The following is a 56,611-nucleotide window of genomic DNA, read 5'->3' as shown; positions in this document are numbered from 1 at the left end:
GGTCGATTCGACCCAGGGCCTGTGCACCCGCGTCGCGCGGTTGGTTCACCAGCATGCAGCCTCGCTGCACCTGGACCCGCACTTCGACGAGAAAATCCGCCGCTACGGCACCACCACTCAACAACAGGCCCAACAGCGAGGCCAGCAAGCGCTCCGTCACCGAATCTCCCTTCCAGTGTTCCCTGTGCTGTCTTGAGCGTAGCAGTAGGATTGGATCCTGCTAGCACGCGGGATTTTTCCAGGATTGGCAGCCCTCGGCTAAGCCTTGCCCTAGGGCCTGCAACGGGAAACTTATACAAATTTCCAGCGTCACATAGAACCTCCCCGAGCAATAGCCCTCAAATGGCCATGACCCCGGCGAACATGCTGACTTTCTGATACCTTGCACAGTACACACTTTGTGCCAGACGCCTATGGCCACCGCTTGCGGCCACGACGGGAGAGCTTTTCTTGACCACCGCCCAGAACGCCTTCGATCAAGCCGTGGAACGCTGCGCCCAGGAGCCCATCCAGATTCCAGGCAGCATCCGGCCCCACGGCTTTCTGCTGGTACTCGACGAACAGGATCTGCGCATCCTGCAGGGCAGCGAGAACGCCGAGCGCTGGCTTGGCATCCCCACCCCGGCACTGATCGGCTGCACCCTGCCCGAGCTGATGGATCAAGGCTTCAATGCCCGTCGCCAGTTTGCGCGCCTGCCCCAGGACGAAATCTTTCCCTTCCACATCGGCGACGTGAAACTGCGTGAAGGTGCGCCCTGCGCCGAGCATCTGCGCCTGCTGGTACACCGCCACGACCAGGTATTGATCGCCGAATTCGAGCCCTGTCGCCCGGCCGACTCCCTGAGTGAACACGACGACTACTATCCTCTGGTGCGCGCCTTCGTCAGCAGCCTGCACCAGGCCACGAGCATCGAGGAACTGCTCCAGCAGTCGGTGCTGCAGATCAAGCGCATCACCGGTTTCGGTCGGGTCAAGGCGTATCGCTTCGATGCCGAGGGCAACGGCCAGGTACTCGCCGAAGCTGCCGACCCCGGCTATCCAAGCTACCTGGGGCTGTGCTTTCCGGCCTCGGACATTCCGCGCCAGGCTCGCGAGCTGTACAGGATCAACCGTATCCGCCTGATCGAGGATGCCAACTACCAGGCCTCGCCCTTGATTCCCAGCCACAACCCTCGCACCGGCAAGCCGCTGGACATGAGCTTCGCGGCGCTGCGCAGCGTCTCGCCCGTGCACCTGCAATACATGCGTAACATGGGCACGCTGGCGTCGATGTCGTTGTCGATCATGGTCGATGGCCAGCTCTGGGGCCTGGTGTCCTGCCACCACCAACAGCCGCGTGCCCTGGATTTTCGCACCCGCGCCGCCTGCGAACTGCTGGGCAGCGTGCTGTCGCTGCAGATCGAGTCCCACGAGGCACACAGCGCAACCCGCACCCTGCTCGACTTGCGCCAGCGTATCGTCCACATGCTGTCAGCCATGGCCGACTACGACAGCGTCAGCGAAGGGCTGCTCAGCCTGCCCGACGTGCTGCTGGATTTCGTCGGCGCCAGCGGTGCCGCGATCATCAGCGCCGAACGTTGCGACCTGATCGGCAACGCACCGCCCGAAACATTGGTCAATGAACTGGTGCAATGGCTGTCCAGCCGCGGGGACGATGGCGTGTTCAGCAGCGACAACCTGGGCCGCGACATCCCTGAGCTGCCGGCATTGGCCGAACATGCGGGGGGGCTGTTGGCGGTGGCCATCTCCCAGATCCATTCGCACTATTTGCTGTGGTTCCGTCCCGAGCAGGTGCGCACGGTCAACTGGGCTGGCCAACCGCTCAAGGAGGTCAGCGCCCAGGGCAGCCTCAGCCCACGACACAGTTTCGACAGTTGGCAGGAAGAGGTCAGCGGCTTCTGCGCCGCCTGGAACCCGTTGGTCATCGATGGCGTGGCCGAGCTGCGCACCGCCGTGCTGGGCATCGTGCTGCGCAAGGCCGAGGAACTGGCGCAACTGAGCGGTGAACTGCAGCGCTCGAACAAGGAACTCGAGGCCTTCTCCTACAGCGTCTCCCACGATCTGCGCGCCCCACTGCGGCACATTGCCGGCTACTCCGAACTGCTCAGCGAGGTCGAGGGCGAAGGTCTGTCCGAACGCGGCCAGCGTTTCCTCAAGCACATCGGCGAGGCCGCGCATTTCGCCGGCACACTGGTGGACAACCTGCTCAATTTCTCGCAGATGGGCCGCTCGGCCCTGCGTCTTTCGGATGTCGACCTCAATGCGCTGGTCGACAACATCCGCCTGGAATTCGCCCCGGATTACAGCGGCCGCGAGATTGTCTGGGAGATCGCGCGCCTGCCAAAGGTGATCGCCGATCCTGCCTTCATCAACCTGGTGCTGCAGAACCTGATCGCCAATGCGATCAAATACACCCGCGGGCGCGAGCCTGCACGCATCGAGATCGGTGCACACGAGCACGCAGACCGGATCGAGGTCTTCGTGCGCGACAATGGCGTGGGCTTCGACATGACCTACGCCAGCAAGCTGTTCGGCGTCTTCCAGCGCCTGCACCGCATGGAAGACTTCGAAGGCACCGGCATCGGGCTGGCCAGCGTGCGCCGCATCATCGAGCGGCACGATGGCGAAGTCTGGGCCGAGGGGGAAGTCGACAAGGGCGCCACCTTCCATTTCGCCCTGCCTGTCATCCGTTGAATACCTGAGGTAACCGTACACATCATGCTCAAACCGATCCTGCTGGTCGAAGACAACCCCCGGGACCTGGAACTGACGCTCCTGGCCCTGGAACGCAGCCAGTTGGCCAACGAAGTCATTGTCCTGCGCGATGGCGCCGATGCCCTCGACTACCTGCTGCGGCGCAACGCCTACGCCGAACGCGACGACGGCAACCCGGCGGTGCTGCTGCTCGACCTCAAGCTGCCCAAGGTCGACGGCCTGGAAGTGCTCAAGGAAGTACGCGCCACGCCAGAGCTGCGCAGCATCCCCACCGTCATGCTGACCTCGTCGCGCGAGGAACCCGACCTGCTGCGCGCCTATGAGCTGGGCGTCAACGCCTACGTGGTCAAGCCGGTGGAGTTCAAGGAGTTCGTTGCCGCCATTTCCGACCTCGGGGTGTTCTGGGCCGTGCTCAACGAACCTCCGCCCGGCTCGCTGCGCCTGAACCGGCGTGGCGGCAACTGAAGGCGTCGACGATGCAAACTACCGCGCTGAAACTGCTGATGGTCGAAGACAGTTCGATGGACGCCGAGCTGAGTCTGTTGCGCCTTGAGCGCAGTGGTTTTCAAGTCCAGTCGCGCCTGGTGTTCGACCATGCCGGAGTCGAACACGCTCTGCTCGAGGGCCGCTACGACCTGATCCTGTGCGACTGCGTCCTGCCCGGCTCCTCCGGCACCGAAGTGCTGGCCATCGCCCAGCGCCTGGCACCAGACGTGCCCTTCATCTTCCTTTCCGGCATCTACGGCGAAGAGCACGCCGTGGAGATGATCCGCCTGGGCGCCACCGACTATGTGTTGAAGAAAAACCTGCCGCTGCTGCCCAAGGCCGTGCGCCGGGCACTGACCGAGGTGCAGGAGCGCCAGCGGCGGCGCCGTGCCGAAGAGGCGCTGGCCGATGTCGAAGCACGTGCACGCATTGCCATCGACGCCGCCGGCATGGGCACCTGGGACTACCGCCCGCAGGAAGACCTGCTGCTCTGGGACGACCGCTGCAAGACCCTGTTCGGCCTGCCGGTCGACACCGAGATGAGCCTGGAGGTGTTCTACGCCGGCATCCATCCCGAGGACCTGCCCCATGTCAGCCAGGCCGTGGAGCTGGCGATGCGGCCGGACAGCGACGGCCACTACCGCGCCGAATTCCGCATTACCGCACCCGGCAACCTGGAACCGCACTGGCTGCTGTCCACCGGACAGACGCAGTTTGTCGATGGCCGCTGCGTGCGCTTTTCCGGCGTGCTGCAGGACATCCACCAGCAACGCCTGGCCACCCAGGCGCTCAAGCAGCTCAATGAAATGCTCGGCGAACGGGTCGAGCGCCGCACCCGCGAGCGCGACCGGGCCTGGGAGCTGTCGCAAGACCTGCTCGCGGTGTTGAACAAAGACCTCACGCCAGTAGCGCTGAACCCGGCCTGGGAAGCGGTACTGGGCATCAGCCGCGAACGCCTGAGCCAGACGTCGCTGCTGCACCTGCTACCCGAAGCCGAGCAGGAAGCCTTTCTCGAAGAACTGGCCGCCCTCGCCCACGGGCGCACCAGCGCCCGTTTCATCGGCCGTATCCAGCATGCCGGCGGGCAGCAGCGCTGGCTGTCCTGGGCGGTGGTCCCGGAAGATACGCTGTTGTACGTGGTCGCCCGCGACATCACCAGCGAGCGCGAAGCGGCGCTGGGGCTGGCCGAGGCCAACAGCCGCCTGCGTGACCAGATCGTCGAGCGCGAGCGCATCGAGGCAGCCCTGCAACAGATGCAACGCCTGGAAGCGGTGGGCCAACTCACCGCGGGCGTGGCCCACGACTTCAACAACCTGCTGACCGTGATTCTCACCGGCGCCAGCTTCGTCGAGCGAGACCTCGACAAAGGCGACCTGGTCAGGGCGCGCAGCCGCCTGAAGCATGTGCGCGAAGCCGGCGAACGCGGGGCCAAGCTTACCTCGCAGTTGTTGGCCTTCTCGCGCCGCCAGCGCCTGGAGCCGGTGCCATTGAACCTCAACCGCACCCTGGGCGGCCTCGAGGAACTGCTGAGTCGCACCCTGGGAGGCAATATCTCGGTGCGCCTGGATCTGGACAGCAGCCTCTGGCAGGCACTGACCGACCCGACCCAGACCGAGATGATCATCCTCAACCTGGCGATCAACGCCCGCGACGCCATGCCGGCCGGCGGCCAGTTGACCCTGTCGACTCGCAACATGCAAATCGATACCCTCGCCCAGCGCCCGGAAGACCCCGAGCCTGGCGAGTACGTGATGCTGTCGATTCGCGACACCGGTTGCGGCATGAGCGAAGAGGTGGTGGCCCGGGTCTTCGAACCCTTCTTCACCACCAAGGATATCGGCAAGGGCTCGGGCCTGGGCCTGGCCCAGGTGTTCGGCTTCGCCAAGCAGTCAGGCGGGGGCGTACGCATCGACACGGCGCCCGGGCTCGGCACCCAGGTCAGCGTCTACCTGCCGGCGGTCAAGCGAACCGACCTCGACGAACCGCAGAATCTCGCACAGTCGCAGGGTACATCGCTCAACGGCCATGACCGAGTGGTGCTGCTGGTGGATGACGATCACCTGGTCCGTGACATGATCGGAGACGTGCTGCGCCTGCATGGCTACCAGGTACGCCAGGCCCACAGTGGCGAACAGGCCCTGGCCTTGCTCGACGAGCGCATCGATCTGCTGCTCTCCGACTTTGCCATGCCCGAGTTCAACGGCGCCCAGTTGGCCCACGCCGCGCGCGAGCGCTACCCTCGCCTGCCCGTGGTGTTTCTCACGGGCTACGCCGAACTGGAAGGGCTGGATTTGCCCGGCAGCCTGGTCATACAGAAGCCCGTGCAAGCCGAGGATCTGACCCGGGCACTGAACGATTTGCTGGGGGACGCGGGATAAGCCAGGATGGCGCGCCGTGCGCGCTTCATCTGACCAGCAGACACAAGAAATCGCCAGGCTGGCTTGCAGGCTGGACGCTTGAGATTGCTTGGAAGTAATGGCAGGGGCGGCTGGATTCGAACCAACGCATGGCAGGATCAAAACCTGCTGCCTTACCGCTTGGCGACGCCCCTGTATCGAATTCACTGACAGCTACGTGTGTTGCTGTGCTGGAATGGGCCGCACTTTACCAACATTCTTTTCGACTGGGAACCCCCGAGTTGAAAAAAATTGCCGGAAAACAGCAAGTTAGTGCCCACGCCCACGAGATGATGCCTTCACACCCGTTGCCAGGGACACTGCTCGCCCCTGAAAGCCTCGGCACCGATAACCATCCGTCGGTTTTTTTCCGCCTCGCTTCAACACATGCGCCTTTGCCCATTCCAAGCAATTAACCACCGCTTGCGCATCACAAGGAGGGCGCCATGCCAGTCTCACACGACCTGTATCAGGACCTGCACTACCCACGCGAAATCGTTCAACAACGGCGTCAGCAGGACAAGACGCTGGACCGCCTGCTGGACGACTACATGGACCTCGACAACCAGGTGCTGGCGGCCGAATCGATTTCGGCGGGCAACTTCATGGATGAAGACCTGCGCCATCTCAAGGAAAAGCGCCTGGCCGTCAAGTTCATGATCGAACGGCAGTTGGAGCGCAAAGCCTGATCGGCACGACCTATCGCGTCATGCGATAACGGCGGCGCACATTCTCGACTGGTCAAACGACGCAGGCTCGCGCAAGCTGCGTCTGCCCTCGTCATTCGGAGATGTCGCCTTGTCCGCCTGGATTCAAAACTCTCTGCGCCACCTCGGCCAGCGCCTGCGTGCCTCGCCCCCGGCCGACGCCACGCTGCTGACGCACTTCCAGGGCAAGGCCCACGAACGCGGTTATACCCTGAGCGAAGGCCAACACCGGGTGATCGAGGCCATGGCCACGCAACTCGCCGCCCTCGACCAAGGCCAGGCGCGCAGCCTGTACCTCCATGGCTCGGTCGGTCGAGGCAAGAGCTGGCTGCTCGACGGGTTCTTCCAGGCCGTGCCGACCACCGCAAAACGCCGCCTGCACTTCCATGATTTCTTCGCCCGCCTGCACGAAGGCATGCACCGCCACCGCGCCCTGGACGATGCACTGGGGGCCACCCTGGATGCATTGCTAGGCGATTGCCAGGTGTTGTGCTTCGACGAATTCCACGTCCATGACATTGGCGATGCAATGCTGCTCACCCGCTTGTTCGGTGCACTGTTCGAGCGTGGTGTGTTCTTGCTGGTAACGTCCAACTACGCTCCTGAAGGGCTGCTGCCCAACCCGCTGTATCACGAGCGCTTCCTGCCGGTGATCCGCCTGATCAATGACCGCATGCAGGTGCTGGAAGTGGGCGGTGAAACCGATTTTCGCAGCCTGCCGGCCAATCGCGAGCAGCAGCGCTTTACCCAAGGGCACTATGTCTGGCCGGCCGACACCACGCAGCGCCAGATCCTTGCCGTGCCTGCCGCCCAGGCCCTCACGCTGGAGGTCAATCGCCGCCCGCTGCGTGCGCTGCACAGCCATGGGCGACAGGTGATGTTCGCCTTCGACGACCTGTGCGAGCAGCCCACTGCGGTCATCGACTATCTGGCCCTGGCCGAACGTTTCGACCAATGGATCATCGATGGCCTGGATGACCTGTCAGCCTGTTCACTGGCCGCGCAGCAGCGCTTCGTCAACCTGATCGATGTGCTGTACGACCAGGACAAGTCGCTGCTGGTGCTGGGCAGGCGCAGCCTGGAGCAAAGCCTGGGCGGGGCGATCAACGACCTGATGCGCACCCGCAGCCGGCTAGGGCAACTGCAGCAGATGGGGCCTGCGGCCTGAGGGGGCGCGCCTGCCGTTGGCAGCACAGCCTTAGCCCACCCGCGGCAAGTCCGCCAGCACGCCCTCTATCTCACCCAGGACCGCCGGGTCATCCAGCGTGGACGGTGCCACGTAGTCCATGCCATCGGCAATCTTGCGCAGCACCGCGCGCAGGATCTTGCCCGACCGCGTCTTGGGCAGGCGCTTGACCAGACGCACTCGATTGAAACAGGCCAGCGCCCCGATCTGCTCGCGTACCCTGGCCACCAGTTCGGCCTGCAACTGCTGCTCGGCAATGCCCTGCCCGTCCTTGAGTACCACCAGCGCCAGCGGCACCTGGCCCTTGATCTCGTCGTGCACGCCGATCACCGCGCATTCGGCCACCGCCGGATGCTGCGCCACCAGGTCCTCCATTTCACCGGTAGACAGCCGATGCCCGGAGACGTTGATCACATCATCGGTGCGCCCCATGATGTAGACGAAGCCGTCATCGTCCAGGTAGCCGCCGTCACCGGTGTGGTAATAGCCCGGATAGCTGTGCAGGTAGGCCTGCAGGTAGCGTGGGTGGTCGCCCCAGAGCGTCTGGCTGCAACCTGGCGGTAACGGCAAGGCGATCACGATGGCGCCCTGCTGGTTCGGCCCCAGGGGTCGCCCCTCATCGTCCAGCACCTGCACGTGATAGCCCGGCACTGCGCGATTGCTCGATCCCGGGCGTGCAGCGCTGCCCTCGAGCCCCACGCACGGCGCGGTCACCGGCCAACCGGTCTCGGTCTGCCACCAGTGATCGTGCACAGGTTTGCCACTGACCCGCTCCAGCCACTGGTGGGTGCTGGAGTCGAGTTTCTCGCCGGCAAGGAACAACTGTCGCAGCGAGCCCAGGTCATGACGGCGGATCAGCTCGCCCTCCGGATCTTCCTTGCGGATCGCACGCATGGCGGTCGGTGCGCAGAACAGTGCATTGACCTTGTACTGTTCGACCACCCGCCAGTACGCCGAGGCATCCGGGGTGCGAATCGGCTTGCCTTCGTAGAACACCGTGGTGCAGCCGCTCATCAGCGGCCCGTAGACGATCAGCGAATGGCCGACCACCCAGCCCACGTCGGAAATCCCCCACCACACATCGCCCGCCTGCATGCCATAGACGTGACGCATGGCGTAGTACAGCGCGACCGCATTGCCGCCATTCTCACGCACGATACCCTTGGGTTTTCCGGTGGTGCCGGAGGTGTACATGATGTACAGCGGGTCGCCTGCGTCCAGCTCGACCGGTGCCACCGGCTCGGCGTCGGCCACCGCCGCCTGCCAATCCAGGTCGCGCCCAGGCTGCAACTGCGCGCGGGCCTGGGGACGTTGCAGCACCAGCACATGCCGGGGTTGGTGCCGGGCCAACTGCAGGGCGCGATCGACCAGCGGTTTGTATTCGATCACCCGGTCGAACTCCAGGCCACAGGACGCGGTGAGCAGCAGGGTCGGACGCGCATCGTCGATACGCAGGGCCAATTCGTTGGCGGCAAAACCGCCGAACACCACCGAGTGCACCGCGCCGATCCGCGCGCAGGCCAGCATGGCCATGGCCGCCTGCGGCACCATGGGCATGTAGATGATCACCCCATCGCCCTTGCCCACGCCGAGCGCGCGCAGCAGACCGGCCAGGCGCGCGACCTCGTCGCGCAACTGAAGGTAGGTGAAGGTCTGCGCGGCGCCGGTCACGGGCGAATCATAGATCAGCGCCAACTGCTCGCCGCGGCCTTGCTCGATCTGATGGTCCAGGGCCAGGTAGCTGCTGTTCAGGCGCCCGTCAGCGAACCAGCGGTGGGTGCCGTCCTGGTTTTCCTGCAGGGTGAGGGTGGGTTTGCGGTGCCAGGCGAGCTCCTCGGCCTGGGCTTGCCAGAAGCTGGCGGGGTCGGTGATGGAATGCGCATAGCTGTGCTGATAGGTCATTGGTTCGCAACCCGGTACTTGTTGTTATTGAAGGGCGAGCCTTGAGTATGGACCGGCATTGCAGCCCTGCCATCGGACTTAAGTCGCAACCCTTGTGCAGATTTGCAATGGCCTGGCGCACCTCTAGAATGGCGGTCTTTCCAAGCCATAAGCGCGCACCATGCACAGCCTCGAAGACCTCAAAGCCGGCCGACTCCAAGGCATCACCCGCCTTGACCTGTGCGAAGGCCTGACCGACTTCCCGCCAGAGATCTTCACCCTCGCCGACACACTCGAGGTGCTCAACCTGACCGGCAACGCCCTGAGCGCCTTGCCCGATGACCTGCACCGACTGACCCGGCTGAAAGTGCTGTTCTGCTCGGATAACCGCTTCACCCACCTGCCCCACGGCATCGGCCGCTGCGCGCGCCTGGAAACCGTGGGATTCAAAAGCAACCGCATCAGCCAGGTCGATGCGCAGGCGCTACCCGCCAGCCTGCGCTCGCTGGTACTGACCGACAACCTGCTCGAAACCCTGCCGCAGCAGATTGGCGACTGCCCCCATCTGCAGAAGCTGATGCTCGCCGGCAACCGCCTGACCGATCTGCCTGCCAGCCTCGCCCGCTGCGAACGCCTGGAACTGCTGCGCGTCGCCAGCAACCGCCTGACGGCCCTGCCCGACTGGCTGCTGCGCATGCCGCGGTTGGCGTGGCTGGCCTATGCCGACAACCCGCTGCCCCAGGCGCTGCGCACGCCCATGGCAGAATCCAGCGGCCAGCGTATCGACTGGGCGGACCTCACACTGGGTGAAGAACTCGGGCGTGGCGCCTCGGGCGTGATTCACCTGGCGCATTGGCCCGCCCAGCAGGCGTCGGTGGCGGTCAAGCTGTACAAAGGCGAGATCACCAGCGATGGCTCGCCCCTGGCAGAGATGAGCGCCTGCCTGGCAGCCGGGGACCACCCGCAACTGGTGCGGCTGCTCGGGCGCATCGACAACCACCCTCAGCAACGCCCTGCACTGGTGATGCAACGGATAGACCCAAGCTGGTTCAACCTTGCCGGCCCACCGAGCCTGGACAGTTGCACCCGTGACCGCTACCCGGCAGAGCGCCATTTCAGCCTGAACGCCGTGCAGCATCTGCTGGCCGGTATCGCTTCGGTGGCCGCGCACCTGCATGCACGGGGCCTGAACCACGGCGACCTGTATGCCCACAACATCCTCTGCGCAGCGGACGGTGACTGCCTGCTCGGGGACTTCGGCGCGGCGTCGTTCCACTCGCTGGCTGCAGGCGCGGCTGGCGAGGCCATCGAGCGCCTGGAGGTTCGCGCCTTCGGCATTCTCATCGACGAACTGCTGGACCGCTGCGAAGAAGACGAGACCCGACTGCGCGCCCTGGCCGAGCACTGCCAGCAAGCGGATGTACAGCGACGCCCGGCGTTCGCACAGGTGCTCGAGGCGCTGCACAGGCATTGAGGGTACGCTGGGGCGCCCAGCCCCCCTGGACCATTTACCCGCCCCAATCCAGTGCAAAGCCCCTAGAATGGCTCACTACCCCCACAGCCGAGCACTCAATGGACATCGATCAGGCCCGTACTTTCCTGGAAATCGTGCGCTGCGGCAGCCTGGTGGCCGCCGCCGAGCGCCTGTTCGTCTCACAGACCGCCATTTCGGCGCGGGTGCAGCGCCTGGAACAACAACTCGGCTGTCAGCTGTTCGTGCGCAGCCGCAACGGCGCCAGCTTGACCGGCGACGGCGAGGCCTTCGTCACCTACGCCAACCAACTGGTACAGACCTGGGAAGCGGCACGCCGTGACCTGCCGCTGCCACAAGGCTGCCAGAAGGTGCTGCACCTGGGGGGCGAGGTGAGCCTGGGCAATCCGCTGATGCTCGATTGGGTCAGCGCGCTGCATCGGGCCCTGCCCGACCAGGCGATCCGCAGCGAATTGAGCGAGGGCGAGGCGTTGTTGCGCAAGGTAGAGATGGGCTTGCTGGATGCGGCGCTGGTCTATCAACCGACCTACGGCCCAGGGTTGCAGATCGAACAGTTGATGGAAGAAAAGCTGATTCGCATCCGTCGCGTCGATCTGCCCGAGCCGTACATCTATATCGACTGGGGCGAAGCCTTCCGACGCCAGCACGACGCGGCCCTGCCCCACTGCGCGCGGCCGGCGCTGAGCTTCAACCTAGGCCCCCTGGCGCTGCAGTTCATCCTCGACCAGGGCGGTAGCGGCTATTTCCGTACCCGTGTGGTGCAGGCCTATCTGGATAGTGGCGTGTTGGAGCGCGTGCCACAGGCGCCGGAGTTCACCTACCCGACATTCCTGGTCTATGCCCGCGAGCGTGACAGCGAAGCGCTGCAGCAGGCGCTCGCGGTGCTGCGCCGTCAGGTGGCCGACGGCGCCAGCGACTGGTCACAACGCTGGGACCCGCTGGCCTGAGCGCTGCGTTGCCGCGTTGAGCAGATGACGTTTCAGGCCGGCGATAAGGTCGGTCTGGGTGATCACTCCTACCAGTTGCTCGCCGTCCAGCACCGGCAAGCAATGCAACCCGTGCTCGCTGAGCAGCGGCAGCAGGCGCTCCAATGGATGCTCGCTTCCCACGCTGACCACTTGGCGGCTCATGACCTGTGCCATGCGTGTCGACGGGCGACGGAACAGGCCTCGCCAACTGAAACGCCCCCGTGCCATGGCCGGGCCGACCAGATCGCTGAGGCTGACGATACCGACCAGACGCCCGTGCTCCAGCACCGGAAGCGTCTTCAGGTGATGGCTGGCGAGCATCTTCCAGGCCTGTTCCAGGGTCGTGTCCGGCGAGGCGAACTGTACGTCGCGGGACATCACCGCAGCCGCCGTGATCCCGCCCAGGCTGCGCTGCAGGGCGTGCTGCTCGGTGGCCAGGATGATACGTTCGAGCTCATCGCGGGTGACGTCGACGAACTCGCCCAGCTCCTCCAGTGCCAGATCCAGGTCTTCTCCACTGATGCCGACGCGTGCACTGGGCAGTGGATCATGGGTGTGATGCGGGTCTTTGCGCGGTACTGCGCCCTTGGGGTAACGCACGCCGGTCAGGCGATTGTAGAGCACCGCCACCGCCACCAGGATCAACGCGTTGAGCAGCACCGGCTCGAGCAAATGGTCGCCCATTGCTACCAGCCCAGGGTCAGCCAGCACCACGCTGGCCGCCACGCCGCCGCCCGGAGGATGCAGGCAACGCAACCAGCACATCAACAGCAGCGAGCCCCCCAGGGCCGCTGCGGCTACCCAGAGCTCGCTGCCCAGGCCCTGGCGCATCGCCAGCCCGAGGATCCCGGCCAGGGCATAGCTGCCGAGTACCGGCCAGGGCTGCGCCAGTGGGCCGGAATGCACGGCGAACACCAGTACCGCCGAGGCGGCCAGCGGGCCAAGCAGGTGCAAGGCGATGAAGGGGCCGTAGGCCATGCTGCACAGCCATCCGGCGAGGAACAGGCCCAGCAGCGCGCCGACAGCGGCACGCAGCCATTCCCGTGGAGAAGTATTCAAAGGCGCCGGCAACAGGCGCTGCAGACGGTTTTCAGGACGCGAGGCAGGCATCGAATCAGGTGCAATCGTACTGGGTGATTTAAAAAAGAAAGCCCAGCCGAGAGGGTCTGGGCCCTGCATTACCAAGGCAATGACAATTGGCTCCGTCCGTGGAGAGATGGAAACCGGAGGGTTCCGTGGTGGGGATTGTGCCGAGCGCACCGTTTTGGTGCCAATTCAAAAAAATGCGTCTGGACTGCAATTTTTTTGCAGGATCTGCTCCTTGATCGATCACTCAAGGGCCGCGAAGCCTGTCAGCGCCCCTTGCGTGGTAACTCGATGCTGACGCGCAGCCCGCCCAGCGGGCTCTCGAGCAAGGTGATCCGCCCCTCCCAGGCCTCGACGATATCCCGCACGATCCCCAACCCCAGGCCATGCCCGTCCACCTGCTCGTCGAGCCGCAACCCGCGCTCCAGTACCTGCTCCCGTGCCTCACCGGGAATCCCTGGCCCGTCGTCGTCGACCCATAGCCGGTAACCCTCGGCAGTTGCCTCGATACCCAGGCGCACTTCGCTGTCAGCCCATTTGCAGGCGTTGTCCAGCAGGTTGCCCAGCAGCTCCAGCAAGTCCTCGCGATCCCAGGGCAGCAGCAACCCCGGTGGTACATCACGCGCCAGCAGCAGCCCCTCGCCATGGATCATGCCAAGTGTGCAGAGCAGCCCGGGGAGCTCCGCGTCGCAGTCGAACTGCGCGCCCGGCAAGGCATCACCCGCCAGCCGCGCACGGTTCAATTCGCGGGCCAGGCGCTGCTGGATCTGCTCCAGTTGCTCGCGCAGTTGCGCCTGCACCTCGGGCAGATCGCGCAGGCGTTCGCTCGACGCCAGGCTCAGCAGCACCGCCAGCGGGGTCTTCAGGGCGTGGCCGAGGTTACCCAGTGCATTGCGTGAACGACGCAGGCTGTCTTCAGTGTGCACCAGCAGGTGGTTGACCTGATCCACCAGCGGTTGCAGTTCGCTGGGCACTTGGGCATCGAGCTGGGAGCGCTGCCCCTGTTGCAACTGGGCGATCTGCTGGCGAGCGCGCTCCAGCGGCCGCAGAGAGCGGGTCACGGTGATGCGCTGCAGGATCAGGATCAACAGCAGCGCCAGCACACCCATGCCCAGACCGATCTGCTGCAAGCGCCTGAAACCCTCGCGCACGGGCGAGTAATCCTGAGCGACGCTGATCGAGATATCCTGGCCAAGGCGCCGGTAATCACCGCGATAGGCCAACAGTTGCTGGCCTTCCGGGCCCAGCTCATGGCCATCTTCAAGCCCCGGGCGCGCGAGCTTGGGCATGTCCAGGTCCCACAGCGAGCGGGAGCGCCAGGTGCCCTGGTCGAAATCGATGCGAAAGTAATACCCTGAAAACGGCCGTTGATAGGCCGCCGAGATACGCCGCTCGTCCAGTTGCAGACCGCTGGGGCCCCGGACCAGCGCCACCAGCAGGTTCTCGCTCTCCTTGCGCAACCCGGCTTCGAGATAGCGCTGCAACCCGGCCTCGAACAACCACAGGGTCACCTGCGCCACCGCCACGCCGACCACCACCAGCACGGCCACCAGGCCGAGGCTCAGGCGTGCCTGGATCGACTTCACCCGTTGCTGCTCCCGGCGTAGACATAGCCCTGGCCACGCCGGGTCTCGATGACGCTGCGCCCCAGCTTGCGCCGCAAGTGGTTGACGTGCACCTCGAGCACGTTGGAGTCACGCTCGGTTTCCCCGTCGTAGAGGTGCTCGGCCAGGTGGCTCTTGGACAGGACCTGCTGCGGGTGCAGCATGAAATAGCGCAGCAGGCGAAACTCGGCGGCGGTCAGTTGCACATCCACCCCCTCGCGCACGACGCACTGGCGCCCTTCGTCCAGGTGCAGGCCGGCCGCCTCCAGGCGCGGCTGGTTGGCCAGGCCACGGGCACGGCGCAGCAGGGCCTGGATGCGCAGTTGCAGTTCTTCGGGGTGGAAGGGTTTGGTGAGATAGTCGTCGGCTCCGGCCTTCAGTCCTTCGATGCGTTCGGCCCAGGAACCGCGAGCGGTGAGGATGAGCACGGGGATGGCCAACGCAGCGGCACGCCATTGCGTCAGTACCTCCAACCCCGGCAGACCGGGCAGACCGAGGTCGAGGATGATCAGGTCATAGGGCTCACTCTGCCCCTGGTAGACCGCATCACGACCGTCGGTCAGCCAGTCCACGGCATAGCCCTGGCGTTGCAGGCTGGCGATCAATTCGTCGGCCAGAGGCACATTGTCCTCGACAAGCAACAGGCGCATTCAGTCGTCTTCCTCGTCCTTGATCAAAACGCCGCTACGGGCGTCGTACTTGATTTCACGCACCACACCGGCCGGGGTCAGCAGCTCGACCTCGTACTCGTAACGGCCGTGCTTCTCTTCCAGCTCGGCCTCCAGCAGGCGCGCCCCGGGGTAACGCCCCAGAGCTGCCTCGAGCAGTTGCTCAAGCGGGAGGATGATGCCCTGCTGACGCAGTTCCAGGGCTTCGTCCTGGTCCAAATCGCGGGCGGTCGCCGGCGAGCAGGCGACCCATAATGCCAGTGCCAGGCAGGGCACCGCTCGCGGCAGCGTGTTCATCAGTTGTCTCGTTCGTCCTTCAGCACTTCACCGGTCTTGGCATCCAGGGCCACGTCCCATTCGACGTTCTGCGCATCGCGCAGTTCGACCTTGTAGACGTAGCGGCCGTATTCGTCTTCAAGCTCCGAGTCGGTGACGGTCGAGCCGGGATGCTTGGCCACGGCGGCGGCCTTGAGTTCATCCAGCGACTTGATGGTCTTGGCATTGACCAGTTTGACCACTTCGTCGGGCTGCACGTCCTTGGCGAAGGCGGCAGTGGCACCGAAGGTCAGGGCGGCGGCGGTGAACAGGGCAGTCAACGTTTTCATAGTGTCTCTCCATCGAGGTGCGTATGTTGTCTACGGGGTTAAGATTAACCACCGGTCCTTAACTCAACCTGAAAACAGCTGGCGACATGATAGCGCCGTTCGCAGCCTCCGAGCGCCTGTCGAACCCCATTTGCCTATAATGCGCACCTGCCCTTCAAGAGACAGCCATGAGCGCCATCCACATCAAGTACCCCGCCCTGACCTTCAAGGCCGGCCGACGCGCCCTGGCACAGATCCGCGAGCGCGGCCTGCGGGCTGTCGATGTCGGGGTGCTGCCGGGCGCGGCCGGCGGCCCCAAGCCGCTGGGTATACAGGGCCTGGACCTGGCATTGTTCGGCCAGTTGCTGCCGTCGGCACCGCGGCAGCGCTCGCTGATCGGCGCCTCGATCGGCTCCTGGCGCTTTGCCAGCGCCTGCCTGGACGACCCCGTGGCCGGTCTGCGGCGCCTGGGCGAACTGTACACCGAGCAGGATTTCGCCAAGGGCGTGACCCCTGCGCAGATCAGCCAGAGCTGCCAGCGCATGCTCGACGATCTGCTGCAGGGCCGTGACGACCAGATCCTGGCCAATGCGCACTATCGCCTGAATATCCTGGTGGTGAAGAGCCATGGCCAGCTTGCCCATGATCACCCCGCGCGGCTGGGCATGGGCCTGTCCTCGGTGATTGCCAGCAATCTGCTCGGGCGCTCGCGGCTGGGCCGCCACTTCGAACGCATCATCCTGCATGACAGCCGTAGCGCACCCCCGCTGGACGCACTGACCGACTTTCCCTCGCGCTGCCTGCCCCTGGACCTGGGCAACCTGCGCCAGGCGCTGCTCGCGTCGGGCTCGATCCCGATGGTGATGGAGGGCGTGCGCGATATTCCCGGCGCTGGCAACGGCACCTACCGTGACGGCGGCCTGCTGGACTACCACCTCGACCTGCCCTATCGAGGCGACGACCTGGTGCTCTATCCGCACTTCACCGACAAGGTCGTGCCCGGCTGGTTCGACAAGGCCCTGCCCTGGCGTCGCGGCGATGCCACACGCCTGCACAATGTGCTGCTGATGACCCCATCGCCGCATTACCTGGCCGCCCTGCCCTATGGCAAGCTGCCGGACCGCAACGACTTCAAGCGTTTCATGGGGGATGCGCCGACACGCAAGCGCTATTGGTACAAGGCCATCGCCGAAAGCCAGCGCCTGGGCGACGAACTGCTGGAACTGGTCGCCACCGGGCGGCTGCATGAACGGTTGCAAGCCTTGTAGCAAGCATGCTGGTAGACCGCGCGCATTCTTGATTCACACAGAGTTCTGCCAGCGTGGAAATTTTCAAAGATTCCACGATGGGCTCCCGCCAAAAACCGACAAGTCACGACAGCAGTTAGGCGCCCGCATGGCGCAACTGAGCACAAAACGTGTTATGACCTGGCTGTGCGTGCTGGCATGAACACCTGGCTGCCTCGCCGGCGCCGTTCTGCTGATCCAGCTGGGTATCGCCGTCGGCACCTGGGCCGCCACCAGCCACTTCCGGCCGCTGGTCGATGCTCAGCAGGACCAGGTCACCCAGCGCACTACACCTCGCCGGGGTTGTGCGCCCCTCGCCCAGAGATGGTTCCGGCATGCCTCGTCCGATCGCGCCCTTCGCACTGCAACCCGCCGACGTTGTTACGCTTCAAGGTTGGCTGCGAATGAATACGCTGGCGCAGAGCCTTGCGCAGCGGGCTGCAGATGTTGCTTTTGCTCAATGATGGGGGACGTCCATTGCCATCTGGGGGCAGTTGCAGATCACGACACCGACCGTGTTCAGTGGCCAAAGCGCTATCTGGAGACGGGCACGGAGAGCCTGAGCGACCTGCCGCGCAGCGGCCAGCCTTTGAAGCTGGGCGCTGAGAAGGTGATTGATGTGGACGGGCTCTACCTGAGCCCTCCGGACAACGCCATGGTGCTGTGTGTTGACGAAAAAACTTAGTTCCAAGCACTGGATTCTACCCAGCCAATGCTGCAACTTCGGGCTGGGCAGGCCGAGCGACGACCCCATGATTACAAGCGCCATGGCACGGCGAGCCTGCCGAGTTGGATCTCCATGTGATCCAGGACAACGGTTCAACCCACAAAACCGCAGCGATCAGGGTCTGGCTGGAAAAACATCCACGTTTCAAGCTGCACTTCACGCCGACCAGTGCGTCCTGGCTGAACGCGGTGGAAGGCTGGTTTTCACGGCTGGAGAGACGCGCGCTGTATCGAGGTGTCTTCACCAGTGCACTGATCTGAAAGTCGCGATCCGCCAGTTCATCACTGCTCATAACGAACATTCAGCCAAGTCGTTCAAATGGACAAAAAACGCAGCGACCACCATCAGCTCGGTACATATGCCAAAGCTGAGCGTGATCAAAAATAAGCTAATGAATTAAGCGCTCAGGACGCTAGCGCGAGAGATGCGGAAACAATCTTTGCGCACATACCCTCCTCCAGAAATCGGCGAGGCTAGGGTCTGTATGAAAAGCCTTGAGACGAAGGTCAGGCAAGGCGAAAACTGCCGAGGAACGGTCGTATTCGCGCTCGACTTTACGGGTTGAAAAGAGCATTCCGACCGGGCTGGCACACCAGGCTGTTTTCAACGCAGCATCACCGAGTATCACGGTTTTCTTACTGCGCCTAGCAACTGCTTGTCCCCCCATAAACCCTGGAGCGACATCCAAAAACCTCCACATTTAAGATGCGTCTTATAGCGCCCGGCCCGCCCTCAGCCTATGACTTAACGGGCACATGTTCTCCACCCTCCACTAGCGACGATCGATTCCCTTCCTTGAAAAGGCACCTTTATGAGTGGCACGCACACTAAATCACAACATGCGTTTATCGTTAAAACACTTCACGATGCTGAGCAAGAATTAATCAAGCGCGTCATGACATCAATCCATGACGCTGAGTCAGCCGCTAATGCCAAATTCAAAGCCGAGAATATACGATTCGATCATCACTCGCCCGCCAATGCCGAATACTTGATGCTCGTTATTTTCGCATTCCTCTTTGATCGTCTTCATGGCGGCGATCGCGCCGCTGGAAAACTCATATTAAAAATGGAGGCCAATCGCCTGGGAGTAAGCACCGATCTCTCCCAGGACACGATCCAGGAGTAAAACCCCATGACCGCGACAACGTGAGGTAGCCAGGGCCGCTGCGCTGCACTCTGCGGCCGGCGCTGCCCCCCATGGCACAAGTTCCTCGCCAACATTCGCGAGAACGACGCCATCGCCCACGTAGTGCGCTGCTTCGAAGACGAGAACATGATCCACGCCTCCAACAACGTCGATCCCAAGCACGACGCTCAGGAGCCTACGCTGGCAACGCTTTACGCCGCCAAGCTCAGCGTATTCAGGACTGCCCTGATTAGCCTTTCGCCACTCCCGTCACCTGCTTCATGCGCTCGCTGGCCGGTGCCGGGCGCCCACAGAAGTACCCCTGCACATGCGAACACCCTTCGGCCACCAGCCTTTCCAGTTGCTCTGCAGACTCTACCCCCTCGGCAGTGATATTGATCATCAGGCTTCTGGCAAGCTCGGTGATCGCGCGGATGATCGACAGGGCCTCGGCACTTTCACACATATCGTTTACGAACGACTTGTCAATCTTGATCCGGTCGAAGGGGAAAGCACGCAGGTAACCCAGCGACGAGTAGCCAGTGCCAAAATCGTCGAGGGCAATCCCTACCCCAAGGTCTTTCAGCTCGCGCAGAACCCGCGCATTTTCGTCAGTCTGGCCCAGCAGTACCGACTCGGTAATTTCCAGTTCCAGCCGCTGCGGGGCCAGCCCGGAGTCCGACAGTGCCAGAGCTACAGTGCGTATAAGCCCGGCATTCTTGAATTGCACAGGGGACAAGTTAACCGAGACACTCTCCTGCCCCTCCCAGGTAACAGCCTCCTGACAGGCAAGGTTCAAGGCCCGGGCACCAAGCTCGTGGATGAGCCCGGTCTCCTCGGCTACCGGAATGAAATCCATTGGCATGATCATGCCGCGGCTCGGGTGTTCCCAGCGCATCAGCGCCTCATAGCCAGAAATTGTGTTGCTCTGCAGATCCATGATCGGTTGGTAGTGCAACTGCAACTGCCCCTGGTGCAACGCCTTACGCAGGTCGGTTTCGACCAGGCGGCGCTTGTGCGCGGCGTCATAAAGTCCAACGTTGAAGCATTCATAGCGGTTACGGCCATTTCGTTTGGCTTCGTAGAGGGCCATGTCAGCGTAACTGAGCAGCTGCTCAGCGCTACCATGATCCTCAGGCGCGCAAGCAATACCAATGCTCATGCCGACAGAGAACTGATGACCTTCGATATGGAAAGGCGGCTCGATCACTTCGATCAGACGCTGTGCCGCAGCGCGGGCTGACTCTGAGGAATCCAGTTCCGCAAGGACCACCGCAAACTCATCTCCGCCCAGCCGGGCTAGCGTGTCCGCATCGCGCAGCTCATCGCGCAAGCGCTTGCCCAAGGCTCGCAGCAGCTTGTCGCCGAAGCCATGACCAAACGAGTCGTTGATATTCTTGAAGTTATCGAGGTCCAGGCACAGTATCGCTGTGAGCCTGCCGCTCCCTGCCCCCTGAGCGAGCGCCTTCTCGAGGCGCTCGTTGAACAATGTGCGGTTGGGCAGTCCAGTGAGCGCATCATGGTGAGCCATGTGGTGTATCTGCGCGTGCGCGGCAAGCTCGTCGGTTGCATCCTCGGCAATGAAAAGGACGTAGTCTGCCTGCTTGCCCATGTTCTGACTCAGGAGCGCGCGGCTTCTCAATGTGCGCCAACCGATGGCCGTCTGTACGCGGGTCTCGGCGGCGTAGCCCTTGACCGTGCAGGCCCCCCGCGTCAATTGCTCTTCTAGAAACTCAGCCGCGCCCGGCAATGCACACTCCTGTGGCAACCGCCCCACAAGTTGCGCATTTACCCCGCTGAAAAGCCGATCTGCATGCTTGTTGGCCAACAGCACACGTCGGCTAGCGAGGTCCTGGACGATGACGCAGGCGGGGATATTAGCGATCACAGAGTCGAGAAACTGCGAGAGGTTGCCCATTTCTTGACTGTACTGCTCGGCTAACTGCTTGGCCTGCAGCACTTCCAACTCACTACGATAGCGCTCGGAGATATCCCGGGTGATCTTCGCAAACCCCACCAGTACCCCATCATCGTCCCGTACTGCTTCGATCACGACATGTGCGCGCAGAAAGCTGCCATCTTTGCGTAAACGCCAGCAATTATCCTCGAATCTGCCAAAAAGACGGGCATGTTCAAGATTGGCTGCCGGCACGCCATCAGTGCGATCCGCCTCGGTGAAGAACATCGAATAATGCTTTCCGACCACCTCACTGGCTTCATAACCCTTTGCACGCTGCGCGCCGGGGTTCCAGTTAGCGACCACTCCGTTGGGCAAGAGCAAATAGATCGCGTAGTCCACCACACTTTGCACCAGCAGCCGATACATCACATCAGAACTAGCATCCAGCAACATACAGTACCCCCAGCACAGCGAGAACATTTCCAAAAGCTGGCTTCATGATGGTGTGTGAAAAGGCTTTTAGAGGGCGCTCGCGCGCCCTCCCTGTGACCATCCATGACGAAGTCACGCCGTTCTGGCTTGTCGAACACGACTGTCCGCCCACGGCCCGCACATCGCTGCCGCCGGATGACCGGCTGGGCTTTCTTTGCGCGCGACGCCTGTGCGCTTCTGGATGGGTACTGCTGAAGGTTCTCGCAGCATGTCGAGCGTCGGCAGATCCACTTTGAGCAGGCGCGCAGCGGTACTGCCGGCGATCGTCGCGTTGCTCTGGGTGGGTGAAGCGTATGCGAGTTGGCCCGCCAGGTTCATCACCAGACAGTCGCGAGCGTATACGCCCCCCCACAAATGATAAATTGCAGCAACCAGCCCCCGCAGTCGAAAAGGCAGGCGCCAGCGAGCGCGCAAGGCCGAGCCGAATGGCGCGCCATAACGGTTTAGCGACACCTGCACCATGTCGTCGTCCAGTTCGCCACCCAGTGTGCGCCATTGCTGCAAGCTTCGAATCACCGCAAGATCACCCAAGCAATGCAGCAGACCTGCGTAATAGCAACGCGCTTGGTCTACGTTCAACATGCCCGCCAGGGTGTGGGCGAGCTCGGCAACCTGCAGCGACAGGTTCAGAAAATGCTCAGCGTGCCGCGCCAACAGCGGATCGCTCAGGCGCGCGCTACGTTTCAGTTCCAGCCCCATGATCAGGCTCAGACTCTGGGCACTGCCCAGTCTGTTCAATGCCTGCGGCAAGGTCTGCACAGAGCCATCACAGTGTGCTTCCGCACTGTTGGCGGCGGCGATGAGCACTGCGGTTAGCTGCGGGTCCTGGCACAACTGCTGCTCGAGCCTGCCCAAGTCCAGCTCCTGGGCATCTGACGTATTGAGCACGAGCCTACTCACATCGGCAAACAGCGGACCACCATCGGTACTTGCGCGGCGCTGGTCCAGAAAGGCCGATAGGCTGACGCCGGGCTGCACCGCAGGTGTCGAGCAGCCAATCTGCCGGCCGACTTCAAGCAAAAGCCCCTCGAGGCGTATGCGCAAGCTGTCCAGGTTAAGGGGTTTACCCAGGTAAGCGGTGGGACTGTACGGCAGCGCTTCGCGCACGCTGGCAACATCAACATGCTCGCTCATGAGAATGAACGGCAACTGCGGTTTGTCACTATTACCGCGCACATTCCGCAGCAGATCCAGGCCGCTGATACCCGCCAGCTCTCGCCCTGCGATGATCACATCTGGATCCGTCGAAAATGCCGCAAGGGCTTGAGCGCCATCCTCACAAATCTCCAGATGAGCATCGCCGCGAATGCTAAGCAGCATTTGCCGCAGCATATCTCGCACCGAAGGATCGCCTTCTGCGATAAGAATTCGTGGAGCGAGGTCATCTTTAGCGTTCATTGGTAACTCTCAAGTGTCCGAGCACGTCATCCATTAGTTCAAGACATCCATCAGAAAGTCGCGATGCCTGTTGTCCTGAGTGGAAACCTGCCCTGCACCGAGGGAAGCAGGACCATGCTTGTGCGGGGTAAGCGGCAAGGAAAGCGTGACTGACGCTTTACCTGGCTGGAGGCCTGAAAATGAGGAGCGCGCGGCAAAACTGAATGGCTAGTGGATAGCCTAAGCAAGATGGCCCTTAGGCAACATAAGAAGGATCTTAAACTCCAAAAAAACGAGAATTCCACGAGATAGCGCTGTCAATCACGCGAAGAAACGTTTAAGCATCGTAAGACAGCAGCTTTGCGCACCGGTTCTGCGACGGCGTCCAGATCATGCTTTGAGCCAAGAGCAGCAGCTGAAGAGCGTCGCGGGCTGCGCGACAAATGTGCCTGGATGCCAGGCATGAATCTGAACAGTATGGGTTTAAAGCTTCACGATGCAGGCTACCGCAAGCAGGTGGCGCCAAGATCCTGCCCCTGATGTACATGGTCTACCTGATCTGTTAGGCACCTAGGTGAGCCGATTCATTGCCGTGATGCACGGATGGCACGTTGAGAGTAAAGGCTTCGATGCCCCTGAGCTAACCGCCAGCGCTGCCCAGGGCGCGATGACGAAGCATGTCTGCTTGCATGTCTGATATTCAGACCACGACCGAACCGGTGGTCAGGCAGCGCTACGCCTGCTGCGGATGCCGTGGGCATATCGCCCCTGCGCAGCGCTACCAACTGGCGGCTGGCGGGTCGAAGCTGAGTACCAGGCATATGGAAAAGCCAAAAAGGCCCGGCTCATGGCTCGCACCGAAGAAGCTAGGTCCGGCACCATTTTTTGGCCTGAGGAGGCTCAAATGGCACACACAGAAGGAATTGACCGCCTGCTTCGCCTGCCGGACGTACTCCGGATCACTGGCATGGGTCGCAACACGGTCTACACGCGAATAAAGGAAGGAACCTTCCCAAAACAGGTTAAGATAGGGCCGAAATCCGTTGCTTGGCGCCAGTCTGAAATCAACGAATGGATGGCCTCGCTGAACCCCAGCAGCGACCAATCAGTACATTGATCAGTACACCCAGACGCAAGACCAAGCTCAAGCCCTTACCCCACAAGCTTTACAGGTCCACTAGTGGAAATTTTCAAAGAGTTCACCTTCGAGTCCGCTCACCGCCTGCCCAACGTCCCCGAAGGACACAAATGCGGTCGCCTGCACGGCCATTCGTTCAAGGTCGCCCTGCACCTGACTGGCCCGCTCGACCCGCACACCGGCTGGATCCGTGACTTCGCCGAGGTCAAGGCGATCTTCAAGCCGATCTACGAGCGGCTCGACCACAACTACCTGAACGACATTCCCGGCCTGGAAAACCCCACCAGCGAAGTCATCGCCAAGTGGATCTGGGAACAGGTCAAGCCGCTGCTGCCGGAGCTGTCGAAAGTGCGTATCCACGAGACCTGCACCAGCGGTTGCGAATACACCGGCGACTGAACCTGCCAGCGTCTGCACGTGCGAGAGCAGCCTTGTGCTGCTCCCGCACAGGTGCTAACCGATGGCATCGCGTAGAAAGTTCGGGGCGATGTAGCGCTGGTAGTGCGCCTCCGACAACAGGAAGAACTCCCGGTCGATGGCATCGCGCAACTGCGGCAGCTCCCAATCGCGGAACTCCGGCAGCAGGGCCATGCCGTAGGCTTCCAGGTCACGGATCATACGGGCACCGCGGGCGATCAACTGGTAGGCCCAGCAGTATTCGGACTGGTGTGCAAGAAAGCGGATCGAGCGCTGTTCGAGCTGCTCGCGCAAACGGTCTTTGTCGAACACTTCAAGCTTGGCCATCATCACCTGCACCAGCAACTGCTCCAGGCGCAGCCAGACTGCACGCTTCTGCTCCTCGTCATAACCGTTCCAATTGATCACTTCATGGTGAAAGCGCTTGCAGCCACGGCAGACGGTGTCTCCGTAGACAGTTGAGCAAAGGCCGACGCAAGGGGTCTTGATGGACTGATTGGACATGGAAAAACAACGGCTTGGCGGTGGAACACGGCTTCATGTTAGCCCTTTGTCTAACCGGGGTCACTCGTTAAAGTCATCGTCGGCAACTTACCTTCCGTGCTTTTTTGCCGTAGAATCACCCCGCCTTTTCAAGGCAACAATGTCCGTTGGAAGCTGTTTTCAAAGCGTCACGAGCACAGTTCATCCGGTAGAACGGTGTTGGCCCAGGTCATGCCCCCTCGCATGACCCGCGCCAACCCCTCATCAACGCTCCGTTCTACAGGCGTAAAACTTTGAAAGCAGCTTCTGTAAGGATTCTCTGCGACCCTGGCTGGACGGCTCAAAAAGCCGTGATCCGCGCATGGGTGCAGGGAATGCTGGATGAGCGTCCCGGACTCCCTTTAGGGACCACTGATGAGGGTAATAACTGTGCTTGAAGCCTACCGCAAACACATCGAAGAGCGTGCCGCCCTGGGTATCGTGCCCCAGCCGCTGAACGCCGAACAAACTGCAGGCCTGGTCGAGCTGCTGAAAAACCCGCCGGCCGGCGAAGAAGCCTTCCTCGTAGACCTGATCACCAACCGCGTTCCGCCAGGAGTAGACGAAGCTGCCTACGTCAAGGCCGCGTTCCTCTCCGCTGTCGCCAAGGGCGAAGCCAAGTCGCCACTGATCGACCGCAAGCACGCCGTTGAACTGCTGGGCACCATGCAGGGCGGCTACAACATCGAGACGCTGGTCGCGCTGCTGGACGACGCCGAACTGGGCGCCGTCGCGGGCGAACAGCTCAAGCACACCCTGCTGATGTTCGATGCCTTCCACGACGTGGCCGAAAAAGCCAAGGCCGGCAACGTACACGCCAAGGCCGTCCTGGAGTCCTGGGCTGCCGGCGAGTGGTTCACCTCGCGCCCAGCCATCGCCGACAAGTACACCCTGACCGTATTCAAGGTGCCAGGCGAAACCAACACCGATGACCTGTCCCCTGCCCCGGACGCCTGGTCGCGCCCTGACATCCCACTGCACGCCCTGGCCATGCTGAAGATGGCCCGCGACGGCATCGAGCCTTCGCAGCCAGGTTCGGTCGGCCCACTGGCCCAGATCGAAGCGGTCAAGGCCAAGGGCTTCCCGGTTGCCTACGTCGGTGACGTGGTCGGCACCGGCTCCTCGCGTAAATCCGCCACCAACTCGGTGCTGTGGTTCTTCGGCGACGACATCCCGTACGTGCCGAACAAGCGCGCCGGTGGTTTCTGCTTCGGCACCAAGATCGCCCCGATCTTCTACAACACCATGGAAGACGCCGGCGCCCTGCCGATCGAATTCGACTGCACCAACCTGGCCATGGGCGATGTCATCGACGTCTACCCGTTCAAAGGTGAAGTCAAGCGTCACGACAGCGGCGAGCTGGTCACCACCTTCGAACTGAAAACCGAAGTGCTGCTGGACGAAGTCCGCGCTGGCGGCCGTATCCCACTGATCGTCGGCCGTGGCCTGACCGAAAAAGCCCGTGCCGAACTGGGCCTGGGTGCTTCGGACCTGTTCAAGAAGCCAGAACAGCCTGCCGACACCGGCAAGGGCTTCACCCTGGCACAGAAGATGGTCGGTCGCGCTTGCGGCCTGCCGGAAGGCCAAGGCGTACGCCCGGGTGCCTACTGCGAACCGAAGATGACCACCGTCGGTTCCCAGGACACCACCGGCCCGATGACCCGTGACGAGCTGAAGGACCTGGCATGCCTGGGCTTCTCCGCCGACCTGGTCATGCAGTCGTTCTGCCACACCGCGGCCTACCCGAAACCGATCGACGTCAACACCCACCACACCCTGCCGGATTTCATCCGCACCCGTGGCGGCGTGTCCCTGCGTCCAGGCGACGGCATCATCCACAGCTGGCTGAACCGCATGCTGCTGCCTGACACCGTCGGCACCGGTGGCGACTCGCACACCCGCTTCCCGATCGGCATCTCGTTCCCGGCCGGTTCCGGCCTGGTCGCCTTCGCCGCTGCCACCGGCGTCATGCCGCTGGACATGCCGGAGTCGGTACTGGTGCGCTTCAAGGGCAAGCTGCAACCGGGCATCACCCTGCGTGACCTGGTCCACGCCATCCCTTACTACGCCATCCAGAAGGGCCTGCTGACCGTCGAGAAGAAAGGCAAGAAGAACGCCTTCTCCGGCCGCATCCTGGAAATCGAAGGCCTGGACGAGCTGACCGTCGAGCAGGCGTTCGAGCTGTCCGACGCCTCGGCCGAGCGTTCGGCTGCCGGTTGCACCATCAAGCTGCCGGAAAAGGCCATCGCCGAGTACCTGCAGTCGAACATCACCCTGCTGCGCTGGATGATCAGCGAAGGCTACGGCGACGCTCGCACCATGGAGCGCCGTGCACAAGCGATGGAAGCCTGGCTGGCCAACCCTGAGCTGCTGTCGGCCGACGCCGATGCCGAATACGCCGAGATCATCGAAATCGACCTGGCCGACGTCAAGGAGCCTGTGCTCTGCGCGCCGAACGACCCGGACGACGCCCGCCTGCTGTCGCAGGTACAAGGCGAGAAGATCGACGAAGTGTTCATCGGTTCGTGCATGACCAACATCGGTCACTTCCGCGCTGCCGGCAAGCTGCTGGACAAGGTCAAGGGCGGTATCCCGACCCGTCTGTGGCTGGCGCCGCCAACCAAGATGGACGCCCACCAGCTGACCGAGGAAGGCTACTACGGCATCTACGGCAAGGCTGGCGCGCGCATGGAAATGCCAGGCTGCTCGCTGTGCATGGGTAACCAGGCACGTGTGCAGACCGGTTCGACCGTGGTCTCCACCTCGACCCGTAACTTCCCGAACCGTCTGGGCGATGCCACCAACGTCTACCTGGCGTCGGCGGAGCTGGCTGCAGTCGCATCGATCCTCGGCAAGCTGCCGACCGTCGAAGAGTACCTGCAGTACGCCAAGGATATCGACAGCATGGCTGCCGACGTCTACCGCTACCTGAGCTTCGACCAGATCGCCGAGTTCCGTGAAGCGGCGGCCAACGCCAAGATCCCGGTGGTTCAGGCGTAAGCCGAGCAGTCGGTTGTAAATGAAAAGCCCCGGTAGAAATACCGGGGCTTTTTCGTGGCTGGGCGATTGTGGAGTGAGTGGAGGCCCTATCGCCAAACCCAGGGTTAGAAGGCGTCGCCAGGCACCCTCACCCACCCTTCCATCAACACCCGCGCACTGCGGCTCATGATGGCCTTGGTCACCGTCCACTGTCCGTCTATCTGCTGCGCCTCGGCGCCCACCCGCAGGGTGCCGGACGGGTGACCGAAACGCACCGCACTGCGTTCGCCGCCACCTGCAGCAAGATTGACCAACGTACCCGGAATCGCTGCAGCCGTGCCGATAGCCACCGCCGCCGTCCCCATCATGGCGTGATGCAGCTTGCCCATCGACAGCGCCCGCACCACCAGGTCGATATCGCCAGCCGCCACGGCCTTGCCGCTGGAAGCGGTGTAAGACGTAGCGGGCGCGACGAAAGCGACCTTTGGCGTGTGCTGGCGGCCAGCGGCCTGATCGATGTGCTCGATCAGCCCCATGCGCACCGCACCATGGGCGCGAATGGTCTCGAAACGCGCCAGCGCGGCAGCATCGCCATTGATCGCATCCTGAAGCTCGGTACCGGTGTAACCGATGTCGGCGGCATTGACGAAGATGGTCGGGATGCCGGCATTGATCAGCGTCGCCTTGAACGTGCCGACACCCGGCACCTCGAGGTCGTCAACCAGGTTGCCGGTAGGGAACATCGCCCCACCGCCCTCGCCGTCTTCATCGGCTGCAGGGTCGAGGAACTCCAGTTGCACTTCCGCTGCCGGGAAGGTCACGCCATCGAGCTCGAAGTCGCCGGTTTCCTGCACCTCACCCTCGGTGATCGGCACGTGGGCAACGATGGTCTTGCCGATATTGGCCTGCCAGATGCGCACGGTCGCCATGCCGTTACGCGGAATGCGTGCCGGATCTACCAGGCCACTGGCGATGGCGAACGAACCGACGGCCGCCGACAGGTTGCCGCAGTTGCCGCTCCAGTCGACGAAGGCCTTGTCGATGGCGACCTGGCCGAACAGATAGTCGACATCGTGATCGGCCTTGATGCTTGGCGAAAGAATCACGGTCTTGCTGGTGCTGGAAGTCGCACCGCCCATGCCGTCGATCTGCTTGCCATAGGGGTCGGGGCTGCCGATCACCCGCAACAGCAGGGCATCGCGCGCAGGGCCTGGCACCTGGGCACGCTCGGGGAGGTCTTGCAGGCGGAAGAACACGCCCTTGCTGGTGCCACCACGGATGTAGGTGGCGGGGATTTTCACTTGCGCTACAGATGCCATGAGCACTCATCCTTCAAGGCCCCACACGCCCCCTGTGGGAGCGGGCTTGCCCCGCGATGGCGTCAGAACAGACAGCGATATTGCTCCTGCTGACGCAATCGCGGGACAAGCCCGCTCCTACAGGGTGAAGGCGGGGTTCAGGTCATTAGGCCGTCGCTTCGAGGAAGTCCTGGGCAAAGCGCTGCAGCACCCCGCCCGCCTCGTAGATCGACACTTCTTCAGCGGTGTCCAGACGGCAGGTCACCGGCACTTCGACACGCTCGCCATCGCGGCGGGTCACCACCAGCGTCAGGGTTGCGCGCGGCGTGCGCGCACCGACCACATCGTAGGTCTCGCTGCCGTCCAGGCCCAGGGTCACGCGCGTGGTGCCCGGCTGAAACTCCAGCGGCAACACGCCCATGCCGATCAGGTTGGTGCGGTGGATGCGCTCGAAGCCTTCGGCGACGATCGCCTCGACGCCCGCCAAACGCACGCCCTTGGCCGCCCAGTCCCGCGACGAGCCCTGCCCGTAGTCGGCACCGGCGACGATGATCAGCGGCTGCTTACGCGCCATGTAGGTCTCGATCGCTTCCCACATGCGCGTCACCTTGCCTTCGGGCTCGATGCGCGCCAGCGACCCCTGCTTCACGCTGCCGTCTTCCTTGCGCACCATTTCGTTGAACAGCTTGGGGTTGGCGAAGGTCGCCCGCTGCGCGGTGAGGTGGTCGCCGCGGTGGGTGGCGTAGGAGTTGAAGTCCTCCTCCGGCAGGCCCATCTTCGCCAGGTACTCGCCAGCAGCGCTGTCGAGCATGATGGCGTTCGACGGCGACAGGTGGTCGGTGGTGATGTTGTCCGGCAATACCGCCAGCGGACGCATGCCGCGCAGGGTGCGCTCACCGGCCAGAGCGCCTTCCCAGTAAGGGGGGCGACGGATGTAGGTGCTCATCGGGCGCCATTCGTACAGCGGCGCAACCTTCGGCCCCTTGTCTTCCTCGATGGTGAACATCGGGATATACACCTGGCGGAACTGCTCGGGCTTGACCGAGGCACGCACCACTGCGTCGATCTCTTCGTCGCTTGGCCAGATATCCTTCAGGCGGATCTCCTTGCCGTCGACCACACCGAGCACATCCTTCTCGATATCGAAGCGGATGGTGCCGGCGATGGCGTAGGCCACCACCAGCGGCGGCGACGCCAGGAACGCCTGCTTGGCGTAGGGATGAATGCGCCCGTCGAAGTTACGGTTGCCCGAGAGCACTGCAGTGGCATAGAGATCACGGTCGATGATCTCCTGCTGGATCACCGGGTCCAGTGCGCCAGACATACCGTTGCAGGTGGTGCAGGCGAAGGCAACGATACCGAAGCCCAACTGCTCGAGCTCCTGTTCCAGGCCCGCCTCTTTCAGATACAGCTGCACAGCCTTCGAGCCCGGCGCCAGCGACGACTTGACCCAGGGCTTGCGCACCAGGCCGAGCCGGTTGGCGTTGCGCGCCAGCAGGCCGGCGGCGATGACGTTGCGCGGGTTGCTGGTGTTGGTGCAACTGGTGATGGCGGCGATGATCACTGCACCGTCAGGCATCTGTCCTGGCACTTCTTCCCAAGCCCCTGCAATGCCCTTTGCCGCCAGATCGCTGGTGGCCACGCGGGCGTGGGGGTTGGACGGGCCGGCCATGTTGCGCACTACACTCGACAGGTCGAAGGTCAGCGTGCGCTCGTACTCGGCCTTGGCCAGGCTGTCGGCCCAGAGGCCTGCGACCTTGGCGTAGGTCTCGACCAGTTGCACCTGCTGGTCGTCACGACCGGTCAGGCGCAGGTAGTCGATGGTCTGCTGGTCGATGGCGAACATCGCCGCGGTGGCGCCGTATTCAGGTGCCATGTTGGAAATGGTGGCGCGGTCGCCCAGGGTCAGCGCCCGGGCACCCTCGCCATGGAATTCGAGGTAGGCGCCAACCACTTTCTGCTTGCGCAGGAACTCGGTCAGGGCCAACACCAGGTCGGTGGCGGTGATGTTCGGTGCCAGTCGGCCGGTCAGCTCGACGCCAACGATTTCCGGCAGGCGCATCCACGAGGCGCGACCCAGCATGACGTTCTCGGCCTCAAGGCCACCCACGCCGATGGCGATCACGCCCAGGGCGTCCACATGCGGTGTGTGGCTGTCGGTGCCGACGCAGGTGTCCGGGTAGGCCACGCCGCGATCGCTGTGGATCACCGGCGACATCTTCTCCAGGTTGATCTGGTGCATGATGCCGTTGCCCGGCTGGATCACATCAACGTTCTTGAACGCCTGCTTGGTCCAGTTGATGAAGTGGAAACGGTCTTCATTGCGTCGGTCTTCGATGGCGCGGTTCTTCTCGAATGCCTGCGGATCGAAGCCGCCGCACTCCACGGCCAGCGAGTGGTCGACGATCAATTGCACCGGCACCACCGGATTGACCTGGGCCGGATCGCCGCCCTTGTCGGCGATGGCATCGCGCAGGCCAGCCAGGTCGACCAGGGCGGTCTGGCCGAGAATGTCGTGACACACCACGCGCGCCGGGAACCAAGGGAAGTCGAGGTCGCGCTTGCGTTCGATCAATTGCCCGAGCGAGGCATCGAGGGTAGCCGGGTCGCAGCGGCGCACAAGGTTTTCGGCGAGCACGCGGGAAGTATAGGGAAGCCCGTCGTAGGCGCCGGGCTTGATCGCCTCGACCGCCGCGCGGGTGTCGAAATAGTCCAGGGTGGTGCCTGGCAGGTTCTTGCGGTATGCGGTGTTCATCATGGAATCAGGCTCGTTCACAGGATTCGGAAGGTTTCACCGCCCCTGTGGGAGCGGGCTTGCCCGCGAATGCGTCAGCAGGTGCGAAGCGGTTGCCCGAACGGACGCATTCGCGGGCAAGCCCGCACCCACAGGGGAAACGGGTTGCCTCTCTATATCTATTCAGCGCTTGTCGATCGGCACGAACTGGCGCTGCTCGACGCCGGTGTACTCGGCGCTCGGGCGGATGATGCGGTTGTTGGCACGCTGTTCGAACACGTGCGCCGCCCAGCCGGTCAGGCGCGAGCAGACGAAGATCGGGGTGAACAGCTTGGTCGGGATGCCCATGAAGTGATACGCCGAGGCATGGTAGAAATCGGCGTTGGGGAACAAGCGCTTCTGCTCCCACATGGTCTTGTCGATGGCCTCGGACACCGGGTACAGCACCTTGTCGCCCACTTCGTCGGCCAACTGCTTCGACCAACCCTTGATCACCTCGTTGCGCGGGTCGGACTCTTTGTAGATGGCGTGGCCGAAGCCCATGATCTTGTCCTTGCGCTCAAGCATGCGCAGCAGTTCGGCAGCGGCCTCCTGCGGGCTCTGGAAGCGCTCGATCAGCTCCATCGCCGCCTCGTTGGCGCCGCCGTGCAGCGGGCCGCGCAGCGAGCCGATGGCTGCCGTGACGCAGGAGTACAGGTCCGACAGGGTCGAGGCACAGACCCGTGCGGTGAAGGTCGAGGCGTTGAATTCGTGCTCGGCGTAGAGGATCAGCGAGACGTTCATCACCTTCACGTGCAGGTCGCTGGGCTTCTTGCCGTGCAGCAGGTGCAGGAAGTGGCCACCGAGGGTGTCCTCGTCACTGCTGCAGTCGATGCGCACACCGTGGTGGGTGAAGCGGTACCAGTAGCACATCACCGCCGGGAACAGCGCCAGCAGGCGATCGGTCTTGTCGCGCTGGGCGTCGAAGGTCAGCTCCGGCTCCAGGGTACCGAGCACCGAGCAACCGGTGCGCATCACATCCATTGGATGGGCGTCGCGCGGAATACGCTCGAGCACTTCCTTGAGCGCTTGCGGCAGGTCGCGCAGGCCCTTGAGCTTGTGCTTGTAGTCGGCCAGCTCGGACTTGCTCGGCAGTTCACCATAGAGCAGCAGGTAGGCGACTTCCTCGAACTCGGCGCCAGCGGCCAGGTCGCGCACATCGTAGCCACGATAGGTCAGGCCGGCACCGGCCTGGCCGACGGTCGACAGCGCGGTCTGCCCGGCCACCTGGCCACGCAGGCCGGCACCACTGAGTACTTTTGCTTCGGCCATGGTGTTTCTCCTTTCTTGAATTTGTTATGAAGTCGTTCTGGCTAATCTGCAGCGATCGCATCGGCCCTATCGCGGGACAAGCCCGCTCCTACAGAGGACTGCGTGATCCTTGTGGGAGCGGGCTTGCCCCGCGATGGGGCCGACACCGCCGGCATGGCTTACCCTTTCTTCTGCGCAAACAGCGCATCGAGGCTCTGCTCGAACGCGTGATAACCAATGGCATCGTAGAGCTCCATGCGAGTCTGCATGGTGTCGATCACATTCTTTTGAGTACCGTCGCGGCGCAGGGCGGCGTAGACGTTCTCGGCAGCCTTGTTCATGGCGCGGAACGCCGACAGTGGATACAGCACCAGCGATACATCGACCGACGCCAGCTCGTCGGTGGTGTACAGCGGCGTGGCACCGAACTCGGTGATATTGGCCAGGATCGGCGCCTTCACCCGGTCGGCGAAGGTCTTGTACATCTGCAGCTCGGTGATGGCTTCGGGGAAGATCATGTCGGCGCCGGCCTCGACGCACGCCTGGGCACGGTCCAATGCCGCATTCAAGCCTTCCACCGCCAGGGCGTCGGTACGCGCCATGATCACGAAGCTGTCGTCAGTACGCGCATCCACTGCCGCCTTGATACGGTCGACCATCTCCTGCTGCGAGACGATCTCTTTGTTCGGCCGATGACCACAGCGCTTGGCACCGACCTGATCCTCGATGTGAATGGCCGCAGCGCCGAACTTGCTCATCGAGCGCACCGTGCGGGCGACGTTGAACGCCGAGGCACCAAAGCCGGTGTCGACATCCACCAGCAGCGGCAGATCGCACACATCGGTGATCCGGCGGACATCGGTCAGCACGTCGTCCAGCCCACTGATGCCCAGGTCCGGCAGGCCCAGGGAGCCGGCAGCGACACCGCCACCGGACAGGTAGATGGCCTTGAACCCGGCGCGCTTGGCCAGCAGCGCATGGTTGGCGTTGATGGCTCCGACTACCTGCAGCGGATGCTCGGCGGCTACGGCGTCGCGAAAACGCTGACCGGGGGTGCTCTTCACAGTCATGACTCACCTCGTGGGCTATTGTTGTGGGCGTCCTGGTAGTGACGCTCGATATTGCGCTTGGACGCACCGATATGGCGGCGCATCAGGAGTTCGGCCAGCTCGCCGTCACGGTCGGCGATGGCATCGAGTATGCGGTGGTGTTCGGCGAAGGCCTGGCGCGGACGGTTGGGGGTGGCCGAGAACTGGATGCGATACATGCGCACCAACTGGTACAGCTCGCCGCAGAGCATCTTGACCAGGGTCTGGTTGCCGCTGCCCTGGATGATTCGATAGTGGAAGTCGAAATCGCCTTCCTGCTGGTAGTAGCCAAGCCCAGCCTGGAATGCCGCATCGCGCTCGTGGGTGTCGAGCACCTGGCGCAGTTCGTCGATCTGGGCCACTGTCATGCGCTCAGCGGCCAGCCTGCAGGCCATGCCTTCGAGCGATTCGCGGATTTCGTACAGCTCTATCAGCTCGGCATGGTTGAGCGATACCACCCGCGCACCGACATGCGGCACACGCACCAGCAGGCGCTGACCCTCGAGGCGATGAATGGCCTCGCGCAGCGGGCCGCGGCTGATACCGTAGGTGCGGGCCAGCTCCGGCTCGGAAATCTTGCTGCCCGGGGCGATATCCCCCTTCACGATGGCCGCCTGGATGCGCCGAAAGACATTCTCTGAAAGCGTTTCGGACTCATCTGCAACCGGTGCGAGGGCCTGAGGGGCTTCAAGCATGATTGTCGACACCTTGCAAATTGATAGCGCCAAAACTAGCCAAATGAAGGCGCATAGTCAAAGACAAAAACAACATTGTCGACAATTGTCTAATAACGAACTTACCCCGCACTGTCGCGGTCTCATCGCAGCGCGCTGGCGTCAAGACGTCGGCGTGATAGAATGCCGCGCTTCCCAAGGATTACGGATAGTGTGCCTGTCATCATTTCATGCTGTTGACAGATGAACGAGGCGCTTGCGCCCTGCCCCGAACACAGACAGCACCGCGCCAGGACTATGAGACCCACGTTTTATTCACTGTTGTTCAGCCTCGCCTTGCTGCCGGCGCTTGGCCATGCGGCCGAAAAGACCGTGTACGGCCTGAACGAATACGCCCGCCTGGGCGATCTTGACCTTGAAGTGGCCGCCAAGCTCGACACCGGCGCCAAGACCGCCTCGCTCAGCGCACGCGACATCAAGCGCTTCAAGCGCGATGGCGAAAGCTGGGTGCGCTTCTACCTGGCCATCGACGCCGCCCACAAGCACCCCATCGAACGCCCACTGGCCCGCGTCAGCAAGATCAAGCGGCGTGCCGGTGACTACGACCCGGACGAAGGCAAGGCCTACACCGCCCGCCCGGTGATCGAACTGAACATCTGCATGGGCCAGGCCCTGCGCACCATCGAAGTCAACCTCACCGACCGCAGCGCCTTCCAGTTCCCGCTGCTGATTGGCTCCGAGGCACTCAAGCACTTCGACGCGCTGGTCGACCCCAGCCTCAAATACGCCGCCGGCAAACCTGCCTGTGCCACCGAAGCTCCCAAAGTAGAGTAATTCCGATGCGCTCTCTTACCCTGCACCTGAAAGTCCTGATCACCATCCTGGTGCTGCTGGGCGTGACGGTCACCTGCTACCAGATCTTCATCCTGGGCATCCCGGTGACCGAAGACGAGACCGACGATCTGTGGAACATCGACGCCAAGGTCGAGTTCGTCGCCAGTCCCAAGGACCCGGTGAAGATCCAGATGTTCGTGCCGCCGCTGAACCGCGACTACGTGAGCCTCAACGAGAGCTTCATCTCCAACAACTACGGGGTCAGCGTCAATCGCACCGACGGCAATCGCAAGGTCACCTGGTCGGCTCGCCGCGCCAGTGGCAACCAGACCCTTTACTACCGCCTGGTCCTGACCAAGCGCTACAGCACCGAGAAAGCCAAGATCAAGGGTCCGACCTTCCGTGACAGCCTGGCGGTCGAAGGCCCCGAAAAGATCGCCGCCGAAGCACTGATGGCACCGATTCGCCAACACTCTGCCGACGTCGAGACCTTCGTCAGCGAAACCATCAAGCGTGTCAACAACGCCAACGACGACAACGCCAAGCTGCTGCTGGCCGGCGACAACTCCCCCATGAAGAAAGCCCAGGTCATCGACCTGCTGCTGTCGATCGCCCACGTGCCGATGGAAAAGGTCCATACCATCCGCCTGGTTGCCGACACCCCGCAGAGCCCTGAGCTGTGGCTGCGCAGCTTCAACGGCAACGCCTGGCTGTACTTCAACCCGGAAACCGGCGAGCAAGGCCTGCCCAGTGACCGCCTGCTGTGGTGGACCGGCGATGAAAACCTGATCACCGTCGATGGCGGCAAGAAGGCCACCGTCACCTTCAGCATGAACAACAGCGAGATGAACGCCATCCGCCTGGCCAAGCTGACCGACGAGAACACCGATGCCGACTTCCTCGAATACTCCCTGTACGGCCTGCCGCTGCAAACCCAGCAGACCTTCATGATCATGGTGATGATCCCGATCGGCGTGCTGGTCATCCTCGTACTGCGCAACCTGATCGGCATTCAGACCCTTGGCACCTTCACCCCGGTGCTGATTGCCCTGGCCTTCCGCGAAACGCAGCTAGGCTTCGGCATCGTGCTGTTCACGGTGATCACCGCCCTGGGCCTTTCGCTGCGCTCCTATCTTGAACACCTGAAGCTGCAGATGCTGCCCCGCCTGTCGGTGGTGCTGACCTTCGTCGTGGTGCTGATCGCTGCGATCAGCCTGTTCAGCCACAAGCTGGGCCTGGAGCGCGGGCTGTCGGTGGCGCTGTTCCCGATGGTGATCCTGACCATGACCATCGAGCGCCTGTCGATCACCTGGGAAGAACGTGGCGGCGGCCATGCGATGAAAGTCGCCGTCGGCACCCTGTTCGCAGCCTCGCTGGCGCACCTGCTGATGACCGTGCCGGAAGCCGTGTACTTCGTCTTCACCTTCCCGGCCGTGCTGCTGATCCTGGTGGGCTTCATGCTGGCGATGGGTCGCTATCGCGGCTACCGCCTGACCGAGCTCGTTCGCTTCAAGGCATTCCTGAAGAAGGCTGACGCCTGATGTTCGGACTGATCAAGACGTGGAAAGCCCTGGAGGCCCGGGGCATCATGGGTATCAACCGGCGCAACGCGGACTATGTTCTGAAGTACAACAAACGCCACCTGTACCCGATCGTCGACGACAAGATCATCACCAAGGAGCGCGCACTGGCGGCCGGTATCCATGTGCCGGAGATGTACGGCATCATCGAAACCGAAAAAGAGATCGAAAAGCTCGACGAGATCATCGGCGGGCGTAGCGACTTCGTGATCAAGCCAGCGCAGGGCGCTGGCGGCGATGGCATCCTGGTAGTCGCCGACCGCTTCGAGGACCGTTATCGCACGGTCTCTGGCAAGATCATCAGCCATGAGGAAATCGAGCACCAGATCTCGAGCATTCTCACCGGGCTGTATTCGCTGGGTGGACACCGCGACCGAGCCCTGATCGAGTACCGCGTCACCCCCGACCAGATCTTCAAGAGCATCAGCTACGAAGGCGTGCCTGACATCCGCATCATCGTGCTGATGGGCTACCCCGTGATGGCCATGCTGCGCCTGCCGACCCGCCAGTCCGGCGGCAAGGCCAACCTGCACCAGGGTGCGATCGGCGTCGGCGTGGACCTCGCCACTGGCGTCACCCTGCGCGGCACCTGGCTGAACCGGATCATCAGCAAACACCCGGACACCACCAACGCAGTGGACGGCGTGCAGCTGCCGAACTGGGACGGCTTCATGAAGCTGGCTGCCAGTTGCTACGAGCTGTGCGGGCTGGGCTACATCGGCGTGGACATGGTGCTGGACCAGGACAAGGGCCCGCTGATCCTGGAGCTCAACGCCCGCCCCGGCCTGAACATCCAGATCGCCAACGACTGCGGCCTGACCCAGCGCACCCACGCCATCGAGGCGCATATCGAGGCGCTGGCCAAGGACGGCATCAGCGAAGATGCCGAGACTCGCGTGCGGGTGGCACAGGGGCTGTTCGGCCACGTCGTCCAGCAATGACTCCAGCACAGGCCGTCCCTGCAGGGGCGGCCTGCTCCAACTGGTGCTAGGCACTTTTCCTACAGCGGCCTACAATCCCCCTCCTTGATTTTCATCGCCGTCCATTCCGATGCCGACCTGTACGCTGCACCCCCTGCCCTACCAGCCCGATCCTGCGCATTACTTCAGCCGCTTGCGCCTGGCCCCCGGCGCCATCCTGCTCGACAGCGCCCGTCCGATCGCCGAGCGCGGGCGCTTCGACCTGTTCAGTGCCTGGCCGCTGCAACAACTGCAAGCACAGAACGGCGAAAGCGGCGAAAGCTATCTGCAGCGGTTGCGCCAGGCGCTGGCGGGGCTTGGCGAGGCTACGCTGCCCGAGGGCAGCAAACTGCCGTTCGCCGGCGGACTGATCGGCTACCTGAGCTATGACTTCGGCCGGCGCCTGGAGCATCTACCGCACCTGGCGACAGACGACCTCGGCCTGCCCGATGCGCAACTGGGCCTGTACGCCTGGGCTGCCATCACCGACCACCAGCTGCGCACCAGCCAACTGGTGTTCCATCCCGCCTTGCCCAGCAGCGAACGCGAGCGCCTGATCCGCCTGTTCGAGGGCGATGACAGGTCACCCAACGGAACCTTCAAGCTGCTCGCGCCCATGCAGGGCGACCTTCGTGCCGAGCAGTACCACGCGGCCTTCGATCAGGTACAACGCTACATCCACGCCGGAGACTGCTACCAGATCAACCTCACGCAGCGCTTTCGCGCCCCCTGCCAGGGCGACCCGTGGCAGGCGTACCAAGCGCTGCGCAGCGCCTGCCCGACGCCCTTCTCCGGCTTCCAGCAGTTGAGCCCAGACAGCGCACTGCTGAGTTTTTCGCCAGAGCGCTTCATCCGAGTCAATCAGGGCGACGTCGAGACTCGCCCAATCAAAGGCACCCGCCCACGCTCGCCAGACCCGGAGCAAGACCTGCGCAACGCTCGCGAGTTGCAAGCCAGCACCAAGGATCGCTCGGAGAACCTGATGATCGTCGACCTGCTGCGCAACGACATCGGCCGTACCTGCGAGATCGGTTCGGTGAAGGTGCCGGAATTGTTCAGCCTGGAGAGCTACCCCAACGTCCACCACCTGGTCAGCAGCGTCACCGGACGCCTGGCCGTCGGCAAGGATGCATTGGACCTGATCGCCGGCAGTTTCCCCGGCGGCTCGATCACCGGGGCTCCGAAGATCCGCGCCATGCAGATCATCGATGAACTGGAGCCGACACGCCGGGCACTGTACTGCGGGTCGCTGCTATACCTCGACGTGCGCGGCGAGATGGACAGCTCGATCGCCATCCGCAGCCTGCTGATCAAGGATGGCCAGGTCAGTTGCTGGGGCGGTGGCGCCGTGGTGGCTGATTCGGCGTGGGAGGCCGAATACGAGGAGTCGATCGCCAAGGTGCGGGTGTTGATGGAGACCTTGCAGGGCCTATAGCCGATGATTCGCCTGTAGGAGCGGCGGTTCGGCGCCCCGACTTGCCCGCGAAGCAGGCACCCTCTATTCGAGCCCGTCTACCCCGCCATTTTTTGTTACCATCGCCCCATTACGAGCGCACAGCGCCATACACACGATGGAAACCGCCTGATGAGCCAACCCTTCGACGTCGCCGCCCTGGCCGCGACCTATGCCAGCAAGTCCCCGCAGGACATTCTCAAGCTCGCCTTCGAACACTTCGGCGACGACCTGTGGATCTCTTTCAGCGGTGCCGAGGACGTGGTGCTGGTAGACATGGCCTGGAAGCTGAACAAGCAAGTCAAGGTGTTCAGCCTCGACACCGGTCGCCTGCACCCGGAAACCTATCGCTTCATCGACCAGGTTCGCGAGCAGTACAACCTGCCGATCGAAATCCTCAGCCCGGATCGCACCAAGCTCGATCCTTTCGTCAAGGAAAAGGGCCTGTTCAGCTTCTACAAGGATGGCCATGGCGAATGCTGTGGCATCCGCAAGATCGAGCCGCTGCGTCGCAAGCTGGCCACCGTCAGCGCCTGGGCCACCGGCCAGCGCCGCGATCAGAGCCCTGGCACCCGCAGCCAGGTCGCGGCACTGGAGATCGATTCGGCGTTCTCCACGCCCGAACGCACCCTGTACAAGTTCAACCCCCTGGCGCAGATGAGCAGCGCGGAAGTCTGGGGTTATATCCGCATGCTCGAGCTGCCGTACAACAGCCTGCACGAACGCGGCTTCATCAGCATCGGCTGCGAACCCTGCACCCGCCCGGTGCTGCCGAACCAGCACGAGCGTGAAGGACGCTGGTGGTGGGAAGAGTCGACTCAAAAGGAATGCGGGCTGCACGCCGGCAACCTGATCAGCAAGGCCTGAAAACAAACGGGGCAAGCCCGCACCTACACAAAACCTGTAGGAGCGGGCTTGCCCCGCGATAGGCCGCGACGCGGCCCCTGCCTCATACCAACTCAGTGCACGGGCAGCTCAACCCCTTCGAACAGTTCTTCCAGCTCCTGCTTGTTGTGGCACTGGATCGCCTTGGCCATCACTTCGCGGGTCAGGTGCGGCGCGAACTTCTCGATGAAATCGCACATGAAGCCACGCAGGAAAGTGCCACGGCGGAAGCCGATCTTGGTGATACTGGCTTCGAACAGCTCGCTCGCATCCAGGCACACCAGGTCGCTGTCGAGCTTCGGATCGACCGCCATCTTCGCGACGATGCCCACACCCAGGCCCAGGCGTACATAAGTCTTGATCACATCGGCGTCTGCGGCGGTGAACACCACCTTCGGGGTCAGGCCGCGATGGTTGAACGCTTCGTCGAGCTTGGAACGGCCCGTGAAACCGAACACGTAGGTGACGATGGGGTACTCGGCCACCGCTTCGAGGGTCAGCTTCGGCAGCTTGGTCAGCGGGTGCCCCTGGGGCACCACCACGCAACGATTCCATTTGTAGCACGGCATCATGATCAGATCACCGAACAGCTCCAGCGCCTCGGTGGCGATAGCAAAATCGACAGTGCCGTCAGCGGCCATCTCGGCGATCTGCATTGGCGAGCCCTGGTGCATGTGCAGGGATACTTCAGGGTACTGCTTGATGAAGTTGCTGATCACCGGTGGCAACGCATAGCGGGCCTGGGTGTGGGTGGTCGCGATGGACAGCGTGCCCTTCTTCTCGTTGGAGAACTCCTGGGCGATCTGCTTGATGCTTTCGACCTTGCGCAGGATCTCGCCAGCAGTGGTGATGATGCGCTCGCCCGCCGGGGTGACGCGGGTAAGGTGCTTGCCGCTGCGGGCGAAGACTTCGACGCCCAGTTCGTCCTCGAGGAGACGGATCTGCTTGCTGATCCCGGGCTGAGAGGTGTACAGGCTCTGCGCGGTCGCGGAGACGTTGAGGTCATGGTGCGCTACTTCCCAGATATAGCGCAGTTGTTGAAGCTTCATAGATTCCCCTCGAATCAGCGGTAGGTCACCGGCTGCTGGCAGCGACGATTTATAACTATATTAGTGGTAAGAGAAATAAATCTAGAACTATTTTGTTACACCCCAAGGAAAAGACCTACCGCCAGCTTCAGACTTTCCTACGCCCCAAATGCTGTGCCAACGGCACCATGTACACCGGCACCGGTGACAGTTGCAGCAGCCGTACCGCTGTGCGGCCAATCGGCACATCGACACCCGCGCCCTCGGCATGGCTGCCGAAGATCAACAGGTCGACCGCCAGGCGCTGGGCCTGCTCCAGAATCACTTGCGCAGGATCCCCCTGGCGCACCCGCACGGCCTTGATCACCGCCAGATCGGCCGCCTCGCCCAATTCCTCGCGAAAATTTTCCAGCACCCGCTGCTCGATGTTGGCCATCACCGTGTTGACCCCCTGGGAGTGCAGGCGGTCGAGGGTCTGCTCATCGAGATAACTTTGCAGTAACGACTCGGCGAACTGGCCCATGGGTTCGACGGCGTGGATCACGTACAACTCTGCGTTGAAGGTCCGCGCCAGGGCCAAGGCGTGTTGCATGACGAAGGGCGCGTAGACGCCGAGATCGGTGGCGTACAGCATGGAACGGATCATTCGGCCTCCTCCACTGCCACGGGGGCAGAGCAAGCTACAGCTTAGCAGTGCCGTGGAGAGCCGCTTCGCCGTCCGGCGCAGCGGCCAGCCATACGCTTCAGCCCGCGCAGTTGCGCCGGTCGATGAACGCCAGCGCCTGGTACAGCGCTTGCGTCTTCGGCAAGTGGCAACCGGCCTCGCGGGCACGGGCCAGGGGTTCGCCGTAGATCACCTGCAACTCCAGCGGCCGCCGCTGAGCATGATCGTGGTACATGCTCGGCCAGTAGTCAGGCATCTGCTCGGTGACCCGGAACAGGTGCTCGGCATAGCCTTCCGGCAGTGGATGCCCGCAGGCCCGTGCGCCCTCGACCACTTCGGCCATCAGCCCGCGAATCAGCGCGCGGCTGTCGGGGTCGCCCATCAGAGGCGTCGTGCTGGCCTGCAGCAACACCGACAGGCCGTTGTACGGCACGTTCCACACCAGCTTCTGCCAGCGCGCCTGAACGAGGTTGTCCATCGGCTGCGAGTCGACCCCCGCAGCGCGGAACAATTCGGCGCCCTCGGCGACAATGGCTGCACCGCGGTCGTCGCTGGGGCCGCTGTGGTAACCCAGGTTGACCGCGCCCAGTGCCTGGTGGCGGATCACCCCGGGCGCTTCGCGGTTCACACAGATAAAGCACAGCCCCCCGAGCAGGTGCATGTCGTCGCGCAACGCGCCACGCAACTGCTCCTCGACGCCCAGGCCATTCTGCAGCAACACCACCTTGGCACCGGGCGCTCCCGCCTGGACGATCAGCGGCGCCAACTCGGCGTTACTGGTGGCCTTGGTGCCGATCAGCAACCAGTCGCACTGCGGCATGTCACTGGCCGAGGCATAGGCCTGGACCTTCATCTGCAGCTCTCCGTGCACGGCGCTGTTCAGGGTCAGCCCCTGCTCATGCACCACGCCATATTCGCTGCGCAGCAGAAAGTGCACGTCAAAACCGGCACGCGCCAGCATCAGCCCATAGAAGCCACCGATGGCACCGCTACCGATGATGCCGATGCGTTTGTTACGAGGATCCATACCGCTCTCCTGTCGAAGCGATGACTGTCTGTCCGATTTTCTTACAGTGAATCAGCCGGTTTGCGATCCTTCACTATACTCAGGCCATGAAGGTCAAATAATCGACACGGAGTCGACGATGTGTGGATTTCTGCCTCACCCTGACGGGATTCCGGTCGAGCTGAATCTTCGCCCGTCTCCCAGCCTGTTCCGTCGGCACCTGCATACCCTGGGGCTTGGCGGCATCGCTTGCAACCATCCGCGTGCCTACCGTCGCGGCACTGCAGTGGAAGTGGTCATTCCTTCATTGGGCGCACAGGCACGCTATGCCGGCTATGTTGCCTGGTGCCAGCGGCTGGATGCTGGCTACCGCGTGGGCATCGCCTTCACCGACGACCAGGCGCTGTTCGGCGCACGCATGGGTGAGCAGGTTTGCCATATTCATCATTACTGCCAACTGCACCAGCAACATGACCTGCAGGGCGAACAGGCGCAGGCGTTGGCACAGCAGTGGATCGCCCAGCACGGCGCCGAATTCTCCGAAGCAGCGCTGCTGGGCGAACACCCCCTGATGTCGCCGCCCTCGGCGAGCCCACTGCGCGATCCTTGTATCGCGATCGGCCTGCAAGGCAGCTCGCGCACGGGCAAGTCACCTTTTCAGCGCTGACAGCCCCCTGCCCATTGTCGCGCCCGATGTAACGCGCTAAGGTTCGGCTCCCCGCTGCGAACAATCTGCTGCTGGGCCGCACGGGGTTTGCTGGCGGCCGGCACCCGTGACCTGACGAGTAACACGATGGCTGATTTACCGATCGATGACCTCAACGTTGCCTCCAACGAGACCCTGATCACCCCCGATCAGCTGAAGAAAGAGATTCCCCTCAGCGCCAAGGCCCTGCAGACCGTGACTGCCGGCCGTGAAGTGGTGCGCAACATCCTCGACGGCAAGGACCATCGCCTGTTCGTCGTGATCGGCCCCTGCTCGATCCACGACATCAAGGCTGCCCACGAGTACGCCGACCGTCTCAAGGTACTGGCCGAAGAAGTCTCCGACACTCTCTATCTGGTCATGCGCGTGTATTTCGAGAAGCCTCGTACCACCGTAGGCTGGAAAGGCTTGATCAACGACCCCTACCTGGATGACTCGTTCAAGATCCAGGACGGCCTGCACATTGGTCGCCAATTGCTGCTGGACCTGGCCGAGAAGGGCCTGCCGACCGCGACCGAAGCCCTCGACCCGATCTCCCCGCAATACCTGCAGGACCTGATCAGCTGGTCGGCCATCGGTGCCCGTACCACCGAATCCCAAACCCACCGTGAAATGGCCTCGGGCCTGTCTTCGGCGGTCGGCTTCAAGAACGGCACCGACGGCGGCCTGACCGTGGCGATCAACGCCCTGCAGTCGGTGTCCAAGCCCCACCGCTTCCTGGGTATCAACCAGGAAGGCGGCGTGTCGATCGTCACCACCAAAGGCAACGCCTACGGCCACGTGGTGCTGCGTGGCGGCAACGGCAAACCCAACTACGATTCGGTCAGCGTTGCCCTGTGCGAACAGGACCTGGCCAAGGCCAAGATCAAGGCCAACATCATGGTCGACTGCAGCCACGCCAACTCCAACAAGGACCCGGCGTTGCAGCCGCTGGTGATGGAGAACGTCGCCAACCAGATTCTGGAAGGCAACCAGTCGATCATCGGCCTGATGGTCGAAAGCCACCTGAACTGGGGCTGCCAGGCCATTCCGAAAAACCTTGAAGACCTGCAATACGGTGTTTCGGTGACCGACGCCTGCATCGATTGGGCCGCCACCGAGAAGAGCCTGCGCAGCATGCACGCCAAGCTCAAGGATGTGCTGCCCAAGCGCCAGCGCGGCTGATACGCACGCAAACGAAAACGCCGGGCAATTGCCCGGCGTTTTCGTTGGTGCGGTGTCGATTCAGGCCTTGGTCGAGTGGCGCTGCTGGCGCTCCATGTAACGCTCGACGTAAGAGCATGATGGAATCACGGTGTAGCCCATTTGTTCGGCGTACTCCAGGGCCTTTTCAGTCAAGGCGGCGGCGATGCCACGACCACGCAGGGCGTTGGGGACGAAGGTGCGATAGATGTCCAGCGTCTGCTTGCCCAGATCCATGTACGTCAGGTAGGCACGATGACCGTCCACGTTGGTCTCGAACTGATGACCGGCCTGGTCATGGTGGATGGTCAGCGCGTCACTCATCACTACTCCTCGCAGGTCTTTTGGCAGACCTTTGCCTTGACCGATGGTTTATCCGGCGGAGGAACCTCAACGCCACTCATGCCCCTTGGACCGTGGTCCATCAGCAATCGTTCGACGCCCGGGACACCCAAATAGTAGGCGTGCAACGCGGGATTGCTCAAGGTGCACATGGCTAAAAATTCCATGAAAGCGGGTTGGGCCGCCGGTGCCGGTCGACACCAAACAGCCCGCCGGATGTTCTACGGGGTAAGACGTTTGAGGACCGTGAAAGTCACCCTTAGTTCAACAAAAAGTTTCCTTGGTACAACCGCTTGCGTCCGATTTGCGGGGTCTTCACACTTTCTTTACAAACCCCGTCACACGCGGCCCGTGGCAACATTTTTTTTGCAGTTCTTGCGCTCTGTCAGTTTACTTACTACAAGTAATGGGTACTATGTACGCCGGCCAGTTTCTCTTTTCCGAGAGATGGCTATTTAATAGAAAGTCCTTGAAGGGGAACACGATGAACAACGTTCTGAAATTCTCTGCTCTGGCTCTGGCCGCAGTTCTGGCTACCGGTTGCAGCAGCGTATCCAAAGAAACCGAAGCTCGTCTGACTGCGACTGAAGACGCAGCAGCTCGCGCTCAAGCCCGTGCCGACGAAGCCTACCGTAAGGCTGACGACGCTCTGGCAGCCGCTCAGAAGGCTCAGCAGACCGCTGACGAAGCCAACGAGCGCGCTCTGCGTATGCTGGACAAAGCCAGCCGCAAGTAATAATCCTCACGGATTGTTATGGAGCCGGCCCACTTGTGGGCCGGCTTTTTTATTGCCCGAAAAAAGACCTCTCTCACCTCGCCTCCCGCCCTCCCAAAAAACGAAAAGGCCTGCACGATGGCAGGCCTTTCGGTTCAAGCAGGCAAAGGCTTACTGCAGCTCTGGCGGGATGCTCGACACCATCGGCGCAGCGCCTTGCCCATTGACCGGCACGGCGATCTCGACCGGCATGCCGTCCTCGGCGGCCACCACGTCACGAACCATGTCCCAGTTCATACGCAGGTTGTTGGTCAAGTCTTCACGCTTGAGCAGTGCATTGATGACGGCCGTGTGCTTGTCGACCACCGACGGGTTGCCATGGTCGTCCAACGGCGTGTGTGCCTCGAGATAGACCTTGCCACCACTCACGCCGAACTTGTAAGGCTCGTTGATGATCCGCACCGGGGTGCCCACCGGCACCATCTTGGAGAGCGCCACCACGTTGTTGTTGAGCATGCGGAAGCAGCCGTGGCTGGTGCGCATGCCGATACCGAACTTCTTGTTCGAACCGTGGATCAGGTAGCCCGGCAGGCCCAGGGTGAACTTGAACGGACCCAGCGGGTTGTCCGGGCCGGCCGGCACGACAGCAGGCAGGATATCGCCGTCAGCGGCGTGTTCAGCGCGAATCGAGGCCGGCGGCGTCCAGGTCGGGTTCGGTGTCTTGGCGGTGATCTTGGTGATCGCGATCGGTGAGCCCCAGCCTTCACGGCCGATCCCCAGCGGGAAGGTGTGCACCACGTTCTCGCCTTTCGGGTAGTAGTACAGGCGGTACTCGGCCAGGTTGATGACGATCCCCTCGCGCGGCCCGGGTGGCAGGACGTAACGGGTCGGCAGGATGATCTCGGTGCCAGCCCCCGGCAACCAGGGATCGACGCCCGGGTTCGCGGCGATCATCTCCAGGTAGCCCAGGTCGTTGGCCGTACCGATGTCGGCGAAGGTGTCTTCGTACTTGGCCTTGATCGTCCGGACCTGGCCGACGACGTCTTCGCCGGGCGGTGGCAATGGCAGCTCCAGCGCGACGGCAGGACCGGTCAGCAGCAAGGCGGCCAGGGACAGGCAACGGGTGACGGCGGGAAAGCGCGGCAACATCCGGTAAATCCTTCGAAAGAGGGTTCAAGACATTCGATTGTACACCCGCCCGGATTCAAGCGGGAGGCATCGGCAGGCGTTGCAAGGGTTACAAATGATGAAAGGTGAGCTCAGAGCTCCGGCCACACCGGGCGTGTACCCCGGCGCTGGGCATCGAGGATGGCCCGGCACAGCGGGCACAGGCGTTCGTCGCGATAGACCACGCGCTCGACCGAAGACCAGCGCGGCTGCGCCGGCAGCAAGCCGCCACACAAGGTGCGGTCGACCGGAGCACCCAGTTCGAGCTGGCGAGCGGCGAGATGGACACGGACTTCCTGGCAGGCGAACAGGTCGAGCTGCTCGTCGGGCTCGATCAGTTGATAGGCATACAGGGACCAGGCGGGGCGTGGCATCGGGGGCACTCGAAACGGGGGGCGCAACATTAGCCGAAAGCGGCCCCCGATAAAAGCGTCAGAGCAAGGGTTTTATCGTCGGCCAGGCATTCTCCAGCAGGCGCTGCTGGGCGCCTTGGGCCGGATGGATGCCGTCGGCCTGCATCATCTCCGATACCCCACCTATGCCCTCCAGAAAGAACGGCACCAAGGCCACCTTCTTTTCGTTCGCCAACTGCTCATAGACCTGGGCGAACGCGGTGGTATAGCGCGCGCCATAATTCGGCGGCAGCCGCATCCCGAGCAACACCACCTTGGCGCCGGCCTCACGGGAGCGATCGATCATCGAGGCAAGATTTTGTTGCAATTGTTGTGGAGGTTGCCCACGCAGCCCGTCGTTCCCGCCCAGCTCCAGCACCACCAGATCAGGCTTGTGCGCTGCAAGCAGCGCCGGCAGCCGCGCCTGGCCACCTGCGCTGGTGTCGCCACTGATCGAGGCATTGACCACGCGGTCGGTAAAACCCTCGTCCTTCAGGCGCTTTTCCAGGAGCGTGACCCATCCCTGGCGGGTATCCAGGCCAAAACCGGCGCTGATACTATCGCCGACAACCAGCACCGTTCCCGCCGCCGCGCCCTGGGCCAGGCAACACAGGGCCAGACCGGCACTCAACCACCACATTCGCATCGGATTCTCCATGGGCCCCAGCATTCTCGTTGCGCAGAACCTTAGCAAAGTGGTCCCCAGCGCGGAAGGCGACCTCACCATCCTTCACCCGCTTTCCCTCGACCTTGACCAAGGCGACAGCCTGGCCATCGTCGGTGCATCCGGCTCCGGCAAGTCGACCCTGCTCGGTTTGCTCGCAGGCCTTGACCGCCCTAGCGATGGCAGTGTCGTGCTCGCCGGTCACGACCTCGGCCCCCTCGACGAAGACCAGCGGGCACGGGTGCGTGCCGAACACGTCGGTTTCGTGTTCCAGTCGTTCCAGTTGCTCGACAGCCTCAATGCCCTGGAAAACGTCATGTTGCCCCTGGAGCTGGACGGTCGCCGCGACGCCCGCGAACAGGCCCGCACCCTGCTCGAACGGGTCGGCCTGGGCCAGCGCCTGAGCCACACCCCACGCCAACTGTCCGGCGGCGAGCAGCAACGGGTGGCGATCGCCCGCGCCTTCGCGGCGCACCCGGCAGTGCTGTTCGCCGACGAACCCACCGGCAATCTCGATAGCCATACCGGCGAGCGCATCAGCGACCTGCTGTTCGAGCTCAACAAGGAACGCGGCACTACCTTGGTGCTGGTGACCCATGACGAACGGCTGGCCAAGCGCTGCCGTCGCCTGATCCGCCTGGACGCCGGACGCCTGGTGGCGCCCCTGGAGCCATGATGACCCGCCTGCCGTTCATGCGCCTGTGCGCCCTGGCCCTGCGCCAACTGCTGCGTGACGCTCGCGCCAGTGAAGTACGGGTGCTGTTCTTCGCACTCCTGGTGGCCGTCGCCGCCAGCACCGCCATCGGTTACTTCGGCGCCCGCCTCAACGGTGCCATGCAATTGCGGGCCAGCGAATTCCTCGCTGCCGACCTGGTACTGCAGGGTTCCTCCGCTGCCCAGGCGGCGCAGATCGACGCCGGCACTTCGCGCGGCCTGACCCACGCTCGCGTAGTGGAGTTCACCAGCGTGGTAGCCGCCGATGCTGGCATCCAGTTGTCGAGCATCAAGGCCATCGACCCGTCCTACCCGCTGCGCGGCCAACTGCGCAGCGCCGCCACGCCCTATGGCAGCGAAACACCCGGCGGCGGGCCGGCGCCCGGGGAAGCCTGGGTCGAGGCACGCCTGCTGGCGGCACTGGGGCTGTCACTGGGCGACAGCATCGACGTGGGCATGAAGACCCTGCGCATGACCCGGGTGCTGACCTACGAACCGGATCGCGCCGGCAACTTCTACAGCCTCACCCCGCGAGTGCTGATGAACATCGCCGACCTGGACGCCACCGGCGTGATCCAGCCAGGAAGCCGGGTCACCTATCGCGACCTGTGGCGCGGCGAGCCGGACATCCTCGTGCAGTATCGCCAGGCGGTGGAGAAGGATCTTGCTGCCAACCAGCGGCTGCTCGACACCCGTGATGGCAACCGCCAGATTGGCGGCGCGCTGGGTCGCGCCGAACGCTACCTGAACATGGCCAGCCTGGTGGCGGTACTGCTGGCCGGCGTGGCCGTGGCGCTTTCGGCGAGCCGCTACGCCGCCCGCCGCCTGGACGCCAGCGCCCTGCTGCGCTGCCTGGGGCTGTCACGACACCAGGCGTTGGGCCTGTACTCGCTGCAACTGGCAATGCTGGGGCTGGTGGCGGCACTGGCCGGCGCCCTGCTTGGCTGGCTCGCGCAACTGGGGCTGTTCGCCCTCCTGCAGGGGCTGCTGCCCAGCACCGTGCCACCGGGCGGCATCGCCCCGGCACTGGCCGGCATCGGCACCGGCCTGGTGGCGCTGGCCGGCTTCGCCCTGCCACCGCTCGCCGCACTGGGCCGAGTGCCGCCTCTGCGTGTGCTGCGCCGCGACCTGCTGCCAGTTCCGCCCAGCAGTTGGCTGGTCTATGGCGCCGCATTGTTCGCCCTGGGCCTGATCATGTGGCGTCTGAGCCTCGACCTGCTGCTGACCTTCGCCCTGCTCGGCGGCGGCATGATCGCTGCGCTGCTGCTCGGCGGCCTGCTACTGCTCGGCTTGCGCAGCCTGCGCCGGTTGCTGATCGGTTCGCCGCTGCCCTGGCGCCTGGGGCTGGGCCAGTTGCTGCGCCATCCGCTGGCAGCCGCCGGCCAAGCGCTGGCCTTCGGCCTGATCCTGCTGGCCATGGCCCTGGTCGCGCTATTGCGCGCCGAGTTGCTGGACAACTGGCAGGCGCAGCTACCCAAGGATGCCCCCAACCACTTCGCCCTGAACATCCTGCCAGACGAGCGCGAACCCTTTGCCCAGCGCCTGCGCGAGGTCAATGCCACCTCGGCGCCGCTGTACCCGGTGATCCCCGGCCGTCTCACCCATATCAACGATCAGCCGGTACAACAGTTGGTGAGCAAGGAGTCCACCGGCGACCGTGCCGTGCAGCGTGACCTGAGCCTGACCTGGGCTGCCGAACTGCCCCAGGGTAATGCCTTGAGCGAAGGCGACTGGTGGCAGACACCACCGCCGGCCGACGGACCACCCGCGGTATCGGTCGAAGCGGAGCTGGCCGCAAGCCTCAAGCTCAAGCTGGGCGATCTGCTGACCTTCGACATTGGCGGCGAGCACCGCCAGGCACGGGTCAGCAGCCTGCGTACGGTGCACTGGGACAGCTTCCAGCCGAACTTCTACATGATCTTCCAGCCCGGCACCTTGCAAGGCCTGCCCGCCACCTACCTGACCAGCTTCTACCTCGCACCGGGGCACGATACCGACGTGGTCGCCCTGTCGCGGGCGTTTCCGGCGGTGACCATCCTCCAGGTTGATGCGCTGCTGGGGCAACTGCGCAGCATCCTCGCCCAGGTCACGTTGGCGGTGGAGTACGTACTGCTGTTCGTGCTCGCGGCAGGCCTTGCGGTGTTGTTCGCCGGCCTGCAGGCCACCCTGGACGAACGTATCCGCCAAGGCGCGCTACTGCGCGCCCTGGGCGCCGGTCGTGCACTACTGGTCAAGGCCCGGCGCATCGAGTTCGGCCTGCTTGGCGCCGCCAGCGGCCTGCTCGCAGCCCTGGGCTGCGAACTGATCACCTGGGCCCTGTATCGCTACGCCTTCGACCTGCACTGGGCGCCCCACCCCTGGCTGTTGGTGCTGCCACTGTTGGGCGCGATCCTGGTAGGCGGTGCCGGTGTGTTCGGCACCCGCCGCGCACTCAATGCGACACCACTGAGCGTACTGCGCGAGACTTGAGCCGATGGCGCCAGCTCGCCGTGCCCGCCAGCACGGTGAGCAGCACCATTGGCGTCCCCACCAGCAAGGCCAGTTGCCTCACGTCCAGATCCGGCCAGTGGCTGGCAACCAGCCCATAGGCCGCACCGCTGGCCATCTGCAGGAAAAAGAACTGCCCGGTGGACAGCCCGATGTCCTGCTGCACACAGCGCAGCAACCCAGCCTGGGTGGCCGGGATCACCATGCCAGTACTCAGCAGGATCGCCATCATCGGCACGACGAAGGCGCCCGCCGTCGGCCCGATCCAATGGACCGCCAGCCACAGGCCGCCCCAGCCGACAGTGCCGATGCCGGCCCCCACAGCCAGGATCTGCGCCAGGTCATGCCTGCGACTCAGGCGCCGGGCCAGGAAACTGCCGATGACATAACCCAGTGCACAGATCGCAATGAGGGTGCCGTACTCGAACGCACTGAACCCCAGCAATCTCTGGAAGGCGTAGGACGACGAGGACAGGAACGCAAAGTAGCTCATCCAGACCAGGCTGATACAACACGCGTGAAAGACGAACGCTCCCGTGCCCAGATTGCGCCTGTACACGCGCAGGATCGTGCCCACCGCAACACCCTGCCCCGTGCCCGGCAGGCGAGGCACAAGGCGCCAGAACACGAGCAGCACCAGCAGGTTGAACACCCCCACTAGCCCCAGTATCCCGCGCCACCCAACTTGCGGCAGCAGCGCCCCGCCCAGCAGCGGCGCAAGGCACGGCGTGATAGCGATGGCCGAAGCCAGCGTAGTGAGAATGCCCATGCGCTCGTGCTCGGCGAACACCTCGCGCACCACCATGCGTGTCGTTACCGTGCCGACGCAGCCGCCCAGGGCCTGCAGCAGACGGCCAATCATGAACGGAACGAAAGACGTCGCACTGGCCGCAAGCCCTGTGCCGAGCGCAGCCAGCAACAGCCCGCCCAACTGCACTGCGCGCGGCCCGTAGCGATCGCTCAAAAGCCCAGCCAGCATCATCGACAGCGCATAGCCGACCATATACATCACCAAGGTGCTCTGTACCTGACCAAGGCCAGACTGCAACTGCTCGGCCAGTTGTGCCGAGGCTGGCACCATGATGCCGAGACCGACCTGCGGTACCACCACCGCACTCAGCAAGGCCACTGACAATCCGGGCCGGTTCATGGCCGCACCCGCAACGCCAAAGACAATCGGACGGGCGAACGCAGCCCCACCGCTCTACACATGATTCGATGTTCCTTGAATGAAGGTTCGGGACGCCTGAAGGGCACGACGCTAAGGCTCTGCGTCAGGCGATTGAGGTTAGGGGCGGCGCTGCATAAGATGAAGGCCCATTAGGCCGTCCCGGGTATGGACCACTATGGCCAGAGGCAAGCAAGCCATTGCCCTCGACCTCGCCCTGCCGTTCGAACTGTCTGCCGGCAGCGCCACCGGCAAGCACCGGCTGCTGCATGGCTTTCTCCAGGAACTGGTGGTCAGCGGCCATCTGCCACCCGGCACCCTGCTGCCCTCAACACGCACGTTGGCACAGCGCTGGGGCGTAGCGCGCGGCACGCTGGAGGCGGTGTTCGAGCAACTCAAGCTGGAAGGCTTCATCGAGCGTCGCCAGGGCGCGGGCTCGCAGGTCACCCTGCAACTGCCCGATGCCCTGATCGCATCCGGCAACCCGACCGGCCACGCGCCACCAGCGCGGCCGATGCCCGATCCACAGTTGTTGCAAGCGCAGGTCCAGGCGCGCGTCCCCTTCGTCGCGCGCCTGCCCGACCCGAACTTGCTGGAGCAGAATCTTTTCCCGGCACGCCTGGAGGCCCCCGGCCTGCTTGAACGCTTGCCTGCGCAGGGTGACCCACGCCTGCGCCAGGCCATTGCAGCCCATCTGAGACTCTATCGAGGTATCGACTGCGAGGCGGATGACATCCTGGTCACCCACGGTATTCGCCACACCCTCGACCTGTTCAGCCGCGTGCTGCCCAGGCACCGGGCGCTCGCCCTCGAGGACCCAGGCTATGCCTGGGCCAGGCGGATTTTCGAACGCTCGGGGCACAGGCTGTTCAGCACGCCACTCGACGAACAGGGCCTGCGCGTCGATACCCTTGCCGACCATGAAACGCTCGGGGCGGTGCACGTGACGCCCGCCCATCAAGCGCCATTGGGCATCTGCATGAGCGTCGAACGCCGCCAGGCCTTGCTCGACTGGGCGCAGGCACAGGACGCGATAGTCATCGAGGACGATTACGACAGCGAGTACAACTATGCGAGTGCACCGCTGCCGGCGATCAAGGCGATCGACCACCATGACCGAGTGCTGTTCTGCGGCAGTTTCAACAAGACCTTGTTCAGCAACCTGCGCCTGGGCTTCGCCGTGGTGCCCCGCCGCCTGCACGCCGAAATGCTGGACACTCTGACGATCTCCGGGCAAGCGCCTGGCGCCCTCGGCCAGCGAGCCCTGGAGCAGATGCTCGGCAACGGCCAGTACGCGCGCCACCTGCGCATTGCCCGGCAGACCTACCAGCAACGCCGCGACCTGCTCATCGACAGGCTGCGCCGGCACACTGACGTGCGAATTGCCGGCGAGCAGTCAGGGCTGCATTTCATCCTCTGGTTGCCCGAAGGCTGCAACGAACAGCAATTCTGCCAACAGGCCCGCGAGCAGGGCCTGATGCTTCAGCCGCTCGGACTGTTCACCCGTGAACATGCCTGGCCTCCAGGCGTACTGGTGGGCTACGCCTCGTTGACCGAGGCGCAGATTGCGCTGGCCGGGGACTCGCTGGGGCGGCTGTACCGGGATGCGCTCACTGGGCGCCGTAGTGGATGCGATTGATGTACCAGGTCGCTTCGCCCGTGGGCGTATGCACCAGCACTTCGTCGCCCTCTTCTTTCTTCAGCAACGCGCGGGCCATGGGTGAGTCGATGGAGATGTAGTCGTTGCGACCGTAGATTTCGTCGTAACCGACGATGCGAAACGTCAGGGTTTCGCCGTCGTCGTTCTCGATCTCGACCCAGGCACCGAAGAACACCTTGCCTTCCTGCTCCGGGGAATAGGCGACGACTTTCACATCCTCGAGGCGCTTGCGCAGGTAGCGGACCCGCCGATCGATCTCGCGCAGCAATTTCTTGTTGTACTGGTAATCGGCGTTCTCGCTGCGATCCCCCAGCGACGCGGCCCAGGTCACCTTCTGGGTGATCTCGGGGCGGTAGACGCGCCACAGGTGGTCCAGCTCCTTCTTGAGGGCGTCATGACCTTCGGTGGTGATGATGTTGGTACTCAAACCGCTTGCTCTCCTCGGCACAGCCACAGCAGGCGCCTTGGGCCTGCCGGGTTACCGAGCTTAACCAAAAACAGAAGCCGCCACACCCCGCTCAGCGACGGGTGATCAGGCCCTGGCGCGCGATGCGGGTCAACTGGCCGATGATCTCGCCGGCATCCTCGCCGATCGGGGCCTGGATTACGGCCAGGTCAAAGCGATCGTTGGCGTAATGGGCAAGGTTGCAAGCCGCTTCGGCGAACTGGATGAGGAAGGCGCGGGCCTGGCCCTTGCGGCGCGAGAAGCCGTCGAGGTTACGCAGGAGCGTGGGTTGATGCTGGCCACCGAGCAGGATGCGCGGAGTGCGGGAGGCCTGGTCAACAGGCAGTGGGGTCAGGCAGACACTGGTACGTGGGCAACTCATGGTGGTATCTCTTCGCCTCGCAAATCCCGCTGGGCAGCGGTGGGAGGCGTCACCGAACCAGCGCTTTAGCGGTATTTCGGATCGCCCGGGGGCCTCTCCTGCGCCCCGCAAGTAGCTGTTTAAATCGGCGCAAGCGGTATCGTAGAGCGTCGGACGGCAAGCTGCAAGAGGGCATTCACTTGCAGCTTGCCGCAGGGTGGTTGCAACGAGATGTCAGCGGGCGATCAGACGATCCAGAGACAGGCGCCCCGCCCCTTCGACCAGCACCGCCAGCGTGCCGCCCAACAGTGCCAGGGCGAACTCGTAGCCGTTGTTGGACATGAACAGACCATTGCCGATGTGCACCGAGAAGATCGCCACCACCAGCGTCACGCTCAGCGCCAGCGCCGCCGGGCGGGCCAGCAGGCCGAGCAGCAGTGCCAGGCCGCCGAAGAACTCCGCGCTGCCCGAAAGCAGGGCCATCAGATAGCCAGGGGCCAGGCCAATGCTTTCCATCCATTGACCTGTGCCTTCCAGGCCATGGCCACCGAACAGGCCGAACAGCTTCTGTGAGCCATGCGCCATGAAGATGATGCCGACCAGGATGCGGATGATGCTGAGGCCGAAACCGGCGCGGGTGACGAACAGGGCGTTGAGGGAGGGATTCATCGGGTGAGCTTCCTTGAAATGTCAGGTTGGAATGGCCGCCATCTTAATCAAACCAACGAATAAGAAAACCGCAAAAAACCCAACAAACAAATCGAAAAAGTCGATTTATCAGCGTTTCGCAACCCGCTCCAAGGCGCTGCGCTCACGGTTGAATGCCAGGAAGTACTTGTTGACGCTGTTGACGAAGTTCACCGGCCCCATCCCCACCTGCTCCATGGCGATGCGCTCGGTCTGGAAAAACCACTGGTTGCCGTTGAGGCCGCGGCGACGGGCCTCGGCGCGCATGGCCTGGACACGCTCCGGACCGAGGTTGTAGGCGGCGAGAATGAAGGCCATGCGCTCACGCTCATTGAGCTGCGGGCTGGAAAAGAACTTGCGCCGGATCAACGCGAGGTAGCGCGCGCTGGCCTGAACATTGCCATCGACCGTGGCGGTATTGCTCACGCCCACCCGTTGCGCGGCGGCCGGGGTGATCTGCATCAGCCCATGGGCGCCCCCTGTGCCGCGAGCCTTGGGATCGAACGTCGACTCCTTGAACGCCAAGGCCGCCAGATTGAGCCAGTCGATCTGCTGGTCGGCGCCGTGCTTCTGCAACACCGCGCGCAGCGACTCCAGGCGCTGGCGGTCCTGGCGAGCCAACGGATTGTGCACGCGGTACTGGCGTCGATAGATGCGCTCGAAGGCTGCATCCTGGTTGTCCGGCGCA

Annotated in this window: 49 protein-coding genes, 1 tRNA gene and 3 pseudogenes (2 of these 53 running past the window's edge); 25 read left to right on the top strand and 28 right to left on the bottom strand. The window is 63.2% G+C overall.

The annotated features are described in order from the left end of the window. Positions 1-160 carry the start of a Csu type fimbrial protein gene (locus tag ACPZMI_RS23555; RefSeq protein WP_186669513.1) on the bottom strand. Its footprint begins 368 nt before the window's first position, so 160 of the gene's 528 nt are visible here — the first part of the coding sequence; its start codon is at positions 158-160; the stop codon falls past the left edge of the window. Positions 161-450: 290 nt separating this feature from the next. Here ACPZMI_RS23555 and ACPZMI_RS23550 point away from each other — a divergent pair, with 290 nt between their 5' ends. The 3 genes from ACPZMI_RS23550 to ACPZMI_RS23540 are packed head-to-tail and all read left to right on the top strand — an operon-like array spanning position 451 to position 5,579. Next, positions 451-2,694 carry an ATP-binding protein gene (locus ACPZMI_RS23550; RefSeq protein ID WP_426353176.1) on the top strand — a complete coding sequence of 748 codons (2,244 nt, stop codon included), beginning with the start codon at positions 451-453 and terminating at the stop codon, positions 2,692-2,694. Between the two features lie 24 nt (positions 2,695-2,718). Further along, complete coding sequence (locus ACPZMI_RS23545; RefSeq protein ID WP_426353175.1) at positions 2,719-3,180, top strand: response regulator; 462 nt, start codon at positions 2,719-2,721, stop codon at positions 3,178-3,180. An 11-nt stretch (positions 3,181-3,191) separates the two neighbouring features. After that, positions 3,192-5,579, top strand: coding sequence for a response regulator (locus ACPZMI_RS23540; protein WP_426353174.1), 2,388 nt, complete (start codon positions 3,192-3,194; stop codon positions 5,577-5,579). A 98-nt stretch (positions 5,580-5,677) separates the two neighbouring features. Here ACPZMI_RS23540 and ACPZMI_RS23535 read toward each other — a convergent pair. Further along, positions 5,678-5,752, bottom strand: a tRNA-Gln gene (locus tag ACPZMI_RS23535). A 291-nt stretch (positions 5,753-6,043) separates the two neighbouring features. On the opposite strand from ACPZMI_RS23535, the gene ACPZMI_RS23530 reads away from it, so the two are divergent. Together ACPZMI_RS23530 and zapE are read left to right on the top strand one after the other, a co-directional pair. Then, complete coding sequence (locus ACPZMI_RS23530; RefSeq protein ID WP_186709228.1) at positions 6,044-6,286, top strand: hypothetical protein; 243 nt, start codon at positions 6,044-6,046, stop codon at positions 6,284-6,286. A gap of 109 nt (positions 6,287-6,395) precedes the next feature. After that, entirely contained in the window at positions 6,396-7,472 is a 1,077-nt protein-coding gene (gene zapE / locus ACPZMI_RS23525) for a cell division protein ZapE (protein WP_186719640.1), read from the top strand. A 30-nt stretch (positions 7,473-7,502) separates the two neighbouring features. On the opposite strand, the gene ACPZMI_RS23520 is transcribed toward zapE, so the two are convergent. After that, positions 7,503-9,392, bottom strand: coding sequence for a propionyl-CoA synthetase (locus tag ACPZMI_RS23520; protein ID WP_426353173.1), 1,890 nt, complete (start codon positions 9,390-9,392; stop codon positions 7,503-7,505). Positions 9,393-9,552: 160 nt separating this feature from the next. Between ACPZMI_RS23520 and ACPZMI_RS23515 the strand changes: the two genes are divergently transcribed. Together ACPZMI_RS23515 and ACPZMI_RS23510 are read left to right on the top strand one after the other, a co-directional pair. Beyond that, positions 9,553-10,845 (top strand): leucine-rich repeat-containing protein kinase family protein, encoded by a 1,293-nt coding sequence (locus tag ACPZMI_RS23515; RefSeq protein ID WP_426353172.1) that lies wholly within the window; start codon positions 9,553-9,555, stop codon positions 10,843-10,845. A gap of 98 nt (positions 10,846-10,943) precedes the next feature. Beyond that, the gene (locus ACPZMI_RS23510; RefSeq protein ID WP_426353171.1) at positions 10,944-11,810 is read left to right on the top strand and encodes a LysR family transcriptional regulator; all 867 of its coding nucleotides are present in this window, start codon (positions 10,944-10,946) and stop codon (positions 11,808-11,810) included. Here ACPZMI_RS23510 and ACPZMI_RS23505 read toward each other — a convergent pair. The 5 genes from ACPZMI_RS23505 to ACPZMI_RS23485 all read right to left on the bottom strand — a co-directional run bounded on the left by ACPZMI_RS23505 (position 11,784) and on the right by ACPZMI_RS23485 (position 15,794). Further along, positions 11,784-12,941, bottom strand: coding sequence for an HPP family protein (locus ACPZMI_RS23505; protein WP_426353170.1), 1,158 nt, complete (start codon positions 12,939-12,941; stop codon positions 11,784-11,786). The two genes, ACPZMI_RS23510 and ACPZMI_RS23505, sit on opposite strands and share 27 nt — an antisense overlap. A gap of 242 nt (positions 12,942-13,183) precedes the next feature. After that, a complete protein-coding gene (locus ACPZMI_RS23500) occupies positions 13,184-14,503 on the bottom strand; it encodes an ATP-binding protein (protein WP_186709244.1) in 1,320 nt (439 codons plus the stop codon). Continuing rightward, positions 14,500-15,171, bottom strand: a complete 672-nt coding sequence (locus ACPZMI_RS23495; protein WP_186709246.1) for a response regulator transcription factor — start codon at positions 15,169-15,171, stop codon at positions 14,500-14,502. Before ACPZMI_RS23495 ends, ACPZMI_RS23500 begins: the two co-directional genes overlap by 4 nt. Then, positions 15,172-15,486: a PepSY domain-containing protein gene (locus tag ACPZMI_RS23490; protein ID WP_186669530.1), complete on the bottom strand. Its 315-nt coding sequence runs from the start codon at positions 15,484-15,486 to the stop codon at positions 15,172-15,174. It abuts the gene before it with no gap. Next, on the bottom strand, positions 15,486-15,794 hold the full coding sequence (locus ACPZMI_RS23485; protein WP_054894716.1) for a PepSY domain-containing protein: 309 nt from the start codon (positions 15,792-15,794) through the stop codon (positions 15,486-15,488). Before ACPZMI_RS23485 ends, ACPZMI_RS23490 begins: the two co-directional genes overlap by 1 nt. 167 nt (positions 15,795-15,961) lie before the next feature. On the opposite strand from ACPZMI_RS23485, the gene ACPZMI_RS23480 reads away from it, so the two are divergent. The 4 genes and pseudogenes from ACPZMI_RS23480 to ychF all read left to right on the top strand — a co-directional run. Then, positions 15,962-17,041, top strand: coding sequence for a patatin-like phospholipase domain-containing protein (locus ACPZMI_RS23480; RefSeq protein WP_186719655.1), 1,080 nt, complete (start codon positions 15,962-15,964; stop codon positions 17,039-17,041). 353 nt (positions 17,042-17,394) lie between these two features. After that, positions 17,395-18,186, top strand: a pseudogene (locus ACPZMI_RS23475) (transposase). A gap of 411 nt (positions 18,187-18,597) precedes the next feature. Continuing rightward, entirely contained in the window at positions 18,598-18,915 is a 318-nt protein-coding gene (locus tag ACPZMI_RS23470; protein ID WP_186709259.1) for a hypothetical protein, read from the top strand. Positions 18,916-18,990: 75 nt separating this feature from the next. Continuing rightward, positions 18,991-19,134: pseudogene (gene ychF, locus ACPZMI_RS23465) on the top strand (redox-regulated ATPase YchF); the annotation flags it as partial. Positions 19,135-19,165: 31 nt separating this feature from the next. Here ychF and ACPZMI_RS23460 read toward each other — a convergent pair. Both ACPZMI_RS23460 and ACPZMI_RS23455 read right to left on the bottom strand, forming a co-directional pair. Continuing rightward, a complete protein-coding gene (locus ACPZMI_RS23460; RefSeq protein WP_288375481.1) occupies positions 19,166-21,268 on the bottom strand; it encodes a putative bifunctional diguanylate cyclase/phosphodiesterase in 2,103 nt (700 codons plus the stop codon). 111 nt (positions 21,269-21,379) lie between these two features. Beyond that, entirely contained in the window at positions 21,380-22,705 is a 1,326-nt protein-coding gene (locus ACPZMI_RS23455) for an HDOD domain-containing protein (protein ID WP_426353169.1), read from the bottom strand. 883 nt (positions 22,706-23,588) lie between these two features. On the opposite strand from ACPZMI_RS23455, the gene ACPZMI_RS23450 reads away from it, so the two are divergent. Together ACPZMI_RS23450 and queD are read left to right on the top strand one after the other, a co-directional pair. Further along, the gene (locus ACPZMI_RS23450) at positions 23,589-23,801 is read left to right on the top strand and encodes a helix-turn-helix transcriptional regulator (RefSeq protein ID WP_426353188.1); all 213 of its coding nucleotides are present in this window, start codon (positions 23,589-23,591) and stop codon (positions 23,799-23,801) included. A gap of 63 nt (positions 23,802-23,864) precedes the next feature. Next, positions 23,865-24,221 (top strand): 6-carboxytetrahydropterin synthase QueD, encoded by a 357-nt coding sequence (gene queD / locus ACPZMI_RS23445; RefSeq protein ID WP_186669540.1) that lies wholly within the window; start codon positions 23,865-23,867, stop codon positions 24,219-24,221. A gap of 54 nt (positions 24,222-24,275) precedes the next feature. On the opposite strand, the gene ACPZMI_RS23440 is transcribed toward queD, so the two are convergent. Beyond that, positions 24,276-24,743 carry a DUF1289 domain-containing protein gene (locus ACPZMI_RS23440; RefSeq protein WP_288375485.1) on the bottom strand — a complete coding sequence of 156 codons (468 nt, stop codon included), beginning with the start codon at positions 24,741-24,743 and terminating at the stop codon, positions 24,276-24,278. A gap of 408 nt (positions 24,744-25,151) precedes the next feature. Between ACPZMI_RS23440 and acnB the strand changes: the two genes are divergently transcribed. Next, a complete protein-coding gene (acnB, locus tag ACPZMI_RS23435) occupies positions 25,152-27,761 on the top strand; it encodes a bifunctional aconitate hydratase 2/2-methylisocitrate dehydratase (protein ID WP_186719815.1) in 2,610 nt (869 codons plus the stop codon). Between the two features lie 104 nt (positions 27,762-27,865). Here acnB and prpF read toward each other — a convergent pair whose 3' ends face one another. The 5 genes from prpF to ACPZMI_RS23410 form a co-directional block, all read right to left on the bottom strand. Then, positions 27,866-29,059, bottom strand: coding sequence for a 2-methylaconitate cis-trans isomerase PrpF (gene prpF / locus ACPZMI_RS23430; RefSeq protein ID WP_426353168.1), 1,194 nt, complete (start codon positions 29,057-29,059; stop codon positions 27,866-27,868). Positions 29,060-29,204: 145 nt separating this feature from the next. Then, positions 29,205-31,793: a Fe/S-dependent 2-methylisocitrate dehydratase AcnD gene (acnD, locus tag ACPZMI_RS23425; RefSeq protein WP_288375581.1), complete on the bottom strand. Its 2,589-nt coding sequence runs from the start codon at positions 31,791-31,793 to the stop codon at positions 29,205-29,207. 162 nt (positions 31,794-31,955) lie between these two features. Beyond that, positions 31,956-33,083 (bottom strand): bifunctional 2-methylcitrate synthase/citrate synthase, encoded by a 1,128-nt coding sequence (prpC, locus tag ACPZMI_RS23420; protein ID WP_186709263.1) that lies wholly within the window; start codon positions 33,081-33,083, stop codon positions 31,956-31,958. Positions 33,084-33,241: 158 nt separating this feature from the next. Next, the gene (prpB, locus tag ACPZMI_RS23415) at positions 33,242-34,132 is read right to left on the bottom strand and encodes a methylisocitrate lyase (RefSeq protein ID WP_186669548.1); all 891 of its coding nucleotides are present in this window, start codon (positions 34,130-34,132) and stop codon (positions 33,242-33,244) included. Beyond that, positions 34,129-34,845 (bottom strand): GntR family transcriptional regulator, encoded by a 717-nt coding sequence (locus tag ACPZMI_RS23410; protein WP_186669550.1) that lies wholly within the window; start codon positions 34,843-34,845, stop codon positions 34,129-34,131. Before ACPZMI_RS23410 ends, prpB begins: the two co-directional genes overlap by 4 nt. A 276-nt stretch (positions 34,846-35,121) precedes the next feature. On the opposite strand from ACPZMI_RS23410, the gene rloA reads away from it, so the two are divergent. The 5 genes from rloA (at position 35,122) to ACPZMI_RS23385 (ending at position 40,517) form a co-directional block, all read left to right on the top strand. After that, positions 35,122-35,658: a retropepsin-like aspartic peptidase RloA gene (gene rloA / locus ACPZMI_RS23405; protein ID WP_186669553.1), complete on the top strand. Its 537-nt coding sequence runs from the start codon at positions 35,122-35,124 to the stop codon at positions 35,656-35,658. 5 nt (positions 35,659-35,663) lie between these two features. Continuing rightward, positions 35,664-37,199: an osmotic stress tolerance membrane protein RloB gene (gene rloB, locus ACPZMI_RS23400; RefSeq protein WP_186669555.1), complete on the top strand. Its 1,536-nt coding sequence runs from the start codon at positions 35,664-35,666 to the stop codon at positions 37,197-37,199. Further along, a complete protein-coding gene (locus ACPZMI_RS23395; protein ID WP_063544141.1) occupies positions 37,199-38,179 on the top strand; it encodes an alpha-L-glutamate ligase-like protein in 981 nt (326 codons plus the stop codon). The genes rloB and ACPZMI_RS23395 overlap by 1 nt, the downstream gene beginning before the upstream one ends. A gap of 109 nt (positions 38,180-38,288) precedes the next feature. Then, positions 38,289-39,632: an aminodeoxychorismate synthase component I gene (gene pabB / locus ACPZMI_RS23390; protein WP_426353167.1), complete on the top strand. Its 1,344-nt coding sequence runs from the start codon at positions 38,289-38,291 to the stop codon at positions 39,630-39,632. 150 nt (positions 39,633-39,782) lie between these two features. Then, positions 39,783-40,517: a phosphoadenylyl-sulfate reductase gene (locus ACPZMI_RS23385; RefSeq protein ID WP_186669561.1), complete on the top strand. Its 735-nt coding sequence runs from the start codon at positions 39,783-39,785 to the stop codon at positions 40,515-40,517. A 92-nt stretch (positions 40,518-40,609) separates the two neighbouring features. Here ACPZMI_RS23385 and cysB read toward each other — a convergent pair whose 3' ends face one another. The 3 genes from cysB to ACPZMI_RS23370 form a co-directional block, all read right to left on the bottom strand. Beyond that, on the bottom strand, positions 40,610-41,584 hold the full coding sequence (gene cysB / locus ACPZMI_RS23380) for an HTH-type transcriptional regulator CysB (RefSeq protein ID WP_054895446.1): 975 nt from the start codon (positions 41,582-41,584) through the stop codon (positions 40,610-40,612). 127 nt (positions 41,585-41,711) lie between these two features. Further along, entirely contained in the window at positions 41,712-42,209 is a 498-nt protein-coding gene (locus ACPZMI_RS23375; protein ID WP_151924055.1) for a universal stress protein, read from the bottom strand. Between the two features lie 97 nt (positions 42,210-42,306). Next, positions 42,307-43,254 (bottom strand): putative 2-dehydropantoate 2-reductase, encoded by a 948-nt coding sequence (locus ACPZMI_RS23370; protein ID WP_426353166.1) that lies wholly within the window; start codon positions 43,252-43,254, stop codon positions 42,307-42,309. 118 nt (positions 43,255-43,372) lie between these two features. Between ACPZMI_RS23370 and ACPZMI_RS23365 the strand changes: the two are divergent. After that, a pseudogene (locus ACPZMI_RS23365) lies at positions 43,373-43,783 on the top strand (PilZ domain-containing protein); the annotation flags it as partial. A gap of 243 nt (positions 43,784-44,026) precedes the next feature. Next, complete coding sequence (locus ACPZMI_RS23360) at positions 44,027-45,103, top strand: 3-deoxy-7-phosphoheptulonate synthase (RefSeq protein WP_054895443.1); 1,077 nt, start codon at positions 44,027-44,029, stop codon at positions 45,101-45,103. A gap of 60 nt (positions 45,104-45,163) precedes the next feature. On the opposite strand, the gene ACPZMI_RS23355 is transcribed toward ACPZMI_RS23360, so the two are convergent. Beyond that, the gene (locus ACPZMI_RS23355; RefSeq protein ID WP_186669564.1) at positions 45,164-45,445 is read right to left on the bottom strand and encodes a GNAT family N-acetyltransferase; all 282 of its coding nucleotides are present in this window, start codon (positions 45,443-45,445) and stop codon (positions 45,164-45,166) included. A 502-nt stretch (positions 45,446-45,947) separates the two neighbouring features. Here ACPZMI_RS23355 and oprI point away from each other — a divergent pair. After that, a complete protein-coding gene (oprI, locus tag ACPZMI_RS23350; RefSeq protein WP_003259780.1) occupies positions 45,948-46,199 on the top strand; it encodes an outer membrane lipoprotei OprI in 252 nt (83 codons plus the stop codon). Between the two features lie 150 nt (positions 46,200-46,349). Here the strand turns inward: oprI and ACPZMI_RS23345 are convergent, their stop codons facing one another. From ACPZMI_RS23345 to ACPZMI_RS23335, 3 genes are all read right to left on the bottom strand, one after another. Beyond that, positions 46,350-47,327: a L,D-transpeptidase family protein gene (locus ACPZMI_RS23345; RefSeq protein ID WP_186669565.1), complete on the bottom strand. Its 978-nt coding sequence runs from the start codon at positions 47,325-47,327 to the stop codon at positions 46,350-46,352. 110 nt (positions 47,328-47,437) lie between these two features. Continuing rightward, positions 47,438-47,719 (bottom strand): hypothetical protein, encoded by a 282-nt coding sequence (locus ACPZMI_RS23340; RefSeq protein WP_186711412.1) that lies wholly within the window; start codon positions 47,717-47,719, stop codon positions 47,438-47,440. A 58-nt stretch (positions 47,720-47,777) separates the two neighbouring features. After that, positions 47,778-48,383 carry an arylesterase gene (locus tag ACPZMI_RS23335; RefSeq protein WP_426353165.1) on the bottom strand — a complete coding sequence of 202 codons (606 nt, stop codon included), beginning with the start codon at positions 48,381-48,383 and terminating at the stop codon, positions 47,778-47,780. A gap of 10 nt (positions 48,384-48,393) precedes the next feature. Here ACPZMI_RS23335 and ACPZMI_RS23330 point away from each other — a divergent pair, with 10 nt between their 5' ends. Together ACPZMI_RS23330 and ACPZMI_RS23325 are read left to right on the top strand one after the other, a co-directional pair. Next, the gene (locus tag ACPZMI_RS23330; RefSeq protein ID WP_063544135.1) at positions 48,394-49,077 is read left to right on the top strand and encodes an ABC transporter ATP-binding protein; all 684 of its coding nucleotides are present in this window, start codon (positions 48,394-48,396) and stop codon (positions 49,075-49,077) included. Further along, a complete protein-coding gene (locus ACPZMI_RS23325) occupies positions 49,077-51,584 on the top strand; it encodes an ABC transporter permease (protein WP_186719669.1) in 2,508 nt (835 codons plus the stop codon). Before ACPZMI_RS23330 ends, ACPZMI_RS23325 begins: the two co-directional genes overlap by 1 nt. Here the strand turns inward: ACPZMI_RS23325 and ACPZMI_RS23320 are convergent. Then, entirely contained in the window at positions 51,547-52,752 is a 1,206-nt protein-coding gene (locus tag ACPZMI_RS23320) for an MFS transporter (protein ID WP_426353164.1), read from the bottom strand. The genes ACPZMI_RS23325 and ACPZMI_RS23320 overlap by 38 nt on opposite strands. Before the next feature lie 196 nt (positions 52,753-52,948). On the opposite strand from ACPZMI_RS23320, the gene pdxR reads away from it, so the two are divergent. Further along, positions 52,949-54,409 (top strand): MocR-like pyridoxine biosynthesis transcription factor PdxR, encoded by a 1,461-nt coding sequence (gene pdxR / locus ACPZMI_RS23315; protein ID WP_411384155.1) that lies wholly within the window; start codon positions 52,949-52,951, stop codon positions 54,407-54,409. On the opposite strand, the gene greB is transcribed toward pdxR, so the two are convergent. The 4 genes from greB to ACPZMI_RS23295 all read right to left on the bottom strand — a co-directional run. Next, positions 54,381-54,857 carry a transcription elongation factor GreB gene (gene greB, locus ACPZMI_RS23310; RefSeq protein WP_186669574.1) on the bottom strand — a complete coding sequence of 159 codons (477 nt, stop codon included), beginning with the start codon at positions 54,855-54,857 and terminating at the stop codon, positions 54,381-54,383. The genes pdxR and greB overlap by 29 nt on opposite strands. A gap of 91 nt (positions 54,858-54,948) precedes the next feature. Further along, the gene (locus tag ACPZMI_RS23305) at positions 54,949-55,257 is read right to left on the bottom strand and encodes a hypothetical protein (RefSeq protein WP_186669575.1); all 309 of its coding nucleotides are present in this window, start codon (positions 55,255-55,257) and stop codon (positions 54,949-54,951) included. A 213-nt stretch (positions 55,258-55,470) separates the two neighbouring features. Next, a complete protein-coding gene (locus ACPZMI_RS23300) occupies positions 55,471-55,905 on the bottom strand; it encodes a DoxX family protein (RefSeq protein ID WP_186669576.1) in 435 nt (144 codons plus the stop codon). A gap of 108 nt (positions 55,906-56,013) precedes the next feature. Then, on the bottom strand, positions 56,014-56,611 hold the final stretch of the coding sequence (locus ACPZMI_RS23295; RefSeq protein WP_186669577.1) for an MltF family protein. The gene runs 809 nt beyond the window's last position; the window shows 598 of its 1,407 coding nt (coding positions 810-1,407); its start codon lies off the right edge, out of view; the stop codon is at positions 56,014-56,016.

This window comes from Pseudomonas wayambapalatensis (assembly GCF_049942315.1).
Classification (GTDB): Bacteria; Pseudomonadota; Gammaproteobacteria; order Pseudomonadales; family Pseudomonadaceae; genus Aquipseudomonas; species Aquipseudomonas wayambapalatensis.
This window is presented reverse-complemented; position numbering and strand designations above follow the sequence as displayed.

Bases quoted from the DNA above. Each gene is read 5' to 3' on its own strand.
- ACPZMI_RS23545 (WP_426353175.1), top strand. From the start codon at position 2,719: ATGCTCAAACCGATCCTGCTGGTCGAAGACAACCCCCGGGACCTGGAA.
- ACPZMI_RS23540 (WP_426353174.1), top strand. From the start codon at position 3,192: ATGCAAACTACCGCGCTGAAACTGCTGATGGTCGAAGACAGTTCGATG.
- ACPZMI_RS23530 (WP_186709228.1), top strand. From the start codon at position 6,044: ATGCCAGTCTCACACGACCTGTATCAGGACCTGCACTACCCACGCGAA.
- ACPZMI_RS23520 (WP_426353173.1), bottom strand. From the start codon at position 9,392: ATGACCTATCAGCACAGCTATGCGCATTCCATCACCGACCCCGCCAGC.
- ACPZMI_RS23515 (WP_426353172.1), top strand. From the start codon at position 9,553: ATGCACAGCCTCGAAGACCTCAAAGCCGGCCGACTCCAAGGCATCACC.
- ACPZMI_RS23510 (WP_426353171.1), top strand. From the start codon at position 10,944: ATGGACATCGATCAGGCCCGTACTTTCCTGGAAATCGTGCGCTGCGGC.
- ACPZMI_RS23505 (WP_426353170.1), bottom strand. From the start codon at position 12,941: ATGCCTGCCTCGCGTCCTGAAAACCGTCTGCAGCGCCTGTTGCCGGCG.
- ACPZMI_RS23495 (WP_186709246.1), bottom strand. From the start codon at position 15,171: ATGCGCCTGTTGCTTGTCGAGGACAATGTGCCTCTGGCCGACGAATTG.
- ACPZMI_RS23490 (WP_186669530.1), bottom strand. From the start codon at position 15,486: ATGAACACGCTGCCGCGAGCGGTGCCCTGCCTGGCACTGGCATTATGG.
- ACPZMI_RS23485 (WP_054894716.1), bottom strand. From the start codon at position 15,794: ATGAAAACGTTGACTGCCCTGTTCACCGCCGCCGCCCTGACCTTCGGT.
- ACPZMI_RS23480 (WP_186719655.1), top strand. From the start codon at position 15,962: ATGAGCGCCATCCACATCAAGTACCCCGCCCTGACCTTCAAGGCCGGC.
- ACPZMI_RS23470 (WP_186709259.1), top strand. From the start codon at position 18,598: ATGAGTGGCACGCACACTAAATCACAACATGCGTTTATCGTTAAAACA.
- ACPZMI_RS23460 (WP_288375481.1), bottom strand. From the start codon at position 21,268: ATGTTGCTGGATGCTAGTTCTGATGTGATGTATCGGCTGCTGGTGCAA.
- ACPZMI_RS23455 (WP_426353169.1), bottom strand. From the start codon at position 22,705: ATGAACGCTAAAGATGACCTCGCTCCACGAATTCTTATCGCAGAAGGC.
- ACPZMI_RS23450 (WP_426353188.1), top strand. From the start codon at position 23,589: ATGGCACACACAGAAGGAATTGACCGCCTGCTTCGCCTGCCGGACGTA.
- ACPZMI_RS23440 (WP_288375485.1), bottom strand. From the start codon at position 24,743: ATGTCCAATCAGTCCATCAAGACCCCTTGCGTCGGCCTTTGCTCAACT.
- prpF (WP_426353168.1), bottom strand. From the start codon at position 29,059: ATGGCATCTGTAGCGCAAGTGAAAATCCCCGCCACCTACATCCGTGGT.
- acnD (WP_288375581.1), bottom strand. From the start codon at position 31,793: ATGAACACCGCATACCGCAAGAACCTGCCAGGCACCACCCTGGACTAT.
- prpC (WP_186709263.1), bottom strand. From the start codon at position 33,083: ATGGCCGAAGCAAAAGTACTCAGTGGTGCCGGCCTGCGTGGCCAGGTG.
- prpB (WP_186669548.1), bottom strand. From the start codon at position 34,132: ATGACTGTGAAGAGCACCCCCGGTCAGCGTTTTCGCGACGCCGTAGCC.
- ACPZMI_RS23410 (WP_186669550.1), bottom strand. From the start codon at position 34,845: ATGCTTGAAGCCCCTCAGGCCCTCGCACCGGTTGCAGATGAGTCCGAA.
- rloA (WP_186669553.1), top strand. From the start codon at position 35,122: ATGAGACCCACGTTTTATTCACTGTTGTTCAGCCTCGCCTTGCTGCCG.
- rloB (WP_186669555.1), top strand. From the start codon at position 35,664: ATGCGCTCTCTTACCCTGCACCTGAAAGTCCTGATCACCATCCTGGTG.
- ACPZMI_RS23395 (WP_063544141.1), top strand. From the start codon at position 37,199: ATGTTCGGACTGATCAAGACGTGGAAAGCCCTGGAGGCCCGGGGCATC.
- pabB (WP_426353167.1), top strand. From the start codon at position 38,289: ATGCCGACCTGTACGCTGCACCCCCTGCCCTACCAGCCCGATCCTGCG.
- ACPZMI_RS23385 (WP_186669561.1), top strand. From the start codon at position 39,783: ATGAGCCAACCCTTCGACGTCGCCGCCCTGGCCGCGACCTATGCCAGC.
- cysB (WP_054895446.1), bottom strand. From the start codon at position 41,584: ATGAAGCTTCAACAACTGCGCTATATCTGGGAAGTAGCGCACCATGAC.
- ACPZMI_RS23375 (WP_151924055.1), bottom strand. From the start codon at position 42,209: ATGATCCGTTCCATGCTGTACGCCACCGATCTCGGCGTCTACGCGCCC.
- ACPZMI_RS23370 (WP_426353166.1), bottom strand. From the start codon at position 43,254: ATGGATCCTCGTAACAAACGCATCGGCATCATCGGTAGCGGTGCCATC.
- ACPZMI_RS23360 (WP_054895443.1), top strand. From the start codon at position 44,027: ATGGCTGATTTACCGATCGATGACCTCAACGTTGCCTCCAACGAGACC.
- ACPZMI_RS23355 (WP_186669564.1), bottom strand. From the start codon at position 45,445: ATGAGTGACGCGCTGACCATCCACCATGACCAGGCCGGTCATCAGTTC.
- oprI (WP_003259780.1), top strand. From the start codon at position 45,948: ATGAACAACGTTCTGAAATTCTCTGCTCTGGCTCTGGCCGCAGTTCTG.
- ACPZMI_RS23345 (WP_186669565.1), bottom strand. From the start codon at position 47,327: ATGTTGCCGCGCTTTCCCGCCGTCACCCGTTGCCTGTCCCTGGCCGCC.
- ACPZMI_RS23340 (WP_186711412.1), bottom strand. From the start codon at position 47,719: ATGCCACGCCCCGCCTGGTCCCTGTATGCCTATCAACTGATCGAGCCC.
- ACPZMI_RS23335 (WP_426353165.1), bottom strand. From the start codon at position 48,383: ATGCGAATGTGGTGGTTGAGTGCCGGTCTGGCCCTGTGTTGCCTGGCC.
- ACPZMI_RS23330 (WP_063544135.1), top strand. From the start codon at position 48,394: ATGGGCCCCAGCATTCTCGTTGCGCAGAACCTTAGCAAAGTGGTCCCC.
- ACPZMI_RS23325 (WP_186719669.1), top strand. From the start codon at position 49,077: ATGACCCGCCTGCCGTTCATGCGCCTGTGCGCCCTGGCCCTGCGCCAA.
- ACPZMI_RS23320 (WP_426353164.1), bottom strand. From the start codon at position 52,752: ATGAACCGGCCCGGATTGTCAGTGGCCTTGCTGAGTGCGGTGGTGGTA.
- pdxR (WP_411384155.1), top strand. From the start codon at position 52,949: ATGGCCAGAGGCAAGCAAGCCATTGCCCTCGACCTCGCCCTGCCGTTC.
- ACPZMI_RS23305 (WP_186669575.1), bottom strand. From the start codon at position 55,257: ATGAGTTGCCCACGTACCAGTGTCTGCCTGACCCCACTGCCTGTTGAC.
- ACPZMI_RS23300 (WP_186669576.1), bottom strand. From the start codon at position 55,905: ATGAATCCCTCCCTCAACGCCCTGTTCGTCACCCGCGCCGGTTTCGGC.